The organism is Dokdonella sp. GW821-FHT11D02 (genome assembly GCF_058808595.1).
Genome location: NZ_CM179520.1, coordinates 4,177,649 through 4,235,319 on the forward strand (window position 1 = coordinate 4,177,649; position 57,671 = coordinate 4,235,319).

General features: G+C 67.1%; 48 protein-coding genes (2 of these 48 running past the window's edge). 20 read left to right on the forward strand and 28 right to left on the reverse strand.

From position 1 onward, the window contains the following. A protein-coding gene (locus tag AC3QL3_RS17755; RefSeq protein ID WP_492895422.1) for a LamG domain-containing protein crosses the window boundary here: on the reverse strand, window positions 1-1,080 show its 5' portion. The gene continues 120 nt to the left of window position 1, outside the view; 1,080 of the gene's 1,200 nt are visible here — the first part of the coding sequence; it begins with the start codon at window positions 1,078-1,080; its stop codon lies beyond the left edge, outside the window. Between the two features lie 387 nt (window positions 1,081-1,467). Continuing rightward, complete coding sequence (gene xerD, locus AC3QL3_RS17760) at window positions 1,468-2,439, reverse strand: site-specific tyrosine recombinase XerD (RefSeq protein WP_492895423.1); 972 nt, start codon at window positions 2,437-2,439, stop codon at window positions 1,468-1,470. An 88-nt stretch (window positions 2,440-2,527) separates the two neighbouring features. On the opposite strand from xerD, the gene AC3QL3_RS17765 reads away from it, so the two are divergent. After that, a complete protein-coding gene (locus tag AC3QL3_RS17765; RefSeq protein WP_492895424.1) occupies window positions 2,528-2,953 on the forward strand; it encodes an RDD family protein in 426 nt (141 codons plus the stop codon). 123 nt (window positions 2,954-3,076) lie between these two features. On the opposite strand, the gene AC3QL3_RS17770 is transcribed toward AC3QL3_RS17765, so the two are convergent. From AC3QL3_RS17770 to AC3QL3_RS17795, 6 genes are all read right to left on the reverse strand, one after another. After that, on the reverse strand, window positions 3,077-3,541 hold the full coding sequence (locus AC3QL3_RS17770) for a chemotaxis protein CheW (protein ID WP_492895425.1): 465 nt from the start codon (window positions 3,539-3,541) through the stop codon (window positions 3,077-3,079). Window positions 3,542-3,552: 11 nt separating this feature from the next. After that, window positions 3,553-5,292: a chemotaxis protein CheB gene (locus AC3QL3_RS17775; RefSeq protein ID WP_492895426.1), complete on the reverse strand. Its 1,740-nt coding sequence runs from the start codon at window positions 5,290-5,292 to the stop codon at window positions 3,553-3,555. Continuing rightward, window positions 5,279-11,425 carry a hybrid sensor histidine kinase/response regulator gene (locus tag AC3QL3_RS17780; protein ID WP_492895428.1) on the reverse strand — a complete coding sequence of 2,049 codons (6,147 nt, stop codon included), beginning with the start codon at window positions 11,423-11,425 and terminating at the stop codon, window positions 5,279-5,281. The genes AC3QL3_RS17775 and AC3QL3_RS17780 overlap by 14 nt, the downstream gene beginning before the upstream one ends. Before the next feature lie 101 nt (window positions 11,426-11,526). Further along, window positions 11,527-13,560 (reverse strand): methyl-accepting chemotaxis protein, encoded by a 2,034-nt coding sequence (locus AC3QL3_RS17785; RefSeq protein ID WP_492895429.1) that lies wholly within the window; start codon window positions 13,558-13,560, stop codon window positions 11,527-11,529. Window positions 13,561-13,600: 40 nt separating this feature from the next. Further along, a complete protein-coding gene (locus tag AC3QL3_RS17790; RefSeq protein ID WP_492895430.1) occupies window positions 13,601-14,152 on the reverse strand; it encodes a chemotaxis protein CheW in 552 nt (183 codons plus the stop codon). Window positions 14,153-14,271: 119 nt separating this feature from the next. After that, complete coding sequence (locus tag AC3QL3_RS17795; RefSeq protein ID WP_492898975.1) at window positions 14,272-14,628, reverse strand: response regulator; 357 nt, start codon at window positions 14,626-14,628, stop codon at window positions 14,272-14,274. Window positions 14,629-15,039: 411 nt separating this feature from the next. Here AC3QL3_RS17795 and gshB point away from each other — a divergent pair, with 411 nt between their 5' ends. After that, window positions 15,040-15,984: a glutathione synthase gene (gene gshB, locus AC3QL3_RS17800; RefSeq protein WP_492895432.1), complete on the forward strand. Its 945-nt coding sequence runs from the start codon at window positions 15,040-15,042 to the stop codon at window positions 15,982-15,984. Continuing rightward, window positions 15,981-16,856 (forward strand): energy transducer TonB, encoded by an 876-nt coding sequence (locus AC3QL3_RS17805; protein ID WP_492895433.1) that lies wholly within the window; start codon window positions 15,981-15,983, stop codon window positions 16,854-16,856. Before gshB ends, AC3QL3_RS17805 begins: the two co-directional genes overlap by 4 nt. 42 nt (window positions 16,857-16,898) lie before the next feature. On the opposite strand, the gene AC3QL3_RS17810 is transcribed toward AC3QL3_RS17805, so the two are convergent. After that, the gene (locus AC3QL3_RS17810) at window positions 16,899-18,908 is read right to left on the reverse strand and encodes a DUF7933 domain-containing protein (protein ID WP_492895435.1); all 2,010 of its coding nucleotides are present in this window, start codon (window positions 18,906-18,908) and stop codon (window positions 16,899-16,901) included. 388 nt (window positions 18,909-19,296) lie between these two features. Here AC3QL3_RS17810 and AC3QL3_RS17815 point away from each other — a divergent pair, with 388 nt between their 5' ends. From AC3QL3_RS17815 to AC3QL3_RS17835, 5 genes are all read left to right on the forward strand, one after another. Further along, window positions 19,297-21,546: a hypothetical protein gene (locus AC3QL3_RS17815; RefSeq protein ID WP_492895436.1), complete on the forward strand. Its 2,250-nt coding sequence runs from the start codon at window positions 19,297-19,299 to the stop codon at window positions 21,544-21,546. A 176-nt stretch (window positions 21,547-21,722) separates the two neighbouring features. Beyond that, a complete protein-coding gene (locus AC3QL3_RS17820; protein WP_492895437.1) occupies window positions 21,723-22,286 on the forward strand; it encodes a YqgE/AlgH family protein in 564 nt (187 codons plus the stop codon). Next, the gene (gene ruvX / locus AC3QL3_RS17825) at window positions 22,270-22,761 is read left to right on the forward strand and encodes a Holliday junction resolvase RuvX (RefSeq protein WP_492895438.1); all 492 of its coding nucleotides are present in this window, start codon (window positions 22,270-22,272) and stop codon (window positions 22,759-22,761) included. Before AC3QL3_RS17820 ends, ruvX begins: the two co-directional genes overlap by 17 nt. A gap of 13 nt (window positions 22,762-22,774) precedes the next feature. After that, on the forward strand, window positions 22,775-23,704 hold the full coding sequence (locus AC3QL3_RS17830; RefSeq protein ID WP_492895439.1) for an aspartate carbamoyltransferase catalytic subunit: 930 nt from the start codon (window positions 22,775-22,777) through the stop codon (window positions 23,702-23,704). A gap of 81 nt (window positions 23,705-23,785) precedes the next feature. Then, complete coding sequence (locus AC3QL3_RS17835; RefSeq protein WP_492895440.1) at window positions 23,786-25,513, forward strand: hypothetical protein; 1,728 nt, start codon at window positions 23,786-23,788, stop codon at window positions 25,511-25,513. Between the two features lie 83 nt (window positions 25,514-25,596). Here the strand turns inward: AC3QL3_RS17835 and AC3QL3_RS17840 are convergent, their stop codons facing one another. From AC3QL3_RS17840 to lptF, 6 genes are all read right to left on the reverse strand, one after another. Beyond that, entirely contained in the window at window positions 25,597-27,162 is a 1,566-nt protein-coding gene (locus AC3QL3_RS17840; protein ID WP_492895441.1) for a class I SAM-dependent methyltransferase, read from the reverse strand. Between the two features lie 91 nt (window positions 27,163-27,253). Continuing rightward, a complete protein-coding gene (locus AC3QL3_RS17845) occupies window positions 27,254-28,381 on the reverse strand; it encodes a PilT/PilU family type 4a pilus ATPase (protein WP_492895442.1) in 1,128 nt (375 codons plus the stop codon). Between the two features lie 119 nt (window positions 28,382-28,500). Then, window positions 28,501-30,315 carry a hypothetical protein gene (locus tag AC3QL3_RS17850; protein ID WP_492895443.1) on the reverse strand — a complete coding sequence of 605 codons (1,815 nt, stop codon included), beginning with the start codon at window positions 30,313-30,315 and terminating at the stop codon, window positions 28,501-28,503. A gap of 76 nt (window positions 30,316-30,391) precedes the next feature. Further along, the gene (locus AC3QL3_RS17855; protein WP_492895444.1) at window positions 30,392-31,513 is read right to left on the reverse strand and encodes an acyltransferase family protein; all 1,122 of its coding nucleotides are present in this window, start codon (window positions 31,511-31,513) and stop codon (window positions 30,392-30,394) included. A 59-nt stretch (window positions 31,514-31,572) separates the two neighbouring features. Beyond that, window positions 31,573-32,661 carry an LPS export ABC transporter permease LptG gene (gene lptG, locus AC3QL3_RS17860; protein WP_492895445.1) on the reverse strand — a complete coding sequence of 363 codons (1,089 nt, stop codon included), beginning with the start codon at window positions 32,659-32,661 and terminating at the stop codon, window positions 31,573-31,575. Further along, window positions 32,661-33,851 carry an LPS export ABC transporter permease LptF gene (gene lptF, locus AC3QL3_RS17865; RefSeq protein WP_492895446.1) on the reverse strand — a complete coding sequence of 397 codons (1,191 nt, stop codon included), beginning with the start codon at window positions 33,849-33,851 and terminating at the stop codon, window positions 32,661-32,663. Before lptF ends, lptG begins: the two co-directional genes overlap by 1 nt. 216 nt (window positions 33,852-34,067) lie before the next feature. Between lptF and AC3QL3_RS17870 the strand changes: the two genes are divergently transcribed. The 3 genes from AC3QL3_RS17870 to AC3QL3_RS17880 are packed head-to-tail and all read left to right on the forward strand — an operon-like array spanning window position 34,068 to window position 36,428. Next, window positions 34,068-35,549 (forward strand): leucyl aminopeptidase, encoded by a 1,482-nt coding sequence (locus tag AC3QL3_RS17870; protein WP_492895447.1) that lies wholly within the window; start codon window positions 34,068-34,070, stop codon window positions 35,547-35,549. Continuing rightward, window positions 35,546-35,995, forward strand: coding sequence for a hypothetical protein (locus AC3QL3_RS17875; RefSeq protein ID WP_492895448.1), 450 nt, complete (start codon window positions 35,546-35,548; stop codon window positions 35,993-35,995). Before AC3QL3_RS17870 ends, AC3QL3_RS17875 begins: the two co-directional genes overlap by 4 nt. Before the next feature lie 10 nt (window positions 35,996-36,005). Next, window positions 36,006-36,428 carry a DNA polymerase III subunit chi gene (locus tag AC3QL3_RS17880; RefSeq protein ID WP_492895449.1) on the forward strand — a complete coding sequence of 141 codons (423 nt, stop codon included), beginning with the start codon at window positions 36,006-36,008 and terminating at the stop codon, window positions 36,426-36,428. A 169-nt stretch (window positions 36,429-36,597) separates the two neighbouring features. On the opposite strand, the gene upp is transcribed toward AC3QL3_RS17880, so the two are convergent. The 3 genes from upp to AC3QL3_RS17895 form a co-directional block, all read right to left on the reverse strand. Further along, window positions 36,598-37,233, reverse strand: coding sequence for a uracil phosphoribosyltransferase (gene upp, locus AC3QL3_RS17885; protein ID WP_492895450.1), 636 nt, complete (start codon window positions 37,231-37,233; stop codon window positions 36,598-36,600). 97 nt (window positions 37,234-37,330) lie between these two features. Beyond that, window positions 37,331-38,200 (reverse strand): ankyrin repeat domain-containing protein, encoded by an 870-nt coding sequence (locus AC3QL3_RS17890; RefSeq protein ID WP_492895451.1) that lies wholly within the window; start codon window positions 38,198-38,200, stop codon window positions 37,331-37,333. A 52-nt stretch (window positions 38,201-38,252) separates the two neighbouring features. Further along, the gene (locus AC3QL3_RS17895; protein ID WP_492895452.1) at window positions 38,253-38,663 is read right to left on the reverse strand and encodes a VOC family protein; all 411 of its coding nucleotides are present in this window, start codon (window positions 38,661-38,663) and stop codon (window positions 38,253-38,255) included. 336 nt (window positions 38,664-38,999) lie between these two features. Between AC3QL3_RS17895 and AC3QL3_RS17900 the strand changes: the two genes are divergently transcribed. Further along, window positions 39,000-41,849: a valine--tRNA ligase gene (locus AC3QL3_RS17900; RefSeq protein ID WP_492895453.1), complete on the forward strand. Its 2,850-nt coding sequence runs from the start codon at window positions 39,000-39,002 to the stop codon at window positions 41,847-41,849. A gap of 33 nt (window positions 41,850-41,882) precedes the next feature. Continuing rightward, window positions 41,883-42,452 (forward strand): hypothetical protein, encoded by a 570-nt coding sequence (locus AC3QL3_RS17905; protein ID WP_492895454.1) that lies wholly within the window; start codon window positions 41,883-41,885, stop codon window positions 42,450-42,452. A 52-nt stretch (window positions 42,453-42,504) separates the two neighbouring features. Here the strand turns inward: AC3QL3_RS17905 and rimI are convergent, their stop codons facing one another. The 10 genes from rimI to AC3QL3_RS17955 form a co-directional block, all read right to left on the reverse strand. Continuing rightward, entirely contained in the window at window positions 42,505-42,942 is a 438-nt protein-coding gene (gene rimI, locus AC3QL3_RS17910; RefSeq protein ID WP_492898977.1) for a ribosomal protein S18-alanine N-acetyltransferase, read from the reverse strand. Between the two features lie 131 nt (window positions 42,943-43,073). Next, window positions 43,074-43,556 (reverse strand): hypothetical protein, encoded by a 483-nt coding sequence (locus AC3QL3_RS17915; RefSeq protein ID WP_492895455.1) that lies wholly within the window; start codon window positions 43,554-43,556, stop codon window positions 43,074-43,076. Beyond that, window positions 43,546-44,160 carry an ABC-type transport auxiliary lipoprotein family protein gene (locus AC3QL3_RS17920; RefSeq protein WP_492895456.1) on the reverse strand — a complete coding sequence of 205 codons (615 nt, stop codon included), beginning with the start codon at window positions 44,158-44,160 and terminating at the stop codon, window positions 43,546-43,548. Before AC3QL3_RS17920 ends, AC3QL3_RS17915 begins: the two co-directional genes overlap by 11 nt. Then, the gene (locus AC3QL3_RS17925; RefSeq protein WP_492895457.1) at window positions 44,157-45,083 is read right to left on the reverse strand and encodes an MlaD family protein; all 927 of its coding nucleotides are present in this window, start codon (window positions 45,081-45,083) and stop codon (window positions 44,157-44,159) included. Before AC3QL3_RS17925 ends, AC3QL3_RS17920 begins: the two co-directional genes overlap by 4 nt. Before the next feature lie 66 nt (window positions 45,084-45,149). Further along, window positions 45,150-45,950 carry an ABC transporter ATP-binding protein gene (locus AC3QL3_RS17930; RefSeq protein WP_492895458.1) on the reverse strand — a complete coding sequence of 267 codons (801 nt, stop codon included), beginning with the start codon at window positions 45,948-45,950 and terminating at the stop codon, window positions 45,150-45,152. Further along, window positions 45,947-46,417, reverse strand: a complete 471-nt coding sequence (locus AC3QL3_RS17935; protein WP_492895459.1) for a ClpX C4-type zinc finger protein — start codon at window positions 46,415-46,417, stop codon at window positions 45,947-45,949. The genes AC3QL3_RS17930 and AC3QL3_RS17935 overlap by 4 nt, the downstream gene beginning before the upstream one ends. A 1-nt stretch (window position 46,418) precedes the next feature. Further along, complete coding sequence (locus AC3QL3_RS17940) at window positions 46,419-47,216, reverse strand: MlaE family ABC transporter permease (RefSeq protein WP_492895460.1); 798 nt, start codon at window positions 47,214-47,216, stop codon at window positions 46,419-46,421. Continuing rightward, on the reverse strand, window positions 47,213-47,551 hold the full coding sequence (locus AC3QL3_RS17945; protein WP_492895461.1) for an STAS domain-containing protein: 339 nt from the start codon (window positions 47,549-47,551) through the stop codon (window positions 47,213-47,215). The genes AC3QL3_RS17940 and AC3QL3_RS17945 overlap by 4 nt, the downstream gene beginning before the upstream one ends. Further along, on the reverse strand, window positions 47,548-49,278 hold the full coding sequence (locus AC3QL3_RS17950; protein WP_492895462.1) for an ATP-binding SpoIIE family protein phosphatase: 1,731 nt from the start codon (window positions 49,276-49,278) through the stop codon (window positions 47,548-47,550). The genes AC3QL3_RS17945 and AC3QL3_RS17950 overlap by 4 nt, the downstream gene beginning before the upstream one ends. Then, window positions 49,275-50,093, reverse strand: a complete 819-nt coding sequence (locus AC3QL3_RS17955; protein WP_492895463.1) for a CDP-alcohol phosphatidyltransferase family protein — start codon at window positions 50,091-50,093, stop codon at window positions 49,275-49,277. Before AC3QL3_RS17955 ends, AC3QL3_RS17950 begins: the two co-directional genes overlap by 4 nt. A 155-nt stretch (window positions 50,094-50,248) precedes the next feature. Between AC3QL3_RS17955 and AC3QL3_RS17960 the strand changes: the two genes are divergently transcribed. From AC3QL3_RS17960 to AC3QL3_RS17990, 7 genes are all read left to right on the forward strand, one after another. After that, a complete protein-coding gene (locus tag AC3QL3_RS17960; protein ID WP_492895464.1) occupies window positions 50,249-50,671 on the forward strand; it encodes a DUF4124 domain-containing protein in 423 nt (140 codons plus the stop codon). Window positions 50,672-50,781: 110 nt separating this feature from the next. Beyond that, a complete protein-coding gene (locus AC3QL3_RS17965; protein ID WP_492895465.1) occupies window positions 50,782-52,479 on the forward strand; it encodes a proline--tRNA ligase in 1,698 nt (565 codons plus the stop codon). A gap of 277 nt (window positions 52,480-52,756) precedes the next feature. Next, window positions 52,757-53,086: an H-NS histone family protein gene (locus tag AC3QL3_RS17970; RefSeq protein WP_492895466.1), complete on the forward strand. Its 330-nt coding sequence runs from the start codon at window positions 52,757-52,759 to the stop codon at window positions 53,084-53,086. Window positions 53,087-53,640: 554 nt separating this feature from the next. Next, entirely contained in the window at window positions 53,641-55,596 is a 1,956-nt protein-coding gene (locus AC3QL3_RS17975; protein ID WP_492895467.1) for an acetoacetate--CoA ligase, read from the forward strand. 88 nt (window positions 55,597-55,684) lie between these two features. Continuing rightward, window positions 55,685-56,344, forward strand: coding sequence for an O-methyltransferase (locus tag AC3QL3_RS17980; protein WP_492895468.1), 660 nt, complete (start codon window positions 55,685-55,687; stop codon window positions 56,342-56,344). Further along, window positions 56,341-57,342: a glycosyltransferase family 2 protein gene (locus AC3QL3_RS17985; RefSeq protein ID WP_492895469.1), complete on the forward strand. Its 1,002-nt coding sequence runs from the start codon at window positions 56,341-56,343 to the stop codon at window positions 57,340-57,342. The genes AC3QL3_RS17980 and AC3QL3_RS17985 overlap by 4 nt, the downstream gene beginning before the upstream one ends. A 7-nt stretch (window positions 57,343-57,349) precedes the next feature. Beyond that, on the forward strand, window positions 57,350-57,671 hold the 5' end (the start) of the coding sequence (locus tag AC3QL3_RS17990; protein ID WP_492895470.1) for a class I SAM-dependent methyltransferase. It continues 428 nt past the right edge of the window; 322 of the gene's 750 nt are visible here — the first part of the coding sequence; it begins with the start codon at window positions 57,350-57,352; its stop codon lies beyond the right edge, outside the window.

Genomic DNA, 57,671 nt, shown 5'->3' on the forward strand with positions numbered 1-57,671 from the left:
ATTGTCCAGGTTGGTCGCGTTGGTCTGACCCGGCTTGTGCGTCCAGAAGCCGTTCTGATCGCGCCGGTACCAGTGGTAGTCGTAGCCGGGGGCGACGACCAGCGCGGCGACGTCCTTGTAGCTGACCGCGTTGATGTCGGTGATCGGTTCGAGACCGTCGGCGATCGCACCCTGGCGCACCACCGCGCAACTCATCGTCGTCGCCTGCGCGCCGGCGCCGCGACCGGGCTGGGCGAAGGTGTCGGTGCGCTTGTTGTTGGCGTAGTTGTAGCAGTTGTTGTTCTGACGCACGGTACTGGTGCCGTTCCAGTAGTTCGGCTGATAGGTCGGCAGATGCGGATCCATCACCAGGCCGATCTCGCTGGCACTCAGCATGCGCTTGTAGACGAACACTTCGTCGAGCCGATCGTTGAAACGGTACGAACTGAAGTGACTGCCGCCGATCGTGATGTCGCCGTTGAAGGTGTTGTCGATGTTGCCGAGGATCGGCGTGGCGGTGCCTGCGGGCTGGCCGTCGATGTAGAAGCGGATGGTCGGAACCGGCTGCACGACGATCGGCGGCCGGCCTCGCGGTGCACGTTCGACGCTGACCGCCACGTGTTGCCAGCGATTCGTCGCCATCACCGGCGGCACGCTGGAAGTCAGCGTGGTGCCGTAGCCGCTGCCGGGATCGACCATCGTCAACTGCACCTGCTGGTTGCCCTGCACCGCGAAGGTGTAGCCGGTGGTGGTGCTGCCGCCGTTGTCGAAAATAGTCTTGACGTCGCCCGCATTGTTCATGCGGACCCAGGCGGCCAGAGTGAAATCACCCGTGCCGACGTTGATCGCGGTCGCGCTGGCGGGAAACTGGTAATAGTTGCCACCGACGAGGGTGGCGCCATTGCCCTGCCAACCCCACGACGCCGGCGATCCCCAGGAAATGCTGCCGTTCTGCGCATTGCCGCTGGTGTCGAACGCGGTCGTGGCGGCATTTTCCAAGCGCCATTCACCGGCCGCTCCGGCGACTCCGGCCGGGCCCGCATGGGCCGCGACCGGCAGCGTCACCGCGACCAGCATCAAAAGCTCTTGCATCTTCTTCATCGTCGATATCCTCCGTTTTCCTTACAGGGATGTGCGGAACTGCGACTTGCCGACGCGATGAGAGCGGCATCCTCGTGACCACCCGGGCGTGCGATGGACGCGCCGAGGACTGGCTCCTGCCGGCGATGAATGAACATCAGCCACGCTTCTTCAACGAATGCATGCCTTGGCGACGGGCTCGAGAAGCGCGTTACAGGCTAGGGTCGAACGACGTGCGCTTGCTAGGACGAAGCGGGAACGAATCAGGATCGGCTGGGGATGTTTTCGGAAATCCCTGGCACTCGTGCCCGTTCGAAAGCCTAGGCCTTCGACGGCGGCGGAACCGTTGCCTGCGTCGCGCTTACGCGGATTTGGTACGCCCTTTCCTCGGCGTCTTCATCGACGCTTTCATCCGCGCGGATGATGGCGCTCATGCAGCCGCTTCAAGCCTTCCTTGGCGACCAGCGTGTAGATCTGCGTGGTCGACAGCGAGCTGTGGCCGAGCATCAGCTGCAAGGCGCGCAGATCGGCGCCGTGGTTGAGCAGATGCGTGGCGAAGGAATGCCGCAGCACGTGCGGCGAAATGCGCTGTGATGGCACGCCGGCCGTCAACGCGTGTTTCTTGACCAGACTCCAGAACATCTGCCGCGTCATCGCCGCACGCCGGTTGCTGACGAACAGCGCCTCGCTGCGCCCGCCTTTGAGCAACACCGGGCGCGCTTCGCCGACGTAACGCGTCAGCCAATGCGCAGCCTCGTCGCCGAGCGGCACCAAACGCTCCTTGCCGCCCTTGCCCAGCGCGCGCAACACACCCTGGCGCAGGTTGACCTGGGCCGCGACCAGCCCGACCAGCTCGCTGACGCGCAAGCCGGTGGCGTACATCAGCTCGAGCATGGCGCGATCGCGCAAGCCCAAGGGCGTCGGCGGCGGCGCGCGCAGCAGCGCCTCGACTTCGCTCTCCGACAAGGCCTTGGGCAGGCTGCGCGGCAGCTTCGGCGCTTCCACCAGCAGAGTCGGATCGGATTCGATCCGCCCTTCGCGCGCGAGCAGCCGATAAAAATGGCGCAGGCTCGACAGCAGACGCGCGTTCGAGCGTGCCGTGTAGCCGCGGCCGCTGCTGCCGCCCTTGCCGCTGCGCTCGCCGAGATAGCTCTGCACCTCGCCACGCGCGCTGCTCGCCAACGTCAGCCCGCGCTGTCGCAGCCAGCGCGCGAAGCCTTCCAGATCGCGCTGATAACTGGCAAGGGTGTTGTCGGCCAGTCCGAGCTCGGACCAGGCGCGTTCGCGAAAGGCGGCGATCAAGGCCGCATCGTCCGCAGCGAGGTCGACAGCCGCTTTCGCTGCCGGGCGGCGCCGCGCGGCGGCGGTGGAAGGCTTCATGCTCGATCGATCCTCGTGCGCTTGCGCGGCGAAGACTAAACCGTGACGCTAGCCGCCGTCACCGACCGCCCTTTCCGACTACCGCCCCATGCCCGCTTCGCTCTGGCTGCGCTTCGCCGCCATCGTCTACGACCTGTTCCCGCTGATCGCGCTGTGGATGCTGACCGCGGCGCTGTTCCTGTTCGCCGTGCACGGCGAGGTCGACGTCGCCCATCCGCCGGCGGCCTACCATCGCCTGCTGCAGCTCGCACTGCTCGCGGTGACCGCGGCCTACTTCGTGATCTCGTGGGCGCGCGGCGGCCAGACCATCGGCATGCGCGCCTGGCGCCTGCGCGTGGTCGGTGCCGACGGCCTCGCGCTGCCGTGGCCGCGCGCGCTGCTGCGCTTCGCCGTCGCGCTGCTGTCGGCCGGCGCGCTCGGTCTCGGCTTTCTCTGGTGCCTGTTCGAACGCGACCGCCGCGGCTGGCACGACCTCGCCGCCGGCAGCCGGCTCGTGCGTCTGCCGCCGAAGTAGGGAAGATTTCTCGGAGAAAACTCGAAACGCCTTCATTCGCGCGAATGCGGCGATCCGTTCGAGGCGTTCACGGGATACCCGCGTTCGCGGGCATGAACTCGCGCGTAGCGGTCGAGAACGCTCTCAAGCCGCCAAGGCTTGCGCGATCAGGCCTTCGATCGCGTCCAGATCCGGAATCACCGCACGGTCGTCGCGCACCAGCACTTCCGAATGCACGCCGGGCGCATGCGGCGCTTCGTCGGCGGTCGGCAGCAACAGTTCCGGCGTGACCGTGGTCAGACGCGGGAAGCCTTGCGCGAGCAAGGCGATGAACGGCATGCCGGCGCTGCCGCCGAGCGCCTTCAGCACCGCCACGCGCGCGTTCGCACGTCCCTCTTCCGCCAGCGCGCCGGTCAGCATCGGAAAGGAGAACAACGGCAGGCGCCAGCCGCGCCACGCGAGCCGCCCCAGCAGCCACGCCGGCGCGCCCGCGATGCGCTCGGGCTGCGCGTAGCTGATGACTTCGGCCACGGTTGCGTTCGGCAGCAACACGCGTCCGCCGGTGACCGGCACCATGACGCCGCGGATTTCGCGCGGTAGATCGGCCATCGCTAGTATTCCTATGTTCTGTGTTCGGCCTGTTTCGACTCGGCCAGCAGCTGCTCGGCGAGTTCGCGCGGCGAGCCGACGAAGCCGACCACGCCGGTCTCGCGCACGCCGTCGACCATCGCGCTGACCACGCAGGTTTCCGGCTCCTGCGCATACACGCGTCCGCCCTTCTCCGCCAGGTAACGACAACCCTCGGCCGCATCGTTGGACATGCCGGAGAAGATGATCGCCCCGGCCGCCTCGCCGAAGCGATCGGCGACGTCGCGCAGCACGCGATCGATCGAGGGGCTGTACTCGCCCTTTTGCGTGTCGCGTTCGAGCACGACCACGCCGTCGGCATCGATCAGCATTCGATGCGTCGCCGGCACCACCGCGATCTCGCCGTGGCCGACGCGCTCGCCGTGAGTGGGCGCACGCACGGTCAACGGCGTCGCCTTGGCCAGCTGGCGCGTCATCAGATCGACGAACTCGCCGCCCAAGTGCTGCGCCAACAGGAACAAGGCGGGATAGTCGCGCGGCAGCTCAGCCAGGAATTCGCGTACCGATTCCGGTCCGCCGATCGAAGCGCCGAGCACCCATACGCGGCGCACCTTTGCCGGCGCCGTGACCGCATCCGGATCGAGCCAGGACTCGCGTGCGGCGGATTCCACCGCCGCCGGCGCCACCGCTTCTTCGAGCGGAATTAATTCCAGTAGCAGGCCGTCGTCGGCCGTGAGCGGCGGCGGCACGCCGTCGTCGGCAGCCGCCGGCGCGAGATATTCCGAAGCGCTCAAGGTTTCGATACCGAACGGCGTGGCACTGCCGCTTTGCGCAGGTGCCGTCTCGTCCGCTTCGAGAAGCTCTTCCAGCGACCAGGCTGGTGCTGCGCGCGCCTCTTTCGCCGACGCGTCTTGCGTATCTTTCACCACTGCCTCCGGCGCAGCGGTCGTCGCCGGCGGCGGATTCTCGTCGAAGGCGGCGAGCAAGGACGGATCGATCGCGAAATCCTGCACGTCGAATTCGTCGATTGCGGCGGCATCGATTGCAACGGCGTCGATTGCGACAGCGTCGATCGCGGCGTCGTCGAACTCGATCTCGCCGAACTCGCCGGCGATCTCTTCCGCCTCCGGCGCAGACGCAAGCGGCGCGGCGGAGTGTTCGGCGGCGGGCGGATCGAATTCGGTCAGATCGAACGGTTCGAGCAGGAGTTTCTCGACTTCGTCGTCGACGTCCGCATCGACGCCGTCGACGATTCCGCTGAACGTTTCCAGCTGCGGTACTTCGAGCGGGCCGGCGAGCGAAGCGGGTGCCGGCGGCGGCACATCGACCGGCGCTGCGGGCAAAGCCTCGATCGCGGTGATCGCGGCCCACGGCGTTGCGGGTTCGACTTCGCGCTGCGGCACCGGCTCGGCGCCGACCGGCCGCGGCGGATCGATGTCGGCCTGGCCGAGCACCTTCGCAGCGAGATGGCGCGCCCAGCGCGCCTGATCCCAGCCCGACAACAGGCTCGACACTTCGGCGTCGTTGAAGACGACGCGATAACGCGTATCGGCGAGCAAGCCGCCGAGATCGTCGAGGTGCGGTCCCGACTGCGCGTCGAGATTGACCACCACCACGTTCGCGTGCGAGCGCTCCAGCGCGGCGGGATCGAGCGCGCGCGTCGAGGTCTCGTAGACCACCGGCGTGCCGAGCGCGAGCAAAGCCTGGCGCAGGTGAGCGCCACGCTCGGGCGTGTCGCTCAACAAGGCGACGGCGACGTCATTTCTGTTCATGTTCGCGCCTCAGAATCTCCTGCACGTGGCGCAGCAACTCGTCTTCCTGGTACGGCTTGCCGAGATAGCGTTCGACCCCGATTTCCAACGCGCGCTGACGATGCTTCTCGCCGGTGCGCGAGGTGATCATGATGATCGGCACGCCCTGCGTGCGCGGATCGTTGCGCATGTAGGTGGCCAACTCGTAACCGTCCATGCGCGGCATTTCGATGTCGAGCAGCATCAGGTCCGGCACGCTGTCCTGCAGCTTCTCCAGCGCATCGAGACCGTCCTTCGCGGTGATCACGTCGAGATCGGCGCGTTCGAGCACGCGCGTGGTGACCTTGCGCATCGTGATCGAATCGTCGACCACCATCACCAGTGGCTTCTGGCGGGTTTCCGGCAGCGGCGGCGCTTCCGCCTCGAGCCAGGCCGGCATGCCTTCGCCCGTGCGCGCGCGCAGCGAAACCAGGCGCCGCACCAGCGGCGCGAGATCGAGAATGATCACTACCGCACCGTCGCCCATGATGGTCGCGCCGAAGATGCCCGGCACCGAACTCAGTTGCGGGCCGACCGACTTGACCACGATTTCGCGCGAACCGACCACGCCGTCGATGCGTACCGCGGAGCGCTGGTCGCCGCTGCGCGTCATCAAGAGCGGCACCTGCGCGTCGTCGGTCGCACGCTGGCGCGGCAGGCCGAGCAACTGCGCCAGATCGTGGATCGCGTATTCCTCGCCCGCGTAGACGTGCTTGGCGTCACCGGCGCTCAGACGGCGTTCGAGATCCTCGCGCGCGATGCGCGCGACGCCCTGCACCGACGACATCGGAATCGCGTAGCTGACTTCGCCGAGCTTGACCAAGATCGCCTGCGTGACCGCCAGCGTGAACGGCAGGCGGATGGTGAAGGCGGTGCCCTGCCCCGGCGTCGAATCGATCGCGAGCGAACCGCCGAGCTGCTTGATCTCGTTGTGCACCACATCCATGCCGACGCCGCGGCCGGCCAGCTGGGTCACTTCGGCTGCGGTCGAGAAACCGCTTTCGAGCACGAATGCGTACAAGTCGCGATCGGACAAGCTCGCGTCCGGCTTGAGCAAGCCGCGCTCGATCGCCTTGCGCCGGATCGCTTCGCGGTCCATGCCGCGGCCGTCGTCGGCGACGCGCAGCACGACTTCGGTCGCCTCGCGGCTGAGCGCGATGTCGACCGTGCCTTCGGCCGGCTTGCCGCGCGCGACGCGCTCGTCCGGCGCTTCGATGCCGTGCGCGAGCGCGTTGCGCAGCATGTGCTCGAACGGCGCTTTCATTCGTTCGAGCAGGTTGCGGTCCATTTCGCCGTGTGCGCCCTCGACGCGCAGCTGCACGCGGCGAGCGGTTTCCTGCGCGGCTTGGCGCAAGGTGCGGCGCAGGTTGGGCACCAGCGAATCGAACGGCACCATGCGCGTGCGCATGAGGCCTTCCTGCAGATCGGAATTGACTCGCGACTGCTGCAGCAGCAGCGTTTCGGACTGGCGCGTCTGCTCGTCGAGCAGGCCCTGAATCGAGATCAAGTCCGACACCGACTCGCCGAGCGCGCGCGACAGCTGCTGCAGCTGCGAGAAGCGGTCGAGTTCGAGCGGATCGAACGCGGCGACGCCGTGATCGTGCTGCTCGCGCTGGTAGCGCGCGATGATCTGCGCTTCGGTTTCGATCTCGAGCTTGCGCAGCTGCTCGCGCAGACGCGTGACGGTCTGGTCGAATTCGACCAGGTTGAAGCGGAAGGTCGAGATCTGCTGCTCCAGGCGCGAGCGGTAGATCGACACCTCGCCGGCGTAGTTGACCAGCGAGTCGAGCAGATCCGAGCGCACACGGATCATTTCCTGCGGCGCGCGCGTCTCGTCGTCGACCGTGGTCGACAGATGCCGCGGCGCCGGCCGCGGCACCGATGCCGCCGGTGTTGCCGGCGTATCCGTCACCGCACCCGATTCGGCGGCGGCGCGGTCGAGCGCGGACAGGCGCTCGGCGACTTCGCCCTCGCCGGCGACCAAGCGTTCGAAATGCGCGATCGCGTGCTTGGGCATCGCGATCGCACGACGATGCGCGACGCGCTGCACCAGTCCGTGCAGGCGATCGAAACCGCGCTCGAGTGATTCGACCGCGGCGCGATCGACCTCGAGTCGGCCGTCGCCGAGCGCGTCGACCAAGGACTCCATCGCATGGCTGAGATCGCCGATCGGCGCCAGGCCGGCCATGCGCGCGCCGCCCTTCAGCGTATGCAGCTCGCGCTGCAGGCCGGCGATCGGCGCACGCTCGTGCGGCGCCTGCCGCAGCTGCGCCACCAGCGCGTCGGTTTGGTCGAGGATGTCGGCGCCTTCCTGCACGAAGATGTCGAGCAGGTCGGAATCGATGTCGAGCGCTTCCAGCGGCGCGTCCGGCTGCACGTCTTCGGCGATGACCGGCGCCGGATTGCCGGACAAGGGTCGGCGCGGTGCTGCCGCGGCGACCGCCGGCACGATCTCTTCCGCGATCGGCTCGGCCGGCGCAGACGGTTCAACATCGAACGTCAGCTCTTCGTGCGCGTGCGACTCCGGCGCGATTTCTTGCTCGCTTTCGAGCACGATGTCTTCGATCGGCAACGAAGCGTCGAACTCCAACTCCGGCGATATCGCGGCAGCGGACTCTTCGAAGTCGTCCGCCGCATGGATGGCGGCGGCTTCAGCCGCCGGATCCAACTCGTCCCCGACGTTGACGGCAGCGGCCTCGGCCGCCGCGTCGATATCGTCCGCGGCGCGAATGGTTGCCGCTTCGGCGGATTCGTCGAACTCGTCTCCGGCGTGAATGGCGGCCGCCATCGCGGCTTCGTCGAAATCGTCGATCGCCCCGACCGCGGCGATAGACTGAGGTTCGCCGGCTTCCGGCGGCAACTCTTCGATCGGCAGACCGAATGCGTCGCGGTCGAAGCTCGCCAGCGAGGCGATCAAGTCTTCCGGAATCGACACTTCGCTCAGCGGACGATCGCTCGGCGGCGCGGCGGCGCGCAGCGCGCGCTCGAGCGCATCGACCGATTCGCCGTCCAGCGGCGGCGGCTCCGACGAAGCAGCCGGCGGCCAGTCGGCCACGGTCTGTTCGGCTGTAGCGCCGGTTTCCGCTGTGTCGCCGCCGATGCCGTACAGCGACAGCGAGGTTTCCGGCTCCGGCAACGCGTCGCGCAAGGCGGCGACGCGCGCGGCGAGCGGATCGGAATCGGGCAGATCGCTGCGGCGCGCTTCCAGGCGCTGCATCACCTCGCGCGTCAGCGCGACCGTTTCGCCGAGCGCGGCGATGCCGTCCGCGTCGGGCGCGAGACCGGCGCCACGCAGGCGCTTGACGTAGCTTTCCAGCGGCGCCAGCACGTTGCCGATGGCCGGAATGTCGACCATCGCGATGGCGCCGTTCAGCGTATGCACCGCGCGCAGTAAGGGCTCGCTCGCGCGCACCGGCAACGGCGCGCAGCGCGCGAGGTAGTCCTCGATCGTGCCGAGATGGGCGGCGACTTCGCTCTGCAGAATGTCGAACAGCACCGGATCGACATTGGGCAGCGGCCCGGCGACGAGTTCGTCCGCCGGCGCGCCGAACGCGGCGGTGAGATGCTCGTCGCCTTGCACGTCCTCGGACAGGCTCGGCAGCTCGGGCGCCAGCGGTACGCGCCGGCGCACGACGCGGCGCACTTTGCGCAGAGTCGCGCTGGCTTCGGGTAGCGCGACGTCTTCGCCGGCAGTCAGGCGTTCGGCGACTTCAGCCAAGGCATTCACGCGCGCCGAACCGACCGTCTCGCCGCGCAACGCCGACAGCAAGGACGGCACCACATCGATCGCCGCGTCGACCAGGGCGACGACGTGATGACCGGGCTTGACGGTGCCGTCGAGCACGCGATTGAGCAGGTTCTCGACCTTCCAGCTGAACTCGCCGAGCGCACGCGCGCCGACCAGGCGGCCCGAGCCCTTCAGCGTGTGGAACGAGCGGCGCACCGATTTCAGCTCGTCGAGATTGTCGACGTCGCGCTTCCACAGCGGCATCTGCCGCTTCAGATTGGCGATCTCCTCGTCCACTTCCTCGACGAAGATTTCGCGGATGCCGTCGTCGATCTCCTCACCCACCGCGCTCTGGAAGCCCGGCAACGGCTCGTCTTCGATCGGCACGTCTTCTTCGATTTCTTCTTCGATCTCGGTCCAGCCGGCCTCCGCATCGATGCCGGTTTCGACCAGCCGCAGGCCGGCCACGTCGTGCTCGTGCGGCGCGTCCGCGCCGGCCTCGCCGATGACCAGATCGTGCAGATCGCGACCGGGCGCGAGGTCGACGCTGGGCAGCGGCGTTTCGATCGCGCCGGCGAATGCCGTCGCGGCGGCATCGCCCGCGGCATGCGGAGCGAAATCGAACGACGCCGCCGGCGGCTCCACGAACGGCCGTGCCGGCGCTTGATCGAGCGGCCAGTAGCCGAGCGCTTCGAGGCTCTCGCGCGCCACGTCGAGAATCTTCTCGCGATTGCGGCGCTGCTCGCGCGTCGCCTCGAGGTAGTACTCGATCGCGGCCAGCGCATCGGCCAGCTTGTCCATTTGTTCGGCGGTCGGCACGCGCCGATGCTCGATCAGCTCGACTTCGACGAAGCGCACGATCGCGGCCATCAGCTCGGCCGCATCGGGCAGGCCGAGCATGCGCAGCGCGCCGGAAATCTCCTCCAACAGGCGCGGGATCTGGCCGACGCGCTGATGGTCCCAAGGCGATTCGATGAAGGCGATGATGTCGTGCTTGGCCTGCACGATGTTGACCGCTGCCTCGCGCATCAACGCATCGAGGATGCGGCGCACTTCGGCTTTGGGCAGTTCCAGTCCTTCCACTTCGATCGTGCTGCCGTCGACCGAATCGCCCAGGCGCTCGATGTGGTCGTCCAGCGACGCTTCCACGTAAAGCAGGGCGCCGGCGACGTCGAGCAGGGCACCCTCGTCGACCACGCGCTGACGCGCGGCGATCTCTTCGACGATGCGGCGTTGCTCGTCGACTACACGGCGCGGCACGCCGAGGCCGAGCATGCCGAGCGTGTCGCCGACGCGACCGAGCACGTCGGCCTGGCCGAGCAGTTCGGACGGATCGGAGCCGCGGCTGCGCAGGAAGATGTCGAGCGCTTCCTTCACGCGCAACAGGTCATCTTTGATCGCGGCGGAAACGGTGCCGAGCAGGTTCTTGTTGCGCCCGGTCATCGAGCCTTGCGCGTGCTGCAACTCGATGTCGGTCGGCAGCAAGGTGTCGAGGCGGTAGGTGCGCGCGATTTCGGCACCGCGCGGACCGCGCCGGTCGCTGCCGTCGGCGGCGGAATGCGCGATGTAGTACAGGAGATTCTTGGTCAGCTCGCGCGGTGGCGCCGCTTCGAAGCCTTCGTCGCCTTCGCCGGCGTAGCGATGGATTTCGCGGTCGACACGGCCGAACAAGAGCTTCACCGCGACACTCGCTTCCAGGCCGCCGTCGCGCACCGCATCGATGGTGCCGGCGGCGATCCACCACAAACGCCGCGCCGGCTCGGCGTGAGACACCGCGCGCAGGCGGTCGAGCACGTCGATCAGGCGATTGAGATGTTCCGCCGCGCCTTCGTCGCGGAACCATTTGAGCAGCGCGGCCTGAAAGCCCAGACGCAGACGCAAGGCCTGGGTGCGGCGGTCGGCTGCGGCCAGCGGCTGCGCGGCGCCGGCGGCGGCGAACGGCAGCGCGGCGGCGAGGTCGGGCGAGAACAGCGCCGACTCGCTCAACAGATTCTCGCCGCGGCAGGCGCGCAGATCGTTCAGCAGCGGCAGCAGAACGATCGGAATGTCCTTGTGCCCGCTCTGCAAGCGCTCGAGATAATCGGGCAGCTGCACCATGCCGCGCATCAGCACCGAGTACGCCTCGTCGCGCTGACGGATGCTGTCGCCCAGCAGCGCCTCGGCCAGGCGCTCCATGTTCTCGACCACCATCGCGGCGCCGTACAGCTCGACCATGCGCAAGGTGCCCTGCACTTGATGCAGATGCGTCGCGCACTCGCGCATCGCGCCGAGGTCGGCCGGCGCGTCGACATAGCGCTCGAGCGCGTCGCGCGCCTGCGCCAAGGTCGCGTCGAGCGCCGGCTTGATCCAGTTCAGCGCGGTGTAGTCGCCGTCGTCGTGGAGTTTCATCGGCGTGCTCCTGCGGACGACAGCCGCGCGCGTCCGATGTGCGCGCGGCAGGTGGATTCGTGGCGTGCGGAAGACCGCGGGGTTCGCATCGGCTTATCCGGTCATCCGGGCAGCTTGAAGTCCGCGACCGAGCGACGCAGATCCGCCGCCAGCTGGGCGAGGTTGCCGATCGATTCGGCCGTCTGGCTCGCGCCGACCGAGGTCTGCGAGGTGATCTCGCGGATCACGTTCATGGTCGAGGAAATGTTGGTCGCGGCCGAAGACTGCTGGCGCGCGGAGCCGGAGATGTTCTGAATCAGTTCGGCCAAGTCGCTCGACACCGTTTCGATTTCGCCGAGCGCGTGACCGGCGTCCTCGGCCAGGCGCGCGCCGGATACCACTTCCGCGGTGGTCTGTTCCATCGAGCTGACCGCTTCGTTGGTGTCGGACTGAATCGTCTGCACCAGGGTCTCGATACGCTTGGTCGCGCCCGAAGCGCGTTCGGCCAGTCGCTGCACTTCGTCGGCGACCACCGCGAAGCCGCGGCCCGCCTCACCGGCCGAGGCGGCTTGGATCGCCGCGTTCAGCGCGAGGATGTTGGTCTGCTCGGCGATGTCGTTGATCAGTTCGACGATCGAGCCGATTTCCTGCGACGACTCGCCCAGGCGCTTGATGCGCTTGGAAGTCTCCTGAATCTGGTCGCGGATCGAATCCATGCCCTGAATCGTCTGCCGCACGACCGCGGCGCCGTTGGTCGCGATCTGCACCGAGCGTTGCGCCACCTCGGCGCTCTCGCCGGAGTTCTGCGACACGGTGTCGATCGAGGTCGCCATTTCGTTGATCGCGCCCGAAGCGGTGCTGATCTGGCGTGCCTGATGTTCGGCCGCGTCGGCCAGGTGCATCGCGGTGCCCTGCGTTTCCTGCGCCGCCGCCGACACCTGCACCGCGGTTTCGTTGATCGTCGTCACCAGGCTGCGCAGCGCCTCGACCGCGAAGTTGACCGAGTCGGCGATCGCGCCGGTGATGTCTTCGGTGACGGTGGCCTTGACCGTGAGGTCGCCTTCGGCGAGCGAACCCATCTCGTCGAGCAGGCGCAGAATCGCGTCCTGGTTGCGCTGATTCAGCTCGACCGTCTGCTGATAGCGGCGCTGCTGGTCGCGCACCATGTTGTAACCGAGTACGAGCAGGAGCAGGAGCGCGCCGCCGGCGGCGATCGCGCCCCAGATCGGGTTCGGGAACAGGCGCTTGCGCGGCAGCTCGTCGATGCGCTGGGCGACGTTGCCGGCGCGCAGCAGCACGCTTTGGCTGTCGGTGAAGCTGGCGTCGGCGGCGTCCTTGACCTCTTGCAGGTTGGTCGCCGCGTTGAGGATGGTCTTGATCGAAGTGTCGGCCGCGGTCCATTGCTGCGCGACGTCGCCGACGATCTGCTTCGCGTTGGCGTTGTCGAGCGGCTTGATGTTGAGTTCGGACGCGCCCTCGAGCAGTCCGGTGACGACGGTCTGATACAGACGCGCATCGCGTTCGAGGCCGGCGGCCGAACTCTGCGTATCGGCGCCGCCGGCGAGGATGTGGCCGACGCGGCCGCTCATACGGTCGGCCAGCTGCATCTGGCGCGAAGTGATGTAGACCTGCGAGGCGCCGGCGTTGCGGTCGGTCAGGATGTTGACCACCTCGCTCATGCGCGCATTGAGGCCGGACAGCTTGTCGGTGAACTCTTTCGCCCCGGCGGCGGCGCCGAGCACGAGGTCTTTGTTGTCGAGGATCTTCTTCGCGCTGGTCTGCAACTGCGTCCAGGCCTTGGTCAGGGCTTGCAGCTCGCTGGTCACGCCGGGTTTGTCGGCGTAGCTCGGCATGCCGGTCTTGTCGCCGGAATTGAGCGCTTTGACGTAGGTGTCGATGTTGGCGCGCGTGCTTTCCAGCTCCTGGAATGCCAGCTCGTTGCCGCCGCCCGCTTCGGATGCGTACTTCGCCAGCTGCTGCGACAACACCTGAATCTGCGTGGTGTAGGAGGTCGCCTTGCGATCGTCGGCGCTGGCCAGATACAGGAACACGAAGTCGACGATCGCGAACACGAACAGAAATCCGAGCAGTACGAACAGCACCGTGTTCGCACCGCCGCTGCGTTCGCGTCCGAGTGCACCCGACGTAGTACTCACGCCCCACCCCCTAACTGGTTCAATGGTCTTTGCGCGCCGTTCACGCCGCGGCCTGCTGGAATTCCGCCGTGCGCACCAGCTCGCCCATGCTGAACAGGCCCCACAGGACCTCGCCCGACTGCACGTTTTCGCCGACGTAGTGCGTATAGCGTTCGTCGATCTCGCCGACCGCCCCTGCGATCTGCTCCTGCGAGAAGCTGCGCTGGCCGAACAACTCGTCGACCAACAGTCCAACACTGCCGCCCGGCTGGCGCACGATCAGCACGCGCGTGGTTTCGCCGATCGCACTGCGCTGGCCGGCGACGAATTCGTACAAGTCCACCACCGGCACCAGGTTGCCGCGCACGTTGGCGATGCCGAGCAGCCAGCCGCGTGCGCCGGGTACCGCGGTCAGCGCGGGCGGGGTCAGGATCTCGTTGACCTCGGCGATGCTGCTGACGAAATGGCGGTCGCGCAGACGGAAGCCGATGCCGCGCCACAAGCCCGGCGCCTCGACCTGCTCGGGCGCGCCGGCGGCGTGCGCGAGACTGCGCTGCTCGTAGGAGGCGAGCGCTTCGAACGGCGACAGCGTGGCGGCGTCGACGCGATTCATGCGCCGCTCCGACACGCGCGCACACGCGACCCACGCGAGTTCACTGCGCGCGGCATGCAGGCTTCGTGCTGGTCAATGGCTGCCATCTCTTCCCCTGTCGATCGAATGGCAAGTCGGGCTTATCTAAGGTCCACGTGGCGGCGGATCGCTCCGAGCAGCTCCTCGCGCGTGAACGGCTTGGTCAGGTACTGCTCCGAGCCGACGATGCGGCCGCGTGCCTTGTCGAACAGGCCGTCCTTGGAGGACAGCATGATCACCGGCGTCGACTTGAACATCTGGTTGTTCTTGATCAGCGCGCAGGTCTGATAGCCGTCCAGGCGCGGCATCATGATGTCGACGAAGATGATCTGCGGCTGCTGATCGGAGATCTTGGCCAGCGCCTCGAACCCGTCGGTCGCGGTGACGACCTCGCAGCCTTCCTTGCGCAGCAGCGTTTCGGCCGTGCGGCGAATGGTCTTCGAATCGTCGATGACCATCACCTTGATGCCGGCCAGGCCACCCTCGTTGCTGTCGTCCACTCTTCCCCCTGCGTAAAACCGCCGGCATATCGCCAGCGGTCCGATGTCTCATTGTCGCGAGCATGCAAGACACGTACCCGGCATCGTCCGGATGCGGCCTGAAGCAACACGAGAATCCGCCTTATCCAACACGTCAGCGAGGCTGTCAAGTTGTTGCGATAAGCCCTCGAATTGCCGAGAGATCGGGCCCGCATCCCGGCGGGTGCGCAAGCCCCCCGAGTGTAATATGCGCGCGTTGCCGCCGATGCGACCTGCGTCGCGCTGCGAATGCCGCGCCCCGGCGCGCCGACGCGGCGGAGTTCGCAGCGGGCGGTCACCGTTCGCCTCTATGCTTGCCGCGTTTTTGCCCCTGCCCCGGATCGCCCCTCCATGACCCGAACCCTCGCCGTGCTGATGGACCCGATCGCACGGATCAATCCCAAGAAAGACACCACCCTGGCCCTGCTGCTCGAAGCGCAGCGCCGCGGCTACACCCTCTTGTACATGACGCAAGGCGACCTCGCCGTGCTCGACGGCAAGGCCTGGGGGCGCATGGCGCCGCTGGTCGTACGCGACGACCCGCACGACTGGTTCAGCCTGGGCGAGGCGGAATGGCGCGAATTCGCCGGCATCGACTTCGCGCTCGCGCGCAAGGATCCGCCGGTCGACGCGCAGTTCATCTACGACACCTTGGTGCTGGAATTGGCCGAACGCGACGGCGTCGCCGTCATCAATCGACCGCAGTCGCTGCGCGACTGCAACGAAAAACTCTTCGCCCTGCACTTTCCGCAGTGCTGCGCGCCGACCGCGGTGGCGCGCCGCGCGGCCGACATCAAGAACTTCGTCGCCCAGCACGGCGAGGTCGTACTGAAGCCGCTCGACGGCATGGGCGGGCGCAGCATCTTCCGCTCGCACCACGGCGATCCGAACCTGAACGTGATCCTCGAAACCCTGACCTCGAACGGCCGCGATTTCGCCATCGCACAGAAATTCATCCCCGAAATCCGCGCCGGCGACAAGCGCGTGCTGCTGATCGACGGCGAACCGGTGCCGTACGCGCTGGCGCGCATTCCGCAGGGCGACGAATTCCGCGGCAACCTCGCCGCCGGCGGCCGCGGCGAAGGCGTGCCGCTGTCCGAGCGCGACCGCTGGATCGCGGCCCAGGTCGGACCCGAACTGGTGCGTCGCGGCCTGCGCTTCGTCGGCCTGGACGTGATCGGAGACTGGCTGACCGAAGTCAACGTGACCTCGCCGACCTGCGTGCGCGAGCTCGACGCCGCCTTCGGCCTGAACATCGCCGGCACTCTGTTCGACCGCCTCGAAGCGACCCGATGAGCGACACGGTTCCGCTCGAACCCGCGTCCGGCAGCGCGGACCGGCTCGGCGTCACCTTGCTGTTCTCGATCGTCGCGCACGCGGTGCTCGCGCTCGGGCTGACGTTCGAGTTCGAAAAGCCGGCGCCGCGGCTGCCGTCGCTCGACGTGATCTTGGTGCAGTCGGCCAACAGCGAGAAGCCCGAGAAGGCCGACTTCGTCGCGCAGGCGAGCAACAGCGGCGGCGGCGAGGCGGACAAGGCGCATCGCCCGGCGCAGCCCTTGTCCGGACCTGTGCCCAAACTGCAATCGGGCGTCGCGCCGATGCCGCTCGAAGACGGCGCGCCGCGGCCGACACCACCGAGCCCGGTCGAACGGCTGACGCAACGAACTTCCGACTTCAAGATCCAGACCGACCGGCAAGCGCCCGAAGCGCCGGAGCGGCCGAGCCAGACTGAACTGGAAACCGAGCAGCGCCAGCTCGAGATGGCCAAGCTCGCGCAGGAGATCCAGAAGGAAACCGAGCAGTACGCCAAGCGGCCCAAGCGCAAGTACATCTCGGCCAATACGCAGGAATACGAATTCGCCGCCTACATGCGCGCCTGGGTCGCACGCATCGAGCGCGTCGGCAATCTGAATTATCCCGACGAAGCGCGCCGCAAGCAGCTGCACGGCCAGTTGGTGCTGACCGTCGGCCTGGATCGTTCGGGCAAGATCAAGAGCATCGACGTGATCCAATCGAGCGGCCACAAGGTGCTCGACGATGCCGCCGTGCGCATCACGCGTCTGGCCGAGCCGTTTCCGCCCTTGCCCGAGAGCAAGGAAAAGGTCGACGAGTTGTACATCTCGCGCACTTGGCAGTTCTTGCCCGGCGAGAGCTTGCGCACGCGCTGAACTCCGGCGGCGGCGCCGAAGCGCCGCGCCGGTCGCCGTCGTCTATAGCCCGCCATCGAACCCGTCCGCGAAGATCGCATCGCGGAACGGCGTCACCACCAAGGTCGCGCTGGCTGCGTTCGCGTTGTCGCCGAGCGTCGTGCGCAGGCTGCCGGCCGGCAGGGTGTTCACGTAGCTGCCCACGCTGGGCGAAACGATCGACACCGCCACCGTGCAGCTGCCGCTCGGGATGCGCAAACCCGTGCCGAGCGTGAGGACATTGGCGCCGGCGACGGCGCCGATCGAGCCGCCGGTGCAAGTCGTGACGAGACCGGGAGCGGTCGCCAGCACCAGCGGTTGCGGCAAGGCGTCGACCAAGGGCGAGGTCAGCGTCGCGACGTTCGCATTTGCGTTGTAGAGCGCGATGACGAGGCGTGCGGGCAAGCCTTCCATCTGATTCGCCGGCACGAAGCTCTTCTGCAGCGAGGGCGGCGACGACGGCGTCGACGCAGTCACGCGCAAGCTGGCGCTTGCCGCTGTCGCGTTCGCGCCGGCATCGGTTTGCAGGGCACCGGCAGCAATCGTGTTGGTCGCATTGGCGGCGCTGGATGCAGTGACCGACGCGGTCAGCGTGCAATTGCCGCGCGCGGGAATCTTCGCGTTCGCCGCGAGCGTGACCTGATTGCCGCCCGCACTCGCGCCGCCGCCCGCACAGGTCGTCGCCGCGTTCGCCGGGCTGGCGACGACCAGCGGCGCCGGCAGCACGTCGGCGAGGCCTGCGCTGAGCGTCAGCGGCGTCGCGTTCGGATTGCTCAAGGTCACGGTCAAGGTGCTGATGTCGCGCGCGGCGATGCTGGTCGGCGCGAACGCCTTCGTCACGCTCGGCGGCTGCGGTTGCGGCATCGTCACGCTGAGTGTCGCGCTGGCCGGGTCGGGATTCTCGCCGTTGTCGGTCTGCAACGCGCCGGCCGGAATCGTATTGACGAAGCGGCCGCCGGCGTCCGTACGCACGCGCACCTGCACGCGACAAGAACCACCGGCCGGAATCGACGCGCCGTTGCCGAGCGTGACTGTGCTCGCGCCCGGCGTCGCCAACACAGCGCCGCCGGCGCAGGTGGTGCCGGCACCGGCGGGATCGGCGATAACGACGTGCTCGGGCAGCACGTCGGACAAGTCGGCGGTTAGGCGCACCGCGCGCTGGATCTCGTTGTTCAACACGATCGCCAGCGTGCTGTCGCGATCACCATCGATCGAGGCCGGATTGAACGACTTCGCCACGGTCGGCGGCTGCGTCACCACGGCCAGCACGGCGACTGCGTCGTCAGGGCTGTCGCCGAGCGTAGTCTTCAACGCACCCGCCTCGATCAGATTGACGAACAGCCCCCCCTCCTGCGCGCGCACGCGCGCCTGCACCTGACAAGTACCGTTGGCGGGAATCGCCGCGCCCGTGCCGAGCGTCAACGTGTCGGCACCGGCCGTCGCGGTCAGCGCGCCGCCGGCACAGGTGGAACTCGCGCCCGGCGGATCGGCCAGCACGAGACCGTCGGGCAGTTCGTCGACCAGGCTCGCGCTCAAGGTCGCCGCGCGCTGGTTGTCGTTGGCGAGCGTCAATGACAGCCGGCTGGTGGCGCCGAGCACGACGCTGAGCGGCGCGAAGTCCTTGGCCAAAGTCGGCGGGGTGGAGGTGACGGTCAACGTCGCCGTGGCCGCGCTCGGGTTGTTGCCGAAGTTGGTCTGCAACGCGCCGCCGGGAATCGTATTGAGGAACGGCCCGGCCGCCGTCGTCGTCACCCGCACGTGCACCTGGCACTGACCGTTGGCCGGAATCGTCACCGCCTGGCCGGTGCCGTTGTCGCTCAAGGTGACCGTGTCGGTGCCGGGCGTGACCGAGACCGCGCCGTTCAAGCACGTGGTGCCCTTACCCGGCTGATCGGCGATGACGACCTTCTCCGGCAAGCGATCGAGCAGATCGTGCGTCAGCGTCGCGGGCAGCGCGTTCGGGTTGCGCAGGGTGATGGTCAGCGCGCTCGTCGCGCCGAGCACGATGTTGGGCGGATTGAAGCCTTTTGCCACGGTTGGCAATGCGGCTTGCGCCGGCGTTGGGCCGAAGGCGACGCAGGCGGAGGCGAGGAGGAAAACAAAGAACCGTGATTTGCACATTGCGCCGCGCTCTTGGGGACGTCGCAATGAGTGAGCGGAAGCGGTGAAGCATCACGCAGACATCGCCGGGGCGGCGTGCTCTTCGTGTAACGTCAGGCGGCGAGAAAGCGTCAAGCCCCTGTCGACCCTTCGCTACAGCCGACGGAGCTGCACACCGAATGCTTCGCCGCACACGCTCGTGCATCGACCGCGGAAAATCCAGCTCGCTTCCGACGGCCGGAGACGAGTCTCGTGGCAGATCGACTCGGTGAAACTGCTATACGATCGCGCCCGGCTACGAAGAGAGACGACAGGTGCCCGCATGACGTTCTTCAGAAGATCGATAGCAGCGGGTTACGCGTTTCGTCGCTCGCGTCGTGGCGCATTTCGGATGCTAGCGGCCTTGCTCGTTGCGACGTTGTCCTCGAATGGAAAAGCGGCGCAGATCGACATCGCCGGTCCGGCCGGAAGCGTGTCTTTCGGCATCGCCGTGACCCTATTGCCCAACGGCAACTTCGTCGTGATCGATCCCAAGGCGAACCGCGGCGCACAGAATGCCGGCGCGGTTCATCTCTACAGCCCGAGCGGCACGCTGATCAGTACGCTCCACGGTGACGAGCCTGACGACTTCGTCGGCGGTGGCGGTGTCGCCGTGCTTGCGAACGGCAATTTCGTCGTTTTGAGCCCCGGGTGGAACAACGGAACTTCGCACAGCGTGGGTGCCGCGACGTGGGTCGACGGCGTTCACGGTTTGTCCGGCGCCGTCTCGCCCGACAACTCACTGGTCGGAACGCAAACGAACGACTCGGTCGGCATCTACGGCGCCGCCCCCTTGAGCAACGGCAACTACGTCGTCATCAGTCCGTGGTGGAACAATGGGGACGCCGACGCGGCGGGTGCCGTGACGTGGGCGGATGGGCGCATCGGCATCCACGGAGCCGTCTCGATCCGCAATTCGCTGGTTGGAAAAAATCCATACGACCGTGTCGGCGACGGCGGCATGAATCGAGGTTACCAAGGCATTGCCCTACCTGACGGCAACTACGTTGCCGCGAGCCCCACTTGGACCAATGGAACGGCCGCATCCGCCGGCGCCGTAACGTGGATCGATGGAAACATCGGTCTTCATGGCGAAGTTTCGGCGAGCAACTCCCTAGTGGGAACCACGGCAAACGACAAGGTGAGCAGCGGCGGCATCGTGGTGCTGGCGAACGGAAACTACGTCGTGACGAGTTCGTTTTGGGACAACGGTTCGGCACCGGATGTCGGTGCAGTGACTTGGGTGGATGGAAAAAAAGGACTCTCCGGCCCCATTTCTCCGATCAATTCACTGGTCGGGACGATGGGAGGCGACTCGGTCGGGTACGCCGGGCGCGCCCACGTTACGGCGCTCAGCAACGGCAACTATGTCGTTCCGAGCTCGGGTTGGAGTAACGGGGACGTCCGATATGTCGGAGCAGTCACGTGGGCCAACGGGGCTCGCGGCATCTCGGGGCCCGTTTCAGTTCAAAACTCCTTGGTAGGAACCACCAGTCACGACCTCATAGGCGAAAGGATCATTGCGCTCACCAACGGCAACTACGTTACAAGCAGCGCTAATTGGACCAATGGCAATGTCCAGCTCGCGGGTGCCGCCACCTGGGGCGACGGAAACACCGGGCGTGTCGGCGCTGTCACGGCGGACAATTCTTTGGTCGGGACCAACGCGGCGGATTTCGTCGGAACGGAAATCGTCGCTCTCAGTGACGGCAACTACGTCGTCTCCAGCCCCAATTGGAGTGCCAACGCCTCCTCCGCCACCATCGGCGCCATCACTTGGGGCAATGGAGCGATCGGCACCGCGGGCGTGGTATCGCGCCAAAATTCGCTTGTCGAGACCGCGCAAACGGATACCGATGGAGTGGTCGCCCTGACCAACGGCAATTACGTGATAGTCAGCCCCAGCTGGAGCGATGACTACGGCTCGAGACCAGACATTGGAGCGGTGGCTTGGGTGAAAGGCGATCAGCCGGCGATAGGCGAACTCTCGGCCGATCGAGCATTGATCGGAGTGCATGCCCTAGATCGGGTCGGTCGCGGGCCGGTCGTCGCGCTGAGCAACGGCAACTACGTAGTTGGCAATCCTCTTTGGGGAAGTCCCTCAGCCGTCGGCGCGGTAACCTGGGCGGACGGGCGTACGGGATTGTCCGGAATCGTCTCTTCGAGCAATTCGATGATCGGGCCGTTGACGCAGAGTCCGCTCGGCAACTACGGGATTGTTCCACTCGAAGACGGCAACTACCTGGTTCTCAGTGGCCCCACGATCGTCGATTCGACAAGGGACGCCGCGATCACGCTGGTCGACGGTTCTCGACCGGCGGCAGGCAACGCGCCAGTCGAGACTAGCGTTCGCGGAATCGTTCCGCGCAATGGCCCCGACCTAAGCTACGCCTACGATGCCCGGCGGCGCACGTTGTGGGTCGGCCGGTCCAGCGAAAATATCGTCAGCAGAATCCAGCTGGGACCTGCGCAGGAAGTGCGCCGCTCCGAGCGCCCCATTCCACCGATCCTCCTCCACGCACGACCTCGCTAGCCCTCTTGCAGCCTTCGTTTTGCGTCGCGCCGACTTCGGTCGCGCCACAGCGGCGCCGTTTTGCCGTGGTATGACAAAACATCGCGCGGAGACGCATTCTGAGCCGCACGTGACCAATCTGCTCCGCGTGCTCCGTACGCCGGGCGTCCGCACCGACTCCTGAGTACAATCCACCCATGCCCGACCCCACCCCGCTGAGCAACCAGCTGCTGATCGCGATGCCGGCCTTGCGCGATCCGAACTTCGCGCGCGGCGTGACGTTTCTGTGTCAGCACGGCGAGGACGGCGCGATGGGGCTGATGATCAACCGCATGTCCGAATACCGCCTGGGCGATGTGCTTGCGCAGATGAACATGCATTCGGAGATTCCCGACATCGTCGATGCGCCAGTGCTGATCGGCGGCCCGGTGCAGCCCGAGCGCGGCTTCGTGCTGCATTCGCCGAACGGCGATTGGGAATCCTCGTTCCGCATCTCCGATCGCGTCAGCGTGACGACCTCGCGCGACATCCTGGTCGCGATCGCGGCCGGCAACGGACCGCGCCACGCGGTGGTCGCGCTCGGCTACTCGGGCTGGAGCCCGGGCCAGCTCGAGCAGGAACTGGTCGAAAACCACTGGCTGACCGCGCCGGCGTCCGAGCGCGTGCTGTTCGAGACGCCGCTGGAGCAGCGCTGGGAAGCCGCCGCGCATCTGGTCGGGGTGAATCTGTTCCAGATGGCCAGCTATGCCGGCCACGCCTGAGCGCCCTTCGTCTCTCGCTTCGAGCACAGATTCCGATTCTGGCAACGTTTTCGGCTTCGACGTCGGCACCCGCCTGATCGGCGTCGCGCTCGGCAATCGCCTCACCGCCAGCGCACGTGGATTGGCCGCGCTGGCGAGCGGCGAGTGGGCGCGTCTGGATGCGTTGGTCGCCGAGTGGCATCCGCAGCGTTTCGTGGTCGGCCTGCCGCTCGCACTTGACGGCGGCGAGCAGCCGATGACGCGCATCGCGCGCGAGTTCGCACGTGCGCTCGAGCGGCGCTACGCGCGCACGGTCGAGCTGGTCGACGAACGCCACAGCTCGCGCGAAGCGGCGCGCCGTTTCGCCGAGCGCCGCGCCGAAGGCAGCGCCAAGCGCAAGCACGCGGCCGAAATCGACGCGCTCGCCGCCGCGGTCATTCTGGAGCGCTGGCTCGCCGGCGCCGCGCGCGATCGCGCCGGTTCCCCTTCTCCTTGATAGTCCGATCCGCATGTCCAACCCGCACGAACGCCTGCGCCACCTGTTGACTCTCGAAGACCTAGGCCGCGAGCGCCTGCTCGCCCTGCTCGATCGTGCCGCGGAGCTGCGCGCGCAATTCCGCCAGGGTTCGCTGCCGCCGCTGTTGGCCGGGCGCACGGTGATGAATCTGTTCTTCGAGCCGTCGACGCGAACGCGCACCAGCTTCGAACTCGCCGCGCGCCGGCTCGGCGCGCTGGTGGTCAACTTCGACATCGCCAGCTCCTCCACCAGCAAGGGCGAAACGCTGGAGGACACGCTGGCGACGCTGGAAGCGATGGACGCCGACGCGTTCGTCGTGCGCCACAAGGAAAACGGCACGCCGGCGCAGCTGGCCGCACACGCGCGCCGCGCCGCGGTGTTGAATGCCGGCGACGGCAACCACGCGCACCCGACCCAGGGCTTGCTCGATCTGCTGACCATGCGCGACCGCAAGGGCCGCATCGAAGATCTCACGGTGACGATCTGCGGCGACATCCGCCATTCGCGCGTCGCGCGCTCGGACGTGCACGGTCTTACCGCGCTCGGTGCGAAAGAGATTCGCCTATGTGGACCCGCCGCTCTGCTGCCCGACGCGCAGCAGTTCCCGCAATGCCGCGTCGGCGAGGATTTCGACGCCGCTCTCGACGGCACCGACGTGATCGTCATGCTGCGGCTGCAGAAGGAGCGCATGGACAGCCTGACCGGGCTCGACGAGAACGCCTACTTCGCTCGTTACGGGCTCGACGCGACACGCCTTGCGCGCGCGCGCAGCGACGCGATCGTGATGCATCCGGGGCCGATGAACCGCGGCGTCGAGATCGCCCCCGAGGTCGCCGACGGTGCGCAGTCGGCCGTGCTCGATCAGGTCGCCAACGGCGTGTTCGTGCGCATGGCGGCGCTGACCGAACTGCTCGGGCGCTGACCGCCGCGAGTCGTGGATCACGGGCCCGCCGGACAGGGGCCTGATACAATTGCGGGCTGTCTTCGACTGGGGAGTTGATCGATGCGTCACTACGCAAGGAATGGACTGGTCGCGCTCGCCGCTGCGATCTTCGTAGCAGCCTGTGGCAAGAAAGCCGACGACGACGCACCGATCGCGTTCGTGCCGGCCGACACGCCGTACGTGATCGCCGCACTCGAACCAGTGCCGGATGCGACCGCGAAGTACTTGAGCGCGCAGGCGCAAGGCATCTGGTCGGCCATCTTCCCGATGTTCGAACAGATGATGACCGAGAGCGAACAGAAAACGGACGACACGGCGACACCCGAACAGCTCGCGCTGCAAGCGAAGACCCGCCGCGTGATAAAGGCGGTACTGGAAGAGGTCCGCGGCCGCGACACGCCGGAGAAATGGCAGGAAGTCGGGCTCGGCACGCAGGTGCGTTCGGCCATCTACGGCGTCGGCCTGCTGCCGGTGCTGCGTGCCGAAATCCTCGATCCCGACAAATTCCGCGCGATGATCGCGCGCATCGAACAGAACGGCGGCGAGAAGCTCGGCACCGCACGCGTCGGCGAGCAAGACGTGTGGACGATCGGCGGCGATCCGCTGCTCGGCCTGATGGCGATCGAAGGCAAGCACCTGGTCCTCACGATGGTGCCCGCCGGCGCCGACGAGCCGCTCAAGCGTCGCGTGCTCGGCCTCGACCGGCCGGCGCAAAGCCTGGCCGACACCAAGGCGCTGGCCGACTTCAACAAGGCGCGCGGCTACCTGCCCTACGGCAGCGGCTGGATCGACACGCGCCGCGTGCTCGCCCTGTTCAACGACGATCCCGCGCTGGCCGCGCTGGCGAAAGCCGCCAACGAGCCGAAGCCGGAACTCGACGCCGCCTGCCGCGGCGAACTCGACGCGCTCGCGGCGAAGGCGCCGCGCTTCGCCATCGGCTACAGCCAGTTCGACACCCAGCGCATGACGATGCGCATGCGCCTCGATCTCGACCCGGCGCTGGCGAAAGCACTGGCGGCGCTGCCGACCGCCCTGCCCGGCGCCACTTCCAGCGACTCGCTGTTCGATTTCGCGTTCGCGCTGCCGGTGCTGCGCGGTCGTGACTTCCTCGTCGCGCAAGCCGACGCGGTCGCCGCGGCACCGTTCAAGTGCGAGCTGCTGCAGCCGCTGAACGCCGAGATGGCCGAGATGAAGGGCAAGATCGAAGAGACGATCCCGCCGCCGCTGGCCGACCTGATCGGCGTGCGCATCACGCTCGATCGCCTGGTGCTGCCGGATGCGAGCAACGGCGACAAGCTCGATGCGGCAGGCCGCGTGCTGGTCGGCAGCAACAACCCGGCCTTCCTGACCGGTCTGGCGCAGATGTCGGTGCCGGCGCTGCAGAAGATCACCTTTAAGCCCGACGGCAAGGCCGTCGCGATTCCGTCCGAGGTGGTACCGGGCGGCTACGCGGAAGGCCACGAGATCCATGCCGCGATGGGCGCGAAGACGCTCGGCCTCGCGATCGGCAGCAACCAGGTCGCCAAGCTCGAAGCGGCCGTGGCGGCCACGCCGGGCGCACCCGGCGCGCTGATCGAATCCAGCTTGGACGGCAAGACGTACAAGCTGCTCGGCGATGCGTTCGCCATGTTCGCCGATAAGATGCCGGACAAGGAACGCAGCTCGATCGAAGCGCAGCGCAAGCTGTACGCGCTGTACGCGCAGTGGTTCAAGCGCCTCGGCGGCAGCATGAGCTTCGGTGCCGAAGGCATCGACATCGTGCAGGATGTCGAGTACGCCAAGCAGTAGCTTCGAGCGTCCTCCTATCCCGCCGCCGGGATAGGAGGACGCGATTCATACTCGCGCGAATACTTGGTATCGAAGGACCGCTGCTACAAATCGCGCGCCAGCAGCAAGTCCAAGTGCAGGCGCCCGTCCAACCCCGCCGCCGCATTCGCCTCGCGCCAGATCGCCATCACCTCGTCCGGCTCGACGCAGCGCTGACGCCGGCCGTCGCGGTGCAAGACCACGAAGGCCGGATAGAAACGGCGCAGCCAGCGCAGATAGTCGATCGGCGCGCTCGCCGCGGCGCGCTCGATCGCCCACGGATGGAACTCGCTGATCAGCGTGGGACGGAAGCGCTCCAGCGTGCGTTCGAGCCCGCGCATCGCCAACGGCTCCATGCCTTCGACGTCGATCTTGATCAGATCGAGCCGCTCGCACGTGCGCAAGGTGTCGTCGAGCACTACCACCGGCACGCGCTCGCCGCTGCCGTGCGCCTCGCGCAAGCGCTCGCCGGCTGCGGCCGGGCGTGCGCTGTTGGAGGTGGTCGGATGCGTGCGCAGTTCGATCGCTCCGACCCGATCGGACGCGGCCGCCGCGACGAGTTCCAGCTGAGCGAAGCCGTTCGCCTGCGCCGAGCGTGCGATCAGGCGGCGATTGCGCGCGATCGGCTCGACCGCGATCACGCGCCCCTCGGGCCCGACCAGCGAGGCGCCGAGCAGGCTCATCAGCCCGATGTTCGCGCCGACGTCGAGCATGACGTCGCCGGCGCGCAGGCGGTCGCGCAACGCCTGCGCGACGTGCGGTTCGTGCGTCTGCCCGGCCAAGGTCGGTGCACCCATGTGCGCATCGCTGGCATAGGCGTAGACGCGATAGCCGTTCTGCTCCACCGCCTGCGGCGCTTCGGCCTCGTTGACCACGTACCAACGCCGTCCGCGCCAGCCGGGACCGGCGGAGGCGTCGTCGAGCGCGTACAACAGATGCAACTGCGGTTGGCGCGCCAGCCGCGCGAGCAAATCCCGCTCCGGCAACGCATGCATCTCGAAGACTTCGCGCCGCCGCCAGAGCAGGCGTCGCAAAGGATTGAGCCAGCGATTGGGTGTCAATCCAAACAGGCGGCCGCGCAGGCTGTCGTCGGCATCGTCGACGAAATGGAACACCGCCGCGCCGCCCGGCGCCAGCACGCGAAAGAATTCCTCGACATACCCGGCCGCGAGCGCAGCGGGAATGTGCTGCAAGGTGATGTGCGAGAACACGAAGTCGACGCTGGCGTCGGCGATTCCCTGCAGTCGCGCCGAGGCGTTCTCGCGAAACTCCAGATGCGCCAAATCCGCGTTCAACTCACGCGCCGCCGCGATCATGCTGGGCGAAACGTCGACGCCGATCACCTGCTCGAAATGCGCGGCCAGCGCACGCGAGAGCCGGCCCACGCCGCAACCGAAATCGAGCGCGAGTTCGCGCCGCTGCGGCCAGCCGGCGGCGCCGAGCAGTTCCAGCTGCGTGTCGATTTCGAGCTGCCCGGTGGCGAGAAACTCGTCGATCTGCCAGCGCCCGCCGCGCTTGTCGGCTTGCGACAGCACGGCCCACAGCGGATCGTCGCGGCCGAGCGTCTGCCAGACGCGGCGCAGGTGGTTCAGCTGCCGGGATTCGGCATTCGGGAGCGGGGATTCGGACACGCGCGGGCAATCGGTTCATACGCGCTCGACGCGCGAACCGGCAATCTTAGCCTTTCACCAATCCCGAATCCCGATTCCCCAATCCCGGCCTTCAGGTCTCTACCAACTCGACCCCATCCAAACCCTGGCTCAGCGTATGCGCATCGCCGCCCTGGGCGAGCTTGATCTTCAGGCGCACTTCGTTGGCCGAGTCGGCGTGGCGCAGCGCGTCCTCGTAGCTGATCTCGCCGGCCTGGTACAGCTCGAACAGGCTCTGGTCGAAGGTGCGCATGCCGAGGTTGGTCGATTCCTTCATCACGTCCTTGAGCTTGTGGATCTCGCCCTGACGGATGTAGTCGGCGATCAGCGGCGTGCCGAGCATGACCTCCATCGCGACGCGGCGCGCCTTGCCGTCCGGCGTCGGGATCAGCTGCTGCGCGACCACGCCCTTGAGGTTCAGCGACAAGTCCATGAAGAGCTGCTGGCGGCGGTCTTCGGCGAAGAAGTGGATGATGCGGTCCATCGCCTGGTTCGCGTTGTTCGCGTGCAGCGTGCACAGGCAGAGATGGCCGGTTTCGGAGAAGTTGATCGCGTGCTCCATCGTCTCGCGCGTGCGCACTTCGCCGATCATGATCACGTCGGGCGCCTGGCGCAGCGTGTTCTTCAGCGCGTTCTCCCAGGTATCGGTGTCGATGCCGAGTTCGCGCTGGGTGACGATGCAGCCGGCGTGGTCGTGGACGTACTCGATCGGGTCTTCGATCGTGATGATGTGGCCGGTCGAGTTCTGGTTGCGATAGCCGACCATCGCCGCCAGCGAGGTCGATTTGCCGGTGCCGGTGGCGCCGACGAAGATGATGATGCCGCGCTTGGTCATCGCCAGCGACTTGATGATCGCCGGCAAGCTCAGCTCCTCGATGGTCGGGATGCGCGTTTCGATCCGGCGCAGCACCATGCCGACGCAGTTGCGCTGATAGAAGCAGGAAACGCGGAAACGGCCGACGCCGGTGACCGAGATCGCGAATTGGCACTCGTGCGTTTTTTCGAATTCCTCGCGCTGCGACGGCGTCATCACGTTCAGCACCATGTCGCGCGACTGCTGCGGCGTCAGCGCGTTCTGGGTGATCGGCGCGATGCGCCCGTTGACCTTCATCGACGGCGCCACCCCGGCCGTGATGAACAGGTCCGACGCCTTCTTGTGCGACATCAACTTGAGATAAGAGGTGAAATCGATGCTGCTCATCTTGTAGCCCCCGGGACCGGCCTGCGCCGGAGCGCGGCCATCTTACACCTCGCCCGAACGGGCCCGCTGCGACGCTTGCATGGTTTTTCGCGACGTCGGACGCGTTCCGCGCGAGGTGGCTAGAACGCGACCAGATCGACCCCACGCGAGTTGCCGCCGCGCAGATCGACTTCGACCTCGACGCCCGCACCGGCCTCGCACACGGCGCAGGCATAGACCGCGACGAACGCATCCGAAACGGAGGGCGCAACACTGCGCCCGTTCATGCGCACCGTGACGGTCGGCAACTCGGTCAAGCCGTAGCCGATCTTCGAGATCGCCAGCCGTTCGGACGCACCGAGGTGCAGCGTGAGCACGCGGTCTCCTTCGAGCGCGGCAGGAATCTGTGCCGGATAGACCGGCGCGTCCGGCGGCGAGAAGCCGGCCGCGTCGCCGAGCGGCCGCGCCGCGATCAAGCCGATCGATCCGATCCGGTGCGCCGGCACCGCGCCGAGGTGTTCGAACATCGCGCGGGATAGTCCGAGCCAGTGTTGACGCGCGGCGTCAGCGCCGCCGATTTCGACGTCGCTGCGACCGCAAGCGAGGCGCATCGCGATCGCCTGATCGCTGGCCAGTTGCGTCGCGTACGCGCCGTGAATGCTGGCGCCGCTCTGCTCGCACAGAAAACGCCCGCTCTTGCGCTGCGCATAGGCCGGCATCAGCGGCAGAGTTTCGGCATTGCCCGCGCGCGCGCTCTTGATGTCGAACAGTGGCAGCCACTCGAAGGTCCAGGTGCCGCTAGCCTGGAATTTCGCGTTGCCCGCGAGCGTGAGCAGGCAGGCCCCCAGGCTCACCGCGACGACTCCGGCGCGAACCGTCCGCGCGAGACGCGTTTCGCCGAGCGCCGCCAGGCCGATCGCGACCAGTCCGGCCAGAATGAACCAGATCGAGGCGGCCATGTAGTACGGCGTCGCCGCGCGCAGCAAGGTCGTCGTCGCCAGCATCGCCAGCAAGGCCGCCGCAGAGCACGCGATCACGCGCTGCGTGCGCGCTTCGCGCACGGCGAAAACCAGACCGATCGCACCGGCGGCGCCACCCGTCGCGACCACGGCGGCAGCGGCATCGGCCCAGAGCGAAGGCCAACCCAAGGTCGGCGCGAACCATTCGCGCGTGCCGCCCCAGGCGACGCCGGTGAACAGGCCGACGACGTCGAACGCGCGGCCGGTCGCGCTCTCGTTGCCGAGGTAGGCGGTCGCCCGGCCCAACTCGGCAAAACCGAGCGAGGCATCCCAGTAGAAGAACGGCAAGAGCGGCAGCAAGGCCAGCACAGCCGCCGTCGCGACATCGCGCAGACGCAAGGCACCTTGCCGCCATGCCCACAGCATCGCGCCGAGCCCGATCCAAACCAACCCCGCGTTGGCCGGGTGCGCGTGAATGGCGAGCACGCCGAGCAGAGCCATCGCGGCGAGGTAACGTGTGCGCGGCCGTTTGCAGTAACGCACCGCGCACAGCGCGAACGCGAGATCGAGCGGCAGCGACAGCAGCGGATGCGACGGCAGCAGCCACTCGAAGGTCGACCAGTTCGGCACCAGCAGCCCGACCGCGAACAGAAGGCCGGCGCGCCGGCTGTGCAAGGCCTTGCCGAGCAGATAAGCGAGCGGAACCTGCAACGCGGCGAGCAGGCCGAGCAAGAGCAAGGTGGGCAACCAGGACCGGCCGATCGCCAACAGCGCGGCCAACAAATAGAACCAAACCGGGCCGAGATGGATGGTCTCGTTCAAGACCGGACCGTAGAGCGGGAATTCCGCGCCGTGAACGATGCGGTAGGCAACGAAGAAGTCTCGCGCCAGCCCCATGTGCACGCCGGAGAAAGGAATGCGCACGAGCAGCAGCGCCATCAGCAGCGCGAGCGCGAGGTTTCGCGTCAGACGCGAGGCGATCAAGCGATTGGGCATGGAGGCGAACCCGCGTCCCGGCGGAAGTATCGATCCGCGCGCGCTGGCGGCGAGAGCGAATCCACTGGATCGAAGCTCATCGGGCGCTCTCGCCGGCGTCGCGATGATAGTTGCCGCGCAAACGCAGGAAAGGCAGCTCGACGTAACGGTAGGTCAAGGCCGACAAGGCCAAGGTCAGCGGCAGCGCGAACAGCAGCGTATTGAGCAGTGCGTCGGCGATCGCGTTCCCAGTGAAGGTCAGCGGCAGTGCGTACTGGACCATCAAGTAGATGAAGATGAAGTGGCTCAGGTAGATCGAATAGGAGATCACGCCGATGCCGGCGAGCAGGCGCGAAAGGCGGCCGTCGAAGCGGTTCGCGAACGCGACGTAGCCGAGCACGAAGGCGGTCCACAAGGCGCCCTCGACGGTCGGCCAGACGATCTTCCAGGTCGCCGTCGACGGCCAGCCGCCGGCTGCGTTGAACGCGTATAGGGCCGCAATCACCGCCAGCAGAGCCGCCGCCGCGAGCGTACCGCCGCGGCGCGGCGACAACGGATGCTCGCGCAGAAACCACGCCGCCCACATGCCGAGCAGGAACTGATCGAGGCGGCCGAGCAAGGTCAGATAGCTGAGTTCGCGCGCGTTGCCGCCGCTGGCCACGGCAATGCCGCGGAACAGCAGCATCACCGCGAGCAGGCCGAGCAGTTGGCGCGTCCACGCCGGCTTCAACACCAGCACGAGCAGCGGGAACAGCACATAGAACTGCCACTCGATCGCGATCGTCCACAGCAAACTGGTGAACGGTGGCGCGATCAGCGCACCGGGCAGGTTGGCCAGACCGAACACGGTCTGCAGCAGCGCCGCCCAGCTGAAATGAGCCGTCGTCGCCACGCCTGCCAACACCAGCAGCAGGAACAAGGGATAGGTGCGCAGCAAGCGGTTGCGCAGGAAGCGGCCGTAGTCGACACCCGACTCGAGCGCGGCCTGGGTCAGAATGAAGCCGCTCAACACCATGAACAGCGCGACCGCGGTATGGCCTTCGGCCAGCGCGGCGAGCAGCGGATTGGCCGGCTGCAGCCAGTCGTCGATGCCGAACTCGCGATGGAAGCGCGTGAAAAACGAGAACAAATGCAGGCCGTGATAGAACACGATCAACAGCGCCGCATACGCACGCAGGTGATCGACGGCCGGCATGTAGCGGATGTTGACGCTGCGCAAGCGCGCCTCGGGCGGTATGGGCCGCGCGGACTATAGCGGTTCGACCCGCTACGCGCGCATCAGGCGTGGCGGCGGAAGTACGCCCACGCCGCTGCCGCGAGCAGCAACGGCGGGACCGTATTGGCGAGGCCCGGGTGCAGGTTGTAGACCGCACCGAGGCTGACGATTGCGCGCTGCAGGAAATAGAAACCGAGCGCGAGCACGATGCCGATGAACAAGCGCTTGGACAAGCCGCCGCTGCGCAACGCGCCGAACGCGAACGGCACTGCGCAGAACGCCAACGCGAGCACGTTGATCGGATAGAACACACGCGCCCAGTACGCGCTGCGGAAACTCGATGCGTCCTGGTTGTTGCGGTCGAGGTAGAAGATGTTGCGGCCCAGATCGCCGAGCGTCATGTACTGCGGCTGGATGATGCTGAGCGCGAGCAGGCGCGGATCGAGCCCGGATTTCCAGCTGCTTTCCGCCTGCTCGGTGCTGCTCGCCTTGTCCGCTTCGAAGTCGGTGCGGCGCACCTTGCGCAGAATCCAGTCGTCCTGCACGTGCGCGGCGGTGCCGGCGACCGAGAGCGAGCGCAAACGCCCGTCCGGATCGAACTCGAACACGCGCACGCCGTCGAGATCGACCTCGCCGGAACCGGCCTGGGTGCGGCCGCGGCGCGCGCTGATTACGGTTTCGCCGTCGCGCGCCCACAGCGAGCCGCCCTTGGCCAGCGCGACGTCCTTCGACTTCGCCGCCAAGGACAGCGCCTGCGCCTTGCGCTCACCCCACGGCCCCAATGTCTCGCCGAGCACGGCGGTGCCAAGCGTGAGCAGGCCGAGACCGAACGCGACCGAAGCGCAGATGCGCAGTTTGGAAAGGCCGGCCGCGCGCAACGCGGTCAGCTCGCCGCTGTTGGCGAGGCCGCCGAGGCCGAGCAGGCCGCCGATCAGCGCGGCGTAGCCGAACATTTCGTAGAAGCGTCGCGGCACGGTCAGCAGCACGTAGGTCGCCGCCTTGGTCAGCGTGTACTGGCCTTGGCCGACGTCGTTCAACTCGACGATGAAGGTGCGGAACGCATCCAGCGCGACCAGGGTGCACCAGGTCATGCCGACCGCGGTCAGCACGGCCATGGCGACGAGACGGTCGACGCGCTTGAAGATCACCATTACGCCGCCCTCTTCGCCGCACGCGGCGCGCGCAGGCGCTGGCCGCTCCAAATCAGCCAGCCGGCCAGCACCAGCGCCGGCAGGTACACCCACCACAGACCAAACCCCGGCGCGAGCTTGCCGGCGCTGATCCACGAGCGCCCGAGCAAGAGACCGTTGTAGTAGACCAGCCAAAGCAACAGCGCGAGCAGCAGACGTGCATAGCGCGGCTCGCGCGGACTCGATTTGGACAGCGGCAGCGCGAGCAAGGTCAGCACCAGCACCGACAGCGGCGCGGCCAGGCGCCAGTGCAGCTCGGCGCGCATCACCGGATCGTCGCTGGCGCGCATCAAGACGCCGGTCGGCGCCGAGCGCTTGGCGCTGATCTCGTTGCTGTCGCTGTCGCTGTCGGGAAGCTTGATGTCGTTGCGCGCGAAGCGCATCAGGCGGAAATCGTCTTCGCCGAGCTTGCCCTCGACGCGGAAACCGTCCTGCAGCGCGATGTAGCGGCCGACGCCGTCGGCGTCGTGATAGAGGTAGCCGTGCGTCGCGGTGATCACGTCGATGCGTGTCTTGCCGTTGTCTTTGTCCGGCCGCTCGTTCTCGATGAACATGCGCTTGAAGCGGGTGCCGTCGGCCGACATCTCGCCGACGTAGATGACGCCGTCGCGCCCGGGCAGGTCGACGAAGCGGCCCGGTTCGAGACCGGCGACGATCAGCGAGCGGCTGGCCTCCTGCATCAGGGTCTGCGCCAAACGGTCGGCCGCCGGCGCCAGCCAGAACGACAGCACGCCGAGCAGCGCCATCGCCGGCAGCGCGAACAGGGTGAGCGGACGCAGCAGGCCACCGGCGTCGAGCCCGGACGATTGCAGCACCGCCATTTCGCTGTCGCGCCACAGGCGTCCGTAAGCGAGCAGCACGCCGAGCAGGGTCGCCAAGGGCAGCAGGATGGTCAGCGCGCCGACACTGCGCAGGCCGATCAGGGTGAACAGGAGGTCGGCCGGAATGCGGCCGCGCGCGATTTTCGCGAGCAGGTCGGCGACCGCGCCACCGACCATGACCAGGAGCAGGATCGCGCTGGCGGCCAGCACGCTGGTGGCCACTTCGCGCAACAGATAGCGGTCGATGATGCGCAGCCGCAGCCAGCGCGAGCCGCGCAGGGCGGCGAGGCTTTGCCTTAGAATGGACGGCTTGGCTTGCGGGTTGGTCATGCAGCGGGTCTGCTCTGGGCGGATCGGGTCGGGCGGAACGTCCGCCGCAGCCAGCCGGCAAGTGTACCCCGCGCGGCACGCCGATCATGCAGAGGCGCGCTTTAACGGCAGATGGACGCCCGCTGCGGCCGCTGCCCCCCGCCGCACCCCGGCCGTCGCTTGCGAACGGCGCCGGCATGCCCAGTTTCGTAGTCGACCAGAATGGACAATCGTTCGATGACTCTGAAGTTCAGCACCACCCACGACGCCCCCGAAACCGCGACCGCGCCCTGTCTCGTCGTCGGCCTGTACGAGGACCGCACCTTGAGCAGCGCCGCCGCGCGCGTGGACGAACGCTCGGGCGGTGCGATCAAGCGCCTGATCGACAGCGGCGACGCCACCGGCAAGCCCGGCAGCACGACCCTCTTGTTCGGCCTCGCCGGCATCGCCGCGCCGCGCGTACTGGTGGTGGGTCTGGGCGAGCAGAAGAAGTTCGACGCGACCGCGTTCCATCGCGCCTCGCACGACGCCGGCCGCGCGCTGAAAAACCTGCCGATCGACGCCGCCGTTTCGTATCTGACCGAGATCGACGTGCCCGGCCGCGATCTCGCCTGGAAGCTGCGCACCGCCGCGCTCGCCGCCGATGCGCAGGCCTATCGCTACACGGCCACGTTCAAACCCAAAGAGGCGTCCAAGGCGCCCCAGCTCGGCGCGCTCGCGTTCGCCGCGGCCGATGCGTCCGCCCGCGCGCTGGAGCAAGCCAGCGCGATCGCCAGCGGCGTGCGCTTCGCGCGCGAACTGGGCAACCTGCCGCCGAACGTATGCAACCCGGCCTACCTCGCCGCGCAGGCGCAAAAGCTCGCCGAAGAGCACGCCGGCGTCAGCGTGAACGTGCTCGAGCGCGAGGACATGGCCAAGCTCGGCATGGGTTCGCTGCTCGGCGTGGCGCAGGGCTCGGCCAATCCGCCCAAGCTGATCGTGCTGCAATGGAAGGGCGGCGGCGAAGCGAAACCCTATGCGCTGGTCGGCAAGGGCATCACCTTCGACACCGGCGGCATTTCGATCAAGCCCGGCGCCGGCATGGAGGAAATGAAATTCGACATGTGCGGCGCCGCCGGCGTGCTCGGCAGCTTCCTCGCCGCGGTTCTCTTGAAACTGCCGCTCAACCTGGTCTGCATCGTGCCGGCGGTCGAGAACATGCCCGACGGCAACGCTTACCGCCCGAGCGACGTCTTGACCAGCATGTCCGGCCTGACCATCGAAGTGCTGAACACCGACGCCGAAGGCCGCCTGATCCTGTGCGATGCGCTGACCTACGCGCAGAGCTTCGATCCGGAGGTCATCATCGACGCGGCGACCTTGACCGGCGCCTGCGTGGTCGCGCTCGGCAAACATGCATCCGGCCTGATGAGCAAGGACGACGAACTCGCCGAGCAGCTGCTCGCCGCCGGCAACCACACCCACGATCGCGCCTGGCGTTTGCCGTTGTGGGACGAATACCAGAGCCAGCTCGACTCCGGCTTCGCCGACGTCGCCAACATCGGCGGCAAGTACGCCGGCGCGATCACCGCCGGCTGCTTCCTCGCGCGCTTCGTCAACGGCCGCCGCTGGGCCCATCTGGACATCGCCGGCACCGCCTGGGAAGAGGGCCGCAAGGGACTCGCCACCGGCCGACCGGTGCCGTTGCTGACCCAATACCTGATCGATCGCAGCGCGTGAACGCAGCCGACTCTTTCCAGCGCTACAAGGTGCAGGCGATCGCCGCGGTCTTCGGCATCAACCTGGTCTTCGGCGCGCTCCTGGTCGTGTTCTACCCCGGCTTGACCGACACCGGCACCGCGCAGGCGACGGTCGAAGCGCTGCGCGGCAGTCCGCTCAACATCCTCTACCAGCTGGCGACCCTGCTCGCCTGCTTCGCCTGGCTGCATTTCGATTCGCGCCAGCTCGACATCCGCCGTCCGTGGTGGCTCAACGTCGGCATCGTGCTGATCACCTCGATCTTCGTGCCCTACTATCTGTACAAGACGCGCCCGGCCGGACAACGCGGCCAGGCGATCTTGAGCTTTCTCGGCGTGGTGTTCGGCAGCGTGGTCGCGATGATGATCGGCATGTTCCTCGCGCTCGCGCTGCATCCAGGCGCGGTCGAATCGAGCCAGACTCTGTAGCCGCCCTGCCATGCCGCGCGCGGATTTTTATCTCATCGACAAGCCGCGCTTCCGCGAGGATCCGCTCTTGCTCGTGTGCGAGCTGACCAAGCGCGCCTACGCCAGCGAGCAGCCGACCCTGATCCTCGCGCGTTCGCAGGACCAGGCCGAAGCGCTCGACGAAAAGCTGTGGGAGTTCGACGAGCATGCCTTCATCCCGCATCAGCTCGCCGGCGACGACGACGACGCGATCACCGCCGTGCTGATCGTGCCGCCCGGTATCGACGCCGCCGATCGCGCGCTGGTGATCAACCTGCGCGACGAGTGCGCACCGGGCCTGTTCGAGCGCGTGCTCGAGGTGATTCCGGCCGACGACGCCGAGCGCGCCGGCTCGCGCGAACGATGGAAGACCTACAAGCAGGCCGGCTTCGAGGTCGCCAAGCACGATATGTGAGAGGGGCCGGGATTCGGGATTCGGGATTCGGGATTCGGGATTCGGGATTCGGGATTCGGGATTCGGGGAAAGCTAGCGCGGTTGCGGTTCGCGTGCCCATGCTGCTGTCGTTGTGCCAGTCCGTGCGCCTACCGCTCCGAAGCGGCAAAGCGCTCGCGAAGATTCCGCGTCAGGTCTTGGTGCCGAAGAAGCGATCGCCGGCATCGCCGAGGCCCGGCACGATGTAGCCGTGGTCGTTCAAGCCTTCATCGATCGCAGCGGTGTAGATCGGCACTTCGGGGTGCTGTTCGTGCAGATGCGCGATGCCTTCCGGCGCGCTGACCAGGGAGACGTAGCGGATCGAACGCGGCCGCGTTTCCTTCAGCCGGTCGAGCGCGGCGACCGCGGAATGGCCGGTCGCCAGCATCGGATCGACCACGATCGCGTCGCGCTCGTGCATGCCGCGCGGCATCTTGAAGTAGTACTCGACCGCTCGCAGCGTCTGCGGGTCGCGGTACAGGCCGACGTGGCCGACGCGCGCGCCCGGCACCACCTCGAGCATGCCCTCGAGCAAACCGATGCCGGCGCGCAGGATCACCACGAACACGGTTTTCTTGCCGTCGATCAGATGTCCGGTGGTCGCCGCCACCGGCGTCTCGATCGCGACCTCGCGCAGCGGCAAGTCACGCGTGACTTCATACGCCATCAAGGCCGACAGCTCGCCGAGCAGGCGGCGGAAGTCGGCCGTGCTGGTGCCTTTGCGGCGCAGCAGGGTCAGCTTGTGCTGGACCAGCGGATGATCGATGACGTGGACGGCGGCGGGCATGCGCGCTCCTCGGTTCGCGGAGGCGAACGATAGCGTGTCCGCGTGCCGGCGTCGCCGCGACGGTCCGCGAAAAGGAGACACACGGCGCCAGCGCGTCTCAAGCCTGCGCCGATGCGCCAGCTGACCTCAAATAGGCCTCGATCTCGGTCTGCCGCTCGTGTTGCGCCCACTGCAGCGGCGTGCCGCCGTAGACGCTATCGCGCCGGTCGAGCCGTGCGCCGGCCGCCACCAGCGCCTGCACCGACGCCAGCGAGCCGGCCGCGATCGCCTGGTGCAAGGCCGTCGCATGCGGATGGATGTCCGCGCCGTAGCCGTCGATGTCGACGCCGAACGCGAGCAGCCGCGCGATCGCCTCGGCGCGTCCGTTGATCGCCGCCGCGATCAATGCGTTCTTCCGCTCGCGCGGCCCCGCGTCGCGCGCGAGCCGTTCGACTTCGTCGCCGCGACCGAGGCAGAGCGCCGCGGCAAGATCGAGCGCGACGCCGCGCTCGATCAGGTGCGCGGCCGCCTCCAAGTTCGCAGCGCCGAGCGCGGCGAGGCAATCGCTAGCGCGTGCCCCGGCGTCGATCAGGCAGTCGAGCAATGGCGTCTGCACGCCGCTCTCGCGCGCGGCGCGGCCACTGACGAGCAAGGTCAGAGCGTAATCGAGTTGCGCCTGCAAGCCGTGCGGATCGGCGTGCCGCGCGGCTTCGATCAGCATCGCCGCCAACGACGCGATGTTGCGCGGCAGGGGTTCGCCGCGGAGCGGATTGCCGGCGACGAACCAGAGCAGGTACGGCTCCCTGAAGTAGCCATCTAGCGCGCGGCCGACGCGCTCGCGCAGCCATTCGCCGGGCGCGGTCAAGCGTTCCGCGCCAAGCGCGGGATGCGCCGCGAGCACCCGCGCCAATGTCACCGCATCGCCGGCGTCGAGCGCGTGCACGGCGCTGCGGAAGCGTTCGTCCCGGCTCTTAGCCGCACTCGTCATCGGCCGGCGACCGCGGCGGCCGGCGCTGGCTCGCCGAAGGTGATCCAGTCGCTCATGCGCGTCGGTCGAGCGGCGATTGGAAACACAGTTCGTAGCCATCCGGATCGCGCAGGTACAGCTGCTTCATACCGTACGGCGCGATCCGCGGCGGCTCAATCGGTAATCCCTTCGAGCGGAAAACCGCATACGCGGCGTCGACGTCGGCGCACGCGAAGAAGAGGCCGGTATCGCGGTGCGCCGCGACGCGCGCCGGCTCCGGCGCAGGCGGCCGCAGCTCGGTTTCGTAGGCGGTGTTGAGCATCAGGTCCACCGCACCGCGGCGTAGCCAGACCCAGTCGGAGTGGTCGCCGCGGCCGGAATCCTCGACTCGCTCGAAACCGAGCAGGTCGCGATAGAAGGCGAGCGCGGCCGGCATGTCGAACACTTGCAGCAGCGGCGTCATACCGTCGAAGTGCAAGCTCATGGCAGCGGCACCTGCACAAAGGACGGCGCCGATGGTCGCTCGACGCAGCGCGCTTGGAAATGGCGGCAGTTCGCGCACCGGTTAGCGCCGGCATCGAGCGAGCGGTCCGCGTTCGATCGGAACGTGCCGCGACAAGTGACGGGAAACGGCTCGACACGCTGCATGACCCACCTCGTGACGCGTTCGACCTCGATCACAGGCTAGAACGGCCGCTCGGTGGCGGCAAGCCGCGCGACGCCCGCGCACGGAAGTTGGGCGCAGCCGCCGCGCCCCTTACAATCGCCGTCCCGCCCTTCAATCCGCGGCCCGCTCGCGCGGGACGATCAGCCTATGTCGATGGAAAAGAGTTTCGAGCCGAGCCAGATCGAATCGAAGTGGTACGCCGCCTGGGAAGCCGCCGGCGACTTCAAGCCGCGTGGCGACGGTGCGCCGTACTGCATCCTGCTGCCGCCGCCGAACGTCACCGGCACGCTGCACATGGGTCACGCCTTCCAGCAGACGATCATGGATGCGCTGACGCGCTACCACCGCATGCGCGGCTTCCGCACCTTGTGGCAGGGCGGCACCGACCACGCGGGCATCGCGACGCAGAAGATCGTCGAGAACCAGCTCGCCGCCGCCGGCCAGACGCGCCACGATCTCGGCCGCGCGCGCTTCATCGAGCGCGTGTGGGAGTGGAAGCAGGAATCGGGCTCGACCATCACCCACCAGATGCGCCGTCTCGGCGCCTCGGTCGACTGGTCGCGCGAACGCTTCACGATGGACCCGGGCTTGTCCGCGGCGGTGCGCCGCGTGTTCGTGCAGTGGTACCGCGACGGCCTGCTCTATCGCGGCCGCCGCCTGGTCAACTGGGACCCGGTGCTGATGACGGCGGTGTCCGACCTCGAAGTCAACAACGAGGAGAAGGAAGGCTCGCTGTGGTCGATCCGCTATCCGGCCAGCGATGGCGGCGAAGGCCTGGTGGTCGCGACGACGCGTCCGGAGACCATGCTCGGCGACGTCGCGGTGGCCGTGCATCCCGAAGACGAGCGCTACCAGGCACTGATCGGCAAGACCCTGAAACTGCCGCTGACGGGGCGTGAGATTCCGGTGATCGCCGACGACTACGTCGATCGCGAGTTCGGCACCGGCTGCGTCAAGATCACGCCGGCGCACGATTTCAACGACTGGCAGATCGGCGCGCGTCACAAACTCACGCCGATCACCATCCTCACGCTGGATGCGAAGATCAACGACAACGCGCCGGAGAAATACCGCGGCCTCGACCGCTTCGCCGCGCGCAAGGCGGTGCTGGCCGACCTCGAAGCCGAAGGCCTCTTGGTCGAGACCAAGAAGCACAAGCTGCAGGTGCCGATCAGCCAGCGCACCGATGCGGTGATCGAGCCGATGCTGACCGATCAGTGGTTCCTCGATCTCACCAGCGAAACCCGCGTCGACGGCAAGCCGGGACCGGGTGGGCGCAAGGCGATCACGGAGCCGGCGCTCGCGGCCGTGCGCGAAGGCGAGATCCGCTTCGTGCCGGAGAACTGGGCGAGCACTTACAACCAGTGGCTGGAAAACATCCAGGACTGGTGCGTCAGCCGCCAGCTCTGGTGGGGCCACCAGATTCCGGCCTGGTACGACGAAGCCGGCAACATCTTCGTCGGCGAGGACGAGGCGGATGCGCTCGCGCACGCGACGAGCCAGCCGGTCGGCGCGCTCAAGCAGGACGAGGACGTGCTCGACACCTGGTTCTCGGCCGCGCTGTGGCCGTTCTCGACCCTGGGCTGGCCCGGCGATGGAGCGGTCGCGGACGAGAACGGTCATGTCGTCGCGAACTGGCCGCAGGACCAAGCCTTCCTGCCGAGTGCGGTGCTGGTGACCGGCTTCGACATCATCTTCTTCTGGGTCGCGCGCATGGTGATGGCGACCCAGTACTTCACCGGCAAGGTGCCGTTCCGCGAGGTCTACATCAACGCGATCGTGCGCGATGCCGAAGGCCAGAAGATGTCGAAGTCGAAGGGCAACACGCTCGACCCGCTCGACCTCATCGACGGCATCGACCTCCAATCGCTGGTGAAGAAATCGACTGCTTCGCTGCTGATCCCGCAGGTGCGCGAGAAGGTCGAAAAGCGCGTGCGCAAGGATTATCCGGACGGCATCGCCGCGGTCGGCACCGACGCGCTGCGCTTCACCTTCGCCGCGCTCGCCACCTACGGCCGCACGATCAACTTCGATCTCAAGCGCGCCGAAGGCTACAAGGCGTTCTGCAACAAGCTGTGGAATGCGGCGCGCTTCGTGTTGATGAATTGCGAAGGGCCGGGATTGGAGATTGCGGGTTGGGGATTGGACAAGGCGCCGGCGACGGCGGCCGAAAAGTGGATCCTGGCGCGTCTGCGCGTGACCTTGATCGAGGTCGAGGCGCAGATCCAACTGTACCGCTTCGATCTCGTCGCGCAGGCCCTGTACGAGTTCGTTTGGAACGAATACTGCGACTGGTTCGTCGAGCTGGCCAAACCGGCGCTCGGCGGCGAGGACCAGGCCGCGGCGGCTTCGACGCGCTACACGCTGCTGACCGTGCTCGAAGCCGCGCTGCGTGCGCTGCATCCGATCACGCCGTTCATCACCGAGGAAGTGTTTCAATCGGTTGCGCCGCTGCTTAGCCTCAAGGAAGCCAGCATCACCGAGCGCCCCTACCCCAGCGCCGAGGACTGGCCGGCCGACGACGCCGCGGCCAGCGCCGACGTCGAATGGCTGCGCGCGGTACTCACGCAGATCCGGCGCATCCGCAGCGAAATGAACATCGCGCCGAGCAAGACGATTCCGCTCTTGTTCGCCAACGGCAGTGCCACCGATCGCACACGCGCCGAGCGCTTCGCCGCGCAGATCGCGTTCCTCGCACGCGCCGAATCGCAGCGCTGGCTGCAGCCGGGCGAAACCGAGCCGGCCGCGGCCGCGGCGATTGTCGGCGAGATGAGGCTCTTGATTCCGCTCGCCGGCCTGATCGATCTCGGCGCGGAAAAGGCGCGCTTGGAGAAGGAAATCAAACGCGTCGAAGGCGAGCTGGCGAAGTCGAGCGCCAAGCTGGCCAACTTCGGCGAGAAGACGCCGCCGGCGGTGGTCGAGCAGGAACGCGCGCGTGTGGCGGAATTCACCGGCTCGCTCGCCGCGCTGCGCGAGCAGGCGGCCAAGCTCGGCGCGTTGTAGAGTCCGAGCGTCCGTCTCGCCGAGGAGGTCGCCGTGACGCTCGCCACTCTGGTCAACATCGGCAGCCTGATCAGCAGCGTAGCGGTGCTGATCTCGCTGGTGTATCTGAACCGGCAAATCCGTCAGGGCGCGCTGAATCAGCGCTCTAAGATGGATCGCGGCCGTTCGCAGCAGGTCGGCGAATGGCTGCAATACATCGCACAGCCCGAGGTCGCCGCGCTGATCCTGCGCGGTCACGCCGGCGATCCGACGCTGACCACGCTCGAATGCCACCGCTATCTGTGGAGCATGTATCCGCTGATCCTGCATTTCGAGGACAGCTACTACCAGCACCGCGACGGCATGATCAGCGAGGCGCAGTACGCCTCGATCGTCGGTCACCTGAAGTCGCGCTGCCCCTCGCCGGGTTTTCGCGCGTTGTGGTTGCACGTGCGCGGACGCTTCCCGGCCGACTTCGCCGCGTTCGTCGACGGCACGTTGCGCGAAACGCCGGCCGCGCCCGGCGCGGATGCGGAATGGACCGAACGCTGGCGCGAACACGCCGCGGCGGAAGTCGCGCAGGCGAACGCGGCGGCACGATCGAACGCGGCGAACGAACGCTGAAGCGGCACCATGAAACGCGTTCCGAACGCAGGCGCCGCGCCAGCGCGCCGGTTCACTCCTCCGCGCCGAGCAGCTCCATCGCCATCACCAGCGCGTCTTCGCGGCCCTTCTTGGCCGGGTAGTAGTTCGGCCGGCGGCCGAATTCGTTGAAGCCGATCGATTCGTACAGCGCGATCGCACGCGGATTGGACGGCCGCACTTCGAGGAACACGCGCTCGCTGCGATGCCAGCGCGCCAAATCGAGCAGGCGCGCGACGATGCGGCGGCCCAATCCCTGGCCGTGCTCACCCGGCACGACGCAGACGTTCAAGATGTGCGCCTCGTTCGCGCCGGTCGACAGCACGCCGTAGCCGACGATGTCGCTGTCGCGCACAAGCACGACGCATTCGTACGCCGCGCGCAAGCAATCGGCGAAGATCGTGCGGCTCCACGGAAACTCGTAGGCGGCCGCTTCGATCGCGGCGACGCGATCGAGATCGTCGAGGCGCATGCGCCGGAATTCGGCCGATGGCTGCTTCAGGATAGCGACCACGTTTGAGACACCTTGCCCTAGTTGTCGGCGCCAGCGTCTGGCAGGAGCTCTAGGACCCTCATCGACTCGAAGGCTCTAGAAACGCCGCCTCACCGCTCTCCGCCCGAACCCAACCCACGCACGATCCGGCGCAACTCGCTCCACAAAGCCCGCTTGGCACGCGCATCGCCCGCCAGTGCGGAGGCTTCGCCGGTGACGATCCAGCCCATCTCGCGCTGACGCTGCGCCGGCAATAGCGCACCGGCCGCGCGCACCGGCGCGTCGCCGAACAGTACCAAGGCGCGTGCGCTCTGCAACGCGGCCTCGGCGGGTTCCTCGCAGGTGGTGCAGGCGATGCGCGCGAAGCGTAAAGCGCGCGCGACGTCGGCGATCAGCGCGGCCGGCTTCGGCGCGCCGGCGCGCGCGATCAGGACGATGTCGGCCTGCGCTGCGCTCGCCGGCGGCGCGACCATCGCTGCGGAGGCGCGCGCGGTTTCTGCCGCTGCGCTCGCCGTCGCATCCGCGCGCCGGCGCGGCAGATACACGTCGATGCCCATTTCGGTGAGCCGGGCCAGGCTCGTTTCATCCAGCATGCGTATTCCCGCGGCGCAGATCTTGTTGGAACTTGGCGAAGATTTCGTCGAGCGCCGCGCCGTAGGCGTCGACCGTCGCCTTCAGGCCGTCGCCGCCGGCCGGGCGCTCGGCACGATAATACTCGTCGAGCCGCGGCGTGCCGTCACCGGCGTCCACGCGCAGGCGCAAACCCACCACGGCTACGTAGCTGCCATCGGCGTTCGGCACGCGGTCCAAGCGCAGGATCGCGCCACGCACGCGCGCGGCCTGCGCGCTCGCCGGCAACTGATCGGTCACCACCGGAGCGACGCCGGCGTTGCGCAGCTGTTCGATCAATCGCCGCTGCAGGATGTGCGGCGGCGAATCGGTCCACATCTGGTAGTGATACTGGCGCAGCTCCTGCGCACTCGGATCGAGCGCGTAGATCAAAGCCTGATCCGCATAGACGCCTTCGGCGCCGAAGATTTCCACCACCAAGGGTTCGCGGAACAGCGGCACCAATTCCTGCGGTAGCGCTTGCGGCCGCGGCAGGCGGTAGTAGGTGAAGTCCGGTACGGTCGGCGCACTGCACGCTGCCAGCGTGGCCAGGCTCAATCCCAACAGCGTATCGCGCAGGCGCGTCATCGCGGCTCCTCTTCGAGCTTGTCCGCCTTCGGCGCGATGATCAGGCGGTTGGGATGCTGACGGATCTCGCGGCTGAATTCGTTGACGTAGCGGCTGGCCGATTCGAGGTGATGCATGATCACGTCCATCCGGCTCGACAGCGCCTCCAACGCGCTGGCGAGATCTTGCACCGAGCGGCGCAGGTCGGCGCGATTGTCCTTGGCGATGCCGGCGACATCGCCGAGCGCATGGTCGAGGGTTTCGCGCGTCTTGCGCAGCTCGCCGCTGAGCTTGCTCGCTTCATCGAGCGTGCGCGCGAGCGCGGCGCGGTTTTCGGGCTTCAACACGTCGTTGAGCGCGTCCGAGGCGCGGTTCATGCGCTCGAGCAGGCTGTGCGTTTCCTCCAAGATCTGCGGCGTGCGCTGGTCGATCGCCTCGGTGATCGAGCCGACGCGCTGCGACAGCGTCTGGATCAGCGGCGAGATCTGCGTGCGCGTCAACGAACTGACTTCGGCCGCCAGCTCGTTCATCACGGTGAAGACGTTGCCGCCCTCCTCGCCTTTCAGCTCGGCGCCGGGCGCGAGCATCTCGCGGCTCGTGCCTTCGCGGATGCCGACCGAGACGTCGGCGAGCAGCCCGCTCGATTGCAGCCGCGCCACACTGTCCTTGGGGATCGGCCAGTCGCGGCGCAGCGCCAGCTCGATCTTGTAGCGCGTGCCGGCGGCGTCGCGTTCGGGCGTTACCGCTGCGACCTGGCCGATGCGATAACCCTGGTAGAACACCGGCGCGCCGTAGCGCAGGCCGGTCACGTCGCGATAGCGCACCAGATAATCGCTGCTGGCGACGCCGCGGCCGGTGATCAAGGTCAGGCCGACCAGGAGCAGGGCCAGCGCGCCCAAGACGACCGCGCCGACGAGTACGTAGTTGATCGAGTCGCGTCTCACATCGTGGTCCTGCGTCGCCCCCTGGTCGCTCCGGCTCGCGCCGGCACGACGACCGGTCAGACTCTATCAGGCTTCCTCTTCGGTGAGCCGGCGCAGGTAGGCGTCGGCGTCGACCTGCACCACGCGCGGACGCCGGTTCAAGAGGTTCTGGATGCGTTCGTTCGACGACGCGCGCACCGCCGCGACCGGGCCGGTCATCAGGATCTCGCCGGCATCGAGCACGGTGATCGTATCGGCGATCTTGAACGCGCTTTCCAGCTCGTGCGTGACCACGACGATGGTCATGCGCAGCGCGTCGCGCAGGCGCAGGATCAGCTCGTCGAGCTCGGCCGAGACGACCGGATCGAGCCCGGCCGACGGCTCGTCGAAGAACAGCAGGCGCGGGTCCATCACGATCGCGCGCGCCAACGCGGCGCGCTTGACCATGCCGCCGGAGAGCTGGCTCGGCATCAGGTCCTGGAAGCCGCCGAGGTCGACCACCTCGAGTTTGAGCCGGCTCATGATGCGGATCGTCGACTCGTCCAGCTGGGTGTGTTCGCGCAAGGGCAGCGCCACGTTCTCGCCGACCGTGAGCGAGGTCAGCAACGCGCCACCCTGGAACGACACGCCGATGCGCTTGCGCACGTCCTGCAGCTCGCGTTCGCTGGCCTGGCCGAGATCGACGCCGAACAGTTTGACCGTGCCCGCCAGCGGTCGCTGCAAGCCGAGCAAATGCCGCAACAGGGTGCTCTTGCCCGAACCCGAGCCGCCCATGATGACGCGGATCTCGCCCGCCTCGACGCTGAAGTCGATCCCGTGCAGCACGCGGCGGCGGCCGTACCAGGCTTCGAGTTGTTCGACTTCGATCAAGGGTGTCCCGACGTTCATTGCTGCGCTTCCAGAACAGCGTGAAGTCGTCGAACGCAATCACTGCAGATGGCTGCTCGATCGCCGTGCATCATCTGAGTGTCCATTTGGAAATGGTAGCGGCCGCAGAACGAACAGCGCTCATCGCGGTACTCGTCCGCGACCGCCTTCGCGAAATCCGCTTCGGAATACGGCGCCTTCCGCCACTTTCCTTCGAGACCTTCGTAGCGCCGGTTTGCGTGCGACATCGCTTCTTCGATGCTAGTGCCATCCGAAATACCCAGACAGGCCCATTCCGCGTCGCAATGAAACAGCATCACGCCGTCGTCGGCGAGATTGCGGACGACTGCGAGACGAGTCACCGCGCCGAGCTCGACGCCATCGACGTATACCTTGCCCTTCGGCGTGTATCGAACGGAGTCATCGACGATCGCGTAGTGCAAAACGCGAGCGCAATCGATCAGCGGCGGCACGATTTCGTTCGGCATGTCATCGATTCAGGAAGAACGAAAACACCATATCGACCACGATGATCCAGCAGATCGAAAGCACCACCGCGCGCGTGGTCGCGCGACCGACGCCTTCGGCGCCGCCGCTGACCGAGAAACCGGTGCTGACGCCGATCAGCGTGATCAGCACGGCGAACACGAAACTCTTGGCGATGCCCTGCCAGACGTCGCCGGGCGAGAGCAGCGACAGGGTTTGCAGGAGATACGCGCTCGGCGTCACGTTCAAGGCCGGCGCGCTGTACAACGCCGCGCCGAGAATCGCGGCGGCGTCGGCGAGCACGGTCAGCACCGGCAGCATGACCAGCATCGCGAGCAATGCCGGCGCGACCAGATAGCGCACCGGGTCGATGCCGATCACCGCGAGCGCGTCGACTTCCTGCGACACCGACATCGAACCGATGCGCGCGGCCAGCGCCGAGCCGGAGCGGCCGGCGACCAGGATCGCGGTGATCAGCGCACCGAACTCGCGTGTGACCGATTTCGCCACCGCCAGTACGACCTGCGATTGCGCGCCGAATTCGCTCAAGGAAGCGATGAACTGGATGCCGAGCATCAAGCCGACGGTGAAACCGAGCAAGAGGCCGATCGGCAGCACGTCGACACCGATCTCGCGCATCTGGCGCACCACCGGCGCCAAGCGCAGGCGCTGGCCGACGCGCCAGCCGAACAGGGCGTAATAGAGCGCCTCGAGCAACAGCATCGCGGCGTAGCCGACGCCGCCGACAGCCTCCAGCGTGACGCGCCCGAGGTTCGCCAGCGGGCGCGTCAGCGCGTTCACGCAGCGACCGCGTCGACGCTCGGCACCAGCACGAACACGCGATCGAGACGCGCCAATTCGAGCACCGCGCGCACCGCATCGCTGACCGCGACCAGCACGAAGCGGCCGCTGTGCGTGCGCGCGCTCTGGAAGCCTTCGACCAGGGCGGCGATGCCGGACGAGTCGATGTAGCTGACCGCCGACAGGTCGATGCCGACCGGGCGGCCGCCGGTGAGCGCGCCGAGCACGGCATGGCGCACCTCGGCCGACCACGACAGGTCCACTTCGCCGCTCAGGCGGATCAGCACGTACTCGTCGCGGTCTTCGCGCGCGACGGCATTGGCAGGCAGGTTCATGTTTCGCTGGTCTCGTCGATACGTTTGCGCAGGATCAGCCGGTTGCCGCGGCCTTCGCGCATCGGCTCGATGCGCCATTCGTCCATGATGCGGTCGATCAGGGCCACACCAAGCCCACCGCTGCGGCAATCGCCGAGCGGCTGCGGTTTGATCTTGGCGATGTCGACGCAGGGCGCCGCGTCGGTCAGCTCGAAGCTGAGCAGGGCACCCTCGCGCAGCACACGCAAGCCGATGTCGCCGTCGCACTCGGCGCCGTAGGCGTGGCGGATGATGTTGGTGCAGGCCTCGTCGACCGCCAGCACCAGGCGGTCGCGCAAGCCCTTCTCCACACCGATCGTATCGAGCGTGCAGCGCAGCGCGGCGCGCATCTCGCGCAGCTCTTCCGCGGCGGCACGCAGGCGGCGTTCGAGCAGCACGTCGGCCGTACCCGCGCGCGGCGCTTCGATCATCAGCACGGTGGTGTCGTCGACCAGGCGCAGGCGCCGCAACTCGGAGAACAGGCTGCGCAGGCGCGCCTCGGTCGAACCGGCGACGTGCCGGGCGATCAGCGCGCGCACGCCGTCGTGGCCGATGCGACGGCCGCTGGCGTCGCGCACGTCGATGGCGCCGTCGGAAAACGCGTAGAAGGTGCCGCCGTCGAGTTCGACTTCGTGCTCGGCGAACGCCGCTTCGCGCAGGATACCGAGCGGCGGCCCTTCGGACGGGTACTCGGCGAACGCACTGCCGTGACGCACCAAGGCCGGCGGGAAACCGGCGCCGGCGAAACGCACGCGCTTCGCCGCGCGATCGCAGTAGCCGACGATGGCGCAGACGAAGCGTCCGTCCTGGGTCGTCTCGCACAACTCGTCGTTGGCGCGCGCGAGCCAGGCCGCCGGCGCGACGCCGTCCTTGCCGGCCCAGCGCAAGAGGCTGGCCGCGCGCACCATCAGCAGCGCGGCATCCAGGCCCTTACCGGAGACGTCGCCGACGACGAAACCGATGCGGCCATCGGCCAGTTCAAAGTAATCGTAGAAGTCGCCGGAAATCTCGTGCGCCGGCCGGTTTAGTCCCATGATCGGAAAGCCGCCGCGGCGACGCTTGGGCAGCAGCGATTTCTGCATGCGCCGCGCGAGGTCGAATTCGCGCCGCATGCGCTGCTGCTCGAGCAGCGCATGCGCCTGGCGCGCATTGCTGATGGCCAGCGCGATCGGCACCGCGATCGCATCGAGCAGTTCCGCATCGAGCGTGGACAGGGGCTCGCCGTCGCGGCGGTTGACGATCTCGAGCGCGCCGATCGGCCCGGCCGCCGTGCGCAGCGGCGCGCACACCAGGTTGCGCGCGCGGAAGTCACCGCCGCCGGCGTGCCAGATGGAAGCGTCCGCCGCGGCGTCGGCGACGATGCGCGTCGCGTTCTCGGCGACGGCATGGCCGGCGATGCCCTGGCCGATCGCGAGCTGGGTTCCGGTGAGATCGACAGGCCCGATGCAGAGCTTGCATTCGAGCAGGTGCGGCGCGCCCTCTTCGAGCGCCTGCTCGTCGAGCAGGAACAACGCGGCTGCTTCGACCTGCATGAAATCGACGACGCGGTGCACCGACTCGGTGACTGTGCGGCGCAAGTCCAGCGAGACCGCCAGCGCTTGCGACAGTTCGGCCAGGAAGCCGAGCGCTTCGGAGGCTCCGGCACGCGCAGGCGCCGCGCCGACCCGCGCCAGCGCGGCGGACGGCGGCAGCGCGCGTGCGGCTTTCATTCGTCCGCCCGGCCCGATTCGCGCAGGGCGCGGCGGCTGCTGCGCTTCTGATGCAGGCCCCACAAGGTCATCACCGGGCCCGACAGCACGTACAGCACGGCGATCGCGAACAGCACGCGCGGCGTGTCGATCGCCAGCGCGACCAAGATCAGCATCGCGATCGGAATCCAGATGAAAGGCACGCGGTCCGACTTCGGTCCGGCCTTGAAGCTGAAGTAGCGGAAGCGGCTGACCATCAAGAGACCGGCCACCACCGCGACAACCGGCGTGACGAAATCGACGTCGTTGGAATCGAGGCCGAACAAGCCCTTGTCCTCGATCGCCCACACGAAGGACATGCACAAGCCGGCCGCGGCCGGACTGGCCAGGCCTTGGAAATAGCGTTTGTCGGCGACGCCGACTTGAGTGTTGAAGCGTGCCAGACGCAACGCCGCGCAGGCGGCATAGATGAAGGCGGCGGCCCAGCCGAGCTTGCCCCAGCCCGACCCGTAAGCTTTCAACGCCGACAGCGACCAGGTGTAGAGCACCAGCGACGGCGCCAGGCCGAAGCTGACCAGATCCGACAGCGAGTCGTACTGCACGCCGAACTCGCTCTGCGTATTGGTCAGGCGCGCGACGCGGCCGTCGAGGCCGTCGAGCACGCCGGCGACGAACACCGCGATTGCCGCCTCGGTGTAGCGCCCGCCGATCGCCGCGACGATGGCGTAGAAGCCGGCGAACATTGCCGCCGTGGTGAACAGGTTGGGCAGCAAATAGATGCCGCGCGGCGGCTTGCGCGCACCGTTGGGGGATGGGGCGATGTCGGTCTGCGGCATTGGACGGAAATGCCCGGCGAGGAAGGGACGGTTGGCGACGGCCGAAGTGTACCGTGATCCTCATTTCGCGGCGTCTCGGCTTGTGCCGCCGAGCGAGGGGTGCTATCCAGTCGCCCGGCAAGGCGCTACCCCTGGCGCCGGCAAGGGGGCCCATGATGAAACGCTGCCAGCTGCTGTTCGCACTGCTGGTCCTGACCGCGCCGGCCGCGGCGACGGAGATGTATTCCTGGACCGACGCCAACGGCGTCAAACATTTTTCCGATTCGCCGCCGCCGCCGAACGTGGCGAAGGCGAAGAAGCTGAAGGTGCAAGGCGGCGTCACCACCACCGCACCGGAAGACGAAGCCAAGCCGGCCGACAAGAATTCGGGCCCCGCGCTCGCCGCGGCCGCCGGCTACGCGCCGGAAGACATCAAGCGCAACTGCGAGATCGCGCGCAAGAATCTGGTCTCGCTCGAAGCGCAGAAGCCGGCGCTCGACGCGAACGGCAATCCGACCGACGCGGACGCGGCGAAAAGCCACCAGGCGCAAATCGACAAGGCGAATCAGCAGATCAAGCTGTTTTGCGCCGCGCGTTGATCGCGCCGATCCGGCACTCGCCGGCATCGGCACGACATCGCCGGTAGCGCGCGCCGGATAATGCGTCACGGCTGCTAGAATCGAAGGTTCCATCGCCCTTCCGGAACCCCATGCGCCTTTCCCGCTTCCATCTCGCGACCGTCAAGGAAGTTCCCGCCGACGCTGAGATCGCGAGCCATCGGCTGATGCTGCGCACCGGCATGATCCGCAAGCTCGCCGCCGGCATCTATACCTGGTCGCCGCTCGGCTTGCGCGTGCTCGGCAAGGTGCAGGCTATCGTGCGCGAGGAAATGAACCGCGCCGGCGCGATCGAATTGCTGATGCCGTCGATCCAGCCGAAGGAACTGTGGGAGGAAACCGGACGCTGGGAGAAATTCGGCGGCCAGCTGCTGAAGATCCGGGATCGCAAGGACGCAGGTTATTGCTACGGCCCGACGCACGAGGAAGTCATTACCGATTTCGCGCGCAACGAGCTGAAGAGCTACAAACAACTGCCGATCAATTTCTATCAGATCCAGACCAAATTCCGCGACGAAATCCGGCCGCGTTTCGGTGTCATGCGAGCCCGCGAATTCTTGATGAAGGACGCGTATTCGTTCCATCTGAGCGCCGATTGCCTGGATCGCGAATATCGCAACATGTACGACGCCTACGGCCGCATCTTCACGCGCCTGGGGCTCCGCTTCCGCGCCGTGCAAGCCGATACCGGTGCGATCGGCGGCAATGCCAGCCACGAATTCCAAGTGCTGGCCGATTCGGGTGAAGACACCATCGCATTCGCCAGCGAGTCGGACTATGCGGCGAACGTCGAAATGGCCGAAGCGCTGGCCCCGGCCGCGGCGCGACCGGCAGCGGCACGATCGCTCGAGCGCGTCGCCACGCCGACGCAGAAGACGATCGAAGACGTGTCCGCGTTTCTCGGCGTCGCACCCGATCGTTGCGTCAAGACCTTGCTCGTGCGCGGCGTCGACGGCCTGGTCGCACTGTGCCTGCGCGGCGATCACGAGCTCAACGAGGTCAAGGCCGGCAAGCTGGCCGAACTGGCCGGCGCGGTGACGCTGGCCGACGAAGCCGAGATCGTGCGCGTCACCGGCGTGCGTCCGGGCTTCATCGGCCCGGTCGGCCTACCCGATTCGATTCCGGTCATCGTCGATCGCAGTGCGGCTGCGCTGGCCGATTTCGTCTGCGGCGGCAATCAGGACGGCAGTCACTACCAAGGCGCCAACTGGGAGCGCGACGCGCGCTGGACGCGCGTGGTCGATCTGCGCAAAGTGGTCGAAGGTGACGCGTCGCCCGACGGTCACGGCCTCCTCTCGATCGCGCGCGGCATCGAAGTGGGCCACGTATTCCAGCTCGGCCCCAAATACGCCGAAGCGCTCGGCGCCACCGTGCTCGACGATGCAGGCAAGGCACAGGTGATGCAGATGGGCTGCTACGGCATCGGCGTCAGCCGCATCGTCGCCGCCGCGATCGAGCAGAACCACGACGACAACGGCATCGTCTGGCCGGAGCCGATGGCGCCGTGGCGCGTGGCGATCTGCCCGATCGGCGCGCAGCAGAATGCGCAGGTGCGCGAAGAAGCCGAACGCCTGTATGCGGAATTGAATGCGCAGGGCATCGAAACGCTGCTCGACGATCGCGGCCTGCGTCCGGGGCCGATGTTCGCCGACATCGAACTGATCGGTATTCCGCATCGCGTCGTGATCAGCGAACGCGGACTCGCCGCCGGCACGTTCGAATATCGCCGTCGCGGCGAAAGCGAAAATCAAGCGCTCGACCGCGAAGAGCTGCTACGCCGTTTCGGCTGACCGGCGCGACAAGCCGATTGGAGTATCCATTTGGCGGCTTAAATACCGCCGATTGTCTGCTGTCGCCGGTTTGCGCGACCATTGTTCCTCACTGCAAATATGGATTTTTGCGCTAGGTGGCGGTTAAACTGCGGCCAGTCCGGCGCATGTGCCATTCGGCACGCAGTATTTGGGGGAACGGAATGCCAGAATTGGGCAGATCCGTCCGGCTCGCGACTGTGCCGGTTTGAATGGATTCCATTGCTTCTTCACCGAATAATCGAGAGGTAAACAAGGCATGGCGATCGATCTCAAGTCCCTGAACCACAATCAGCTTTCCGATTTGATCGCGCGTGCGAGCGCGCGTCAGGAAGAACTGGTCAAGGAGAAGGCCTCGAAGTTGCGCGAGAAGATCAACGCGCTGGTCAAGGCCGAAGGATTCGGGCTCGACGAAGTACTCGGCCGCGCCGGTGCCGGCGGTCGTGGCAAGGCGCGCGGCAAGGTCAAGCCGAAGTATCGCAATCCGGCCGACGCGAGCCAGACCTGGAGCGGTCGCGGCAAGCGTCCGCGCTGGTTCAACGCTGCGCTGTCGGCCGGTAAGAAAGAGAAGGATCTCTTGATCGGTTGATCCACCTCGCCATCGATGCATCTGAAACGCCGGCCTCGTGCCGGCGTTTTTTTTTGCGGCTATGTTGGCGATCGCTGGCGTCGGAGGGCGCGCGTGCAACGTGTGCGCTGCGTGTTGGTGGCATCTACCCGCGGCCATCGATGGCCGCACTTCGGGTAACTAATGCGATCGTCCATGATCGCTTTGTCGGGTGGGGCAGACACGCCGTGAGCGCGGCATCTTCGTCGCCTCTACCCGCGGCCATCCGTGGCCGCACTTCGGGTAGCTAATGCGATCGTCCATGATCGCCTTGTCGGAGGGGGCGGACCCGCGTGAGCGCCGCATCTTCGTCTTGTCTACCAGCGGCCATCCGTGGCCGCACTTCTCAGTTTGGTTGACTGGGGGCGGGGCGAACTGGCGAGTGTCGGTCGCTTCCCCGATAATCGACGCCGGCTGTGGCGCGGTGAGCGCGCGCACGGCGACTTTGGGGAATTCGTTTCGATCCGGCACGCACGCGAGGTGTGCGCCGGTCTCGAACTATCGGCTCCGCCGGAACCAAGCGCATCGACCTGACCATGAACAAACCGATTTGGGAACCCAGCGCGGAACGCATCGAACGCGCGAATCTGAACCGTTTCATGCGTTTCGTGCGCGAAAGCACCGGCGACGAAGACATCCAGCGCTACTCGCCGCTGTACGAGTTTTCGATTCGCCAGCCCGAGCGTTTCTGGTCGCTGGTATGGGAGTTCTGCGGCATTCGTGCGCAAGGCGAGCACGAACCGGTGCTGGTCGACCGCGACAAGATGCCGGGCGCGAAGTGGTATCCGAACCTGCGCTTGAACTTCGCGCAGAATCTCTTGCGCTTCAAGGACGACCGTCTCGCGATGGTTTTCCGCAACGAATGGGGCCACAAGCGCGAGCTGACGTACGCGCAGTTGCACGCCGAAGTCGGCCGCATCGCGCATGCGCTGAAGCAGGCCGGCGTCGGCGTCGGCGATCGGGTCGCCGGCTTCCTGCCCAATCTGCCCGAGACGATCATCGCGATGCTGGCGACGACGTCGCTCGGCGCGATCTGGTCGTCCTGTTCGCCGGATTTCGGCATCAACGGCGTGGTCGACCGCTTCGGTCAGATCGAGCCGAAAGTGCTTTTCACCGCCGACCGCTACGGTTACGGCGGCAAAAGCTTCGATTGCCTGGAGAAGATCCGCGGCGTGATCGACCGCATGCCGAGCATCCAGCACGTCGTCGTGATCCCCTACAGCGGCGAGCCGCTCCAGCTCGACGGCCTGCCCAATGCGATCGCCTGGCCCGACTTCGCCGGCACGGAAGAGCACGCGCTGAAGTTCGAGATGCTGCCGTTCGATCATCCCGTCTACGTGATGTACTCCTCCGGCACCACCGGCGTGCCGAAATGCATCGTGCACGGCGCCGGCGGCACGCTGATCCAGCACCTGAAGGAACTGGTGCTGCATACGGACTTGAAGCGCGAAGACCGTTTCTTCTATTACACGACCTGCGGCTGGATGATGTGGAACTGGTTCGCCTCCGGCCTTGCGGTCGGCGCGACCCTGGTCGTCTACGACGGCTCGCCCTCGCATCCCGACGGCAACGCCTTGTGGAGCTTGGCCGATGAAGTCGGCATCAGCGTGTTCGGCACCAGCGCGAAGTGGCTCAGCGCGATCGAAAAGGCCGGCGTGAAGCCGCGCGAAACGCACAAGCTGATCCATTTGAAGACGATCCTCTCGACCGGCTCGCCGCTGGCGCCGGAGAGCTACGACTACGTCTATCGCGACGTCAAAGATCGCGTCCTGCTCGCCTCGATCTCCGGCGGCACCGACATCATTTCCTGCTTCGCCCTCGGCAGCCCGCTGCTGCCGGTGTACCGCGGCGAATTGCAGTGCCGCGGCCTGGGCATGAAGGTCGAGATCCTCGACGACGCCGGCAAGGCGGTGCGCGGCGAGAAGGGTGAACTCGCCTGCACCGCGCCGTTCCCCTCGATGCCGGTTTTCTTTTGGAACGACACCGACGGGCAGAAGTACCGCAACGCGTATTTCTCGCGCGTGCCCAACGTGTGGTGCCATGGGGACCACGCCCTGCTGACCGAACGCGACGGCATCGTCATCTACGGCCGCTCCGACGCGACGCTGAATCCGGGTGGCGTGCGCATCGGCACGGCCGAGATCTATCGTCAGGTCGAGCAAGTGCCCGAAGTGCTCGAGTCGGTCGCCGTCGGCCAGCATTGGCAGGAAGACGAGCGCGTGATCCTGTTCGTGCGCTTGCGCGAGGGCATCGCGCTCGACGACGGCTTGCGCGAGCGCATCGTCAAGCAGATCCGCGCCAACACCACACCGCGCCACGTGCCGGCGAAGATCCTGCAGATCGCCGACATCCCGCGCACGATCTCCGGCAAGATCACCGAGATCGCCGTACGCGACACCATCCACGGCCTGCCGGTGAAGAACACCGATGCGCTGGCCAATCCACAGGCGCTGGCGCTCTATCGCGACCTGCCTGAGCTGGGCTTGCCGTGACCGCGCGCCGACTTCAGCGGCACGAGTGTGGGGTTTGCGGGTGCTGAAGGCGGCGTATGTCCGACTCGTGCGCGCCACGGCGGTTCCGATGCGCGCTTTTGGATGGCTCGACCGTCTGCAACGCGCACCCAAGCACTCGGCGCGTTTCTGGTTGGGCAGCCAGTTCGCGGTTTACGACGCCGCGCAGCTGGCCAGTTTGGACGTCCCTTGGTGGACCTTCCCGGCGATCGACCGAGTCGAACGCTGGATCGCCGAACGCGGCGGTAAGGTACGCGCGTTCGAGTACGGCGCCGGCGCCAGCACGGCTTGGCTGGCGCGGCGCTGCGAACGGGTGGTGTCGGTCGAACACGACGCCGGCTTCTTCCGCACGGTGACGCCGCTGCTGGCGCGCGACAACGTGGAGCTGCGTCTGATCGAACCCGTTCGCAATGCGGCTTCACCACGCGCGCGCTCGGGTCGACGCGGCTACACCGAGTGCGACTTTTCCGCCTACGTCGATGCGATCGGTACGGATCGCTACGACCTGATCGTGATCGACGGCCGCGCGCGCGTGGCCTGCTTCGAACGCGCGCGCCTGCAGCTCGCCGGCGGTGGATTGATCGTATTCGACAACTCCGCCCGCGCGCGCTACGCGCCGGCGTTGAACCACCCCGGCAACCGTGTTCTGCGTTATCGCGGCTGGACGCCGGCGCTGCCTTACCGATCGGAGACTTCTCTCATCACCTTGTCCGAGGAGACCTGCGCATGACGACCTCCGCACTGCCCAGCGTCTCGATCATCGTGCCGGTGATGAACGAAGAGCACACGATTACGCGTCTGGCCGACGAAGTCCTGGCCGTAGCCGCGGCGCAGGACGGTTTCCGACTGGTCGATCTGCTTTTCGTCGACGACGGCAGCAGCGACGGCACTTGGGCGCGAATCGGCGAGGCAGCGGGTGCCGATCCTCGCGTGCGCGGCATGCGCTTGCGGCGCAACTTCGGCAAGGCCACCGCCTTGCAGATCGGCGCCGAGGCGGCGGCCGGCGACATCATCGTCACCATGGACGGCGATCTGCAGGACGATCCGCACGAACTGCCTCGTTTCGTCGCCGCGGTGCTCGCCGGCGACGATGTGGTATCGGGCTGGAAGCGGACGCGCCACGATCCGCTCGGCAAGACCTTGCCGTCGAAACTGTTCAACGCGATCACGGCACGCACCTCCGGCATTCCGCTGCACGACTTCAACTGCGGCTACAAGGCGTATCGGCGCGAAGTGTTCGAGGCGATCCATCTGTACGGCGAACTGCACCGCTTCGTGCCGGTGCTAGCGCACGCTTGCGGCTTCCGTATCGGCGAGATCGAAGTCACCCACCATCCGCGCCGGTTCGGCCATTCCAAGTACGGCGCGCGCCGTTTTCTACGCGGCCTGCTGGACTTGTTCACCGTGATGACGTTGACGCGCTACGCACGCAAGCCGGGGCATCTGTTCGGTGCCGGCGGTCTAGTGCTCGGCGCGCTCGGCACCCTCGTGCTCGCCTGGCTCAGCCTGCAGTGGCTGCTCGGACATCCGATCGGCGAGCGGCCGCTGCTGCAACTGGGCGTGCTGCTGGTGTTGGTCGGCGTGCAACTGTTGATGTTCGGCCTGCTGGCGGAGCTGATGATCAGCCGCGATCGCGACTCCACCCAGGCTTCTCTCGTGCGCGAACGCACCGCGGTGATGAAACTTTCTACTGCTCAGGACGAGCCGACGCGACTTCGGCACGACTGAGCGGCTGATGGACGAGACCTCCTACCAGCAATACCTCGAGGAAACCGGCGACTGGCTGAAACGAGGCCGGGCGCAGCTCTTGGGCGATTTGATCGAACGCCACGCGGCGCCGGGCCAAGAGCTGACGCTGTTGGAAGTCGGCGCCGGCGCCGGTCAGAATCTGCCGACGCTCGCGCGATTCGGTGCGGTGGACGCAATCGAAGTCAATGCGCTAGGGCGCGCCGCGATTGCCGCCAGAAACGTCACCCGCGACGTGTTCGCCGAACCTATACCGTTCGAATTGGATCGACGCTACGACGTGATCTGCGCGCTCGACGTGGTCGAACATC

Coding starts and splice junctions, on each gene's coding strand:
- AC3QL3_RS17890 (WP_492895451.1), bottom strand. CDS start 38,200: ATGACGAGTGCGGCTAAGAGCCGGGACGAACGCTTCCGCAGCGCCGTG.
- AC3QL3_RS17985 (WP_492895469.1), top strand. CDS start 56,341: ATGACGACCTCCGCACTGCCCAGCGTCTCGATCATCGTGCCGGTGATG.
- xerD (WP_492895423.1), bottom strand. CDS start 2,439: ATGAAGCCTTCCACCGCCGCCGCGCGGCGCCGCCCGGCAGCGAAAGCG.
- AC3QL3_RS17790 (WP_492895430.1), bottom strand. CDS start 14,152: ATGAATCGCGTCGACGCCGCCACGCTGTCGCCGTTCGAAGCGCTCGCC.
- lptG (WP_492895445.1), bottom strand. CDS start 32,661: ATGGTGATCTTCAAGCGCGTCGACCGTCTCGTCGCCATGGCCGTGCTG.
- AC3QL3_RS17920 (WP_492895456.1), bottom strand. CDS start 44,160: ATGACGCGCCTGCGCGATACGCTGTTGGGATTGAGCCTGGCCACGCTG.
- ruvX (WP_492895438.1), top strand. CDS start 22,270: ATGCCGGCCACGCCTGAGCGCCCTTCGTCTCTCGCTTCGAGCACAGAT.
- AC3QL3_RS17950 (WP_492895462.1), bottom strand. CDS start 49,278: ATGAAAGCCGCACGCGCGCTGCCGCCGTCCGCCGCGCTGGCGCGGGTC.
- rimI (WP_492898977.1), bottom strand. CDS start 42,942: ATGCGCCTCGACGATCTCGATCGCGTCGCCGCGATCGAAGCGGCCGCC.
- AC3QL3_RS17850 (WP_492895443.1), bottom strand. CDS start 30,315: ATGCCCAATCGCTTGATCGCCTCGCGTCTGACGCGAAACCTCGCGCTC.
- AC3QL3_RS17870 (WP_492895447.1), top strand. CDS start 34,068: ATGACTCTGAAGTTCAGCACCACCCACGACGCCCCCGAAACCGCGACC.
- lptF (WP_492895446.1), bottom strand. CDS start 33,851: ATGACCAACCCGCAAGCCAAGCCGTCCATTCTAAGGCAAAGCCTCGCC.
- AC3QL3_RS17795 (WP_492898975.1), bottom strand. CDS start 14,628: ATGGTCATCGACGATTCGAAGACCATTCGCCGCACGGCCGAAACGCTG.
- AC3QL3_RS17935 (WP_492895459.1), bottom strand. CDS start 46,417: ATGCCGAACGAAATCGTGCCGCCGCTGATCGATTGCGCTCGCGTTTTG.
- AC3QL3_RS17930 (WP_492895458.1), bottom strand. CDS start 45,950: ATGAACGTCGGGACACCCTTGATCGAAGTCGAACAACTCGAAGCCTGG.
- AC3QL3_RS17765 (WP_492895424.1), top strand. CDS start 2,528: ATGCCCGCTTCGCTCTGGCTGCGCTTCGCCGCCATCGTCTACGACCTG.
- AC3QL3_RS17820 (WP_492895437.1), top strand. CDS start 21,723: ATGCCCGACCCCACCCCGCTGAGCAACCAGCTGCTGATCGCGATGCCG.
- AC3QL3_RS17980 (WP_492895468.1), top strand. CDS start 55,685: ATGCGCGCTTTTGGATGGCTCGACCGTCTGCAACGCGCACCCAAGCAC.
- AC3QL3_RS17900 (WP_492895453.1), top strand. CDS start 39,000: ATGGAAAAGAGTTTCGAGCCGAGCCAGATCGAATCGAAGTGGTACGCC.
- AC3QL3_RS17960 (WP_492895464.1), top strand. CDS start 50,249: ATGAAACGCTGCCAGCTGCTGTTCGCACTGCTGGTCCTGACCGCGCCG.
- upp (WP_492895450.1), bottom strand. CDS start 37,233: ATGCCCGCCGCCGTCCACGTCATCGATCATCCGCTGGTCCAGCACAAG.
- AC3QL3_RS17945 (WP_492895461.1), bottom strand. CDS start 47,551: ATGAACCTGCCTGCCAATGCCGTCGCGCGCGAAGACCGCGACGAGTAC.
- AC3QL3_RS17805 (WP_492895433.1), top strand. CDS start 15,981: ATGAGCGACACGGTTCCGCTCGAACCCGCGTCCGGCAGCGCGGACCGG.
- AC3QL3_RS17965 (WP_492895465.1), top strand. CDS start 50,782: ATGCGCCTTTCCCGCTTCCATCTCGCGACCGTCAAGGAAGTTCCCGCC.
- AC3QL3_RS17780 (WP_492895428.1), bottom strand. CDS start 11,425: ATGAAACTCCACGACGACGGCGACTACACCGCGCTGAACTGGATCAAG.
- AC3QL3_RS17955 (WP_492895463.1), bottom strand. CDS start 50,093: ATGCCGCAGACCGACATCGCCCCATCCCCCAACGGTGCGCGCAAGCCG.
- AC3QL3_RS17770 (WP_492895425.1), bottom strand. CDS start 3,541: ATGGCCGATCTACCGCGCGAAATCCGCGGCGTCATGGTGCCGGTCACC.
- AC3QL3_RS17845 (WP_492895442.1), bottom strand. CDS start 28,381: ATGAGCAGCATCGATTTCACCTCTTATCTCAAGTTGATGTCGCACAAG.
- AC3QL3_RS17970 (WP_492895466.1), top strand. CDS start 52,757: ATGGCGATCGATCTCAAGTCCCTGAACCACAATCAGCTTTCCGATTTG.
- AC3QL3_RS17915 (WP_492895455.1), bottom strand. CDS start 43,556: ATGCTGGATGAAACGAGCCTGGCCCGGCTCACCGAAATGGGCATCGAC.
- AC3QL3_RS17830 (WP_492895439.1), top strand. CDS start 22,775: ATGTCCAACCCGCACGAACGCCTGCGCCACCTGTTGACTCTCGAAGAC.
- AC3QL3_RS17775 (WP_492895426.1), bottom strand. CDS start 5,292: ATGAACAGAAATGACGTCGCCGTCGCCTTGTTGAGCGACACGCCCGAG.
- AC3QL3_RS17880 (WP_492895449.1), top strand. CDS start 36,006: ATGCCGCGCGCGGATTTTTATCTCATCGACAAGCCGCGCTTCCGCGAG.
- AC3QL3_RS17815 (WP_492895436.1), top strand. CDS start 19,297: ATGACGTTCTTCAGAAGATCGATAGCAGCGGGTTACGCGTTTCGTCGC.
- AC3QL3_RS17895 (WP_492895452.1), bottom strand. CDS start 38,663: ATGAGCTTGCACTTCGACGGTATGACGCCGCTGCTGCAAGTGTTCGAC.
- AC3QL3_RS17975 (WP_492895467.1), top strand. CDS start 53,641: ATGAACAAACCGATTTGGGAACCCAGCGCGGAACGCATCGAACGCGCG.
- AC3QL3_RS17835 (WP_492895440.1), top strand. CDS start 23,786: ATGCGTCACTACGCAAGGAATGGACTGGTCGCGCTCGCCGCTGCGATC.
- gshB (WP_492895432.1), top strand. CDS start 15,040: ATGACCCGAACCCTCGCCGTGCTGATGGACCCGATCGCACGGATCAAT.